The sequence below is a fragment of the Streptomyces sp. NPDC026092 genome, from assembly GCF_040638605.1.
Taxonomy (GTDB): domain Bacteria; phylum Actinomycetota; class Actinomycetes; order Streptomycetales; family Streptomycetaceae; genus Streptomyces.
Window position 1 is genome coordinate 169702 of sequence record NZ_JBEZYN010000011.1, and the last position, 56434, is coordinate 226135.

At 71.3% G+C, this 56434-nt stretch carries 53 protein-coding genes, 2 tRNA genes and 1 riboswitch (2 of these 56 running past the window's edge); of the genes, 34 read left to right on the forward strand and 21 right to left on the reverse strand.

Annotation, left to right across the window (positions count from 1 at the left end; translation table 11 throughout):
- The 3 genes in view from AB0F56_RS19995 to nudC are tightly spaced (at most 35 nt apart) and all read left to right on the forward strand, a layout consistent with a single transcriptional unit that may run on beyond the window.
- On the forward strand, window positions 1-2710 hold the 3' portion of the coding sequence (locus tag AB0F56_RS19995; protein ID WP_362011270.1) for an ATP-dependent DNA helicase. Its footprint begins 746 nt before the window's first position; only the last 2710 of its 3456 coding nucleotides appear in the window; its start codon lies off the left edge, out of view; it ends in the stop codon at window positions 2708-2710.
- A gap of 10 nt (window positions 2711-2720) precedes the next feature.
- Entirely contained in the window at window positions 2721-4157 is a 1437-nt protein-coding gene (locus AB0F56_RS20000; RefSeq protein WP_362011272.1) for a dipeptidase, read from the forward strand.
- Between the two features lie 35 nt (window positions 4158-4192).
- Complete coding sequence (gene nudC, locus AB0F56_RS20005; RefSeq protein ID WP_362011275.1) at window positions 4193-5140, forward strand: NAD(+) diphosphatase; 948 nt, start codon at window positions 4193-4195, stop codon at window positions 5138-5140.
- An 89-nt stretch (window positions 5141-5229) separates the two neighbouring features.
- Here nudC and AB0F56_RS20010 read toward each other — a convergent pair whose 3' ends face one another.
- Entirely contained in the window at window positions 5230-5472 is a 243-nt protein-coding gene (locus AB0F56_RS20010) for a mycoredoxin (protein ID WP_149547526.1), read from the reverse strand.
- A gap of 146 nt (window positions 5473-5618) precedes the next feature.
- Here AB0F56_RS20010 and AB0F56_RS20015 point away from each other — a divergent pair, with 146 nt between their 5' ends.
- The 5 genes from AB0F56_RS20015 to AB0F56_RS20035 all read left to right on the forward strand — a co-directional run bounded on the left by AB0F56_RS20015 (window position 5619) and on the right by AB0F56_RS20035 (window position 9494).
- The gene (locus AB0F56_RS20015) at window positions 5619-7814 is read left to right on the forward strand and encodes an ATP-dependent DNA helicase UvrD2 (RefSeq protein WP_362011278.1); all 2196 of its coding nucleotides are present in this window, start codon (window positions 5619-5621) and stop codon (window positions 7812-7814) included.
- A gap of 171 nt (window positions 7815-7985) precedes the next feature.
- Window positions 7986-8360 (forward strand): hypothetical protein, encoded by a 375-nt coding sequence (locus AB0F56_RS20020; RefSeq protein WP_362011281.1) that lies wholly within the window; start codon window positions 7986-7988, stop codon window positions 8358-8360.
- Window positions 8361-8529: 169 nt separating this feature from the next.
- Window positions 8530-8898 carry a WhiB family transcriptional regulator gene (locus AB0F56_RS20025; protein WP_260228985.1) on the forward strand — a complete coding sequence of 123 codons (369 nt, stop codon included), beginning with the start codon at window positions 8530-8532 and terminating at the stop codon, window positions 8896-8898.
- Window positions 8895-9218, forward strand: a complete 324-nt coding sequence (locus AB0F56_RS20030) for a hypothetical protein (protein ID WP_362011284.1) — start codon at window positions 8895-8897, stop codon at window positions 9216-9218. Before AB0F56_RS20025 ends, AB0F56_RS20030 begins: the two co-directional genes overlap by 4 nt.
- A gap of 93 nt (window positions 9219-9311) precedes the next feature.
- Window positions 9312-9494, forward strand: coding sequence for a hypothetical protein (locus tag AB0F56_RS20035; RefSeq protein ID WP_362011286.1), 183 nt, complete (start codon window positions 9312-9314; stop codon window positions 9492-9494).
- A gap of 16 nt (window positions 9495-9510) precedes the next feature.
- Here the strand turns inward: AB0F56_RS20035 and AB0F56_RS20040 are convergent, their stop codons facing one another.
- Both AB0F56_RS20040 and AB0F56_RS20045 read right to left on the reverse strand, forming a co-directional pair.
- Complete coding sequence (locus AB0F56_RS20040; RefSeq protein WP_362011287.1) at window positions 9511-10905, reverse strand: AarF/ABC1/UbiB kinase family protein; 1395 nt, start codon at window positions 10903-10905, stop codon at window positions 9511-9513.
- A gap of 41 nt (window positions 10906-10946) precedes the next feature.
- A complete protein-coding gene (locus AB0F56_RS20045) occupies window positions 10947-12170 on the reverse strand; it encodes a TOMM precursor leader peptide-binding protein (RefSeq protein WP_362011289.1) in 1224 nt (407 codons plus the stop codon).
- A gap of 192 nt (window positions 12171-12362) precedes the next feature.
- Here AB0F56_RS20045 and AB0F56_RS20050 point away from each other — a divergent pair, with 192 nt between their 5' ends.
- The 4 genes from AB0F56_RS20050 (at window position 12363) to AB0F56_RS20065 (ending at window position 16142) form a co-directional block, all read left to right on the forward strand.
- Window positions 12363-12938 carry a M48 family metallopeptidase gene (locus AB0F56_RS20050; RefSeq protein ID WP_362011292.1) on the forward strand — a complete coding sequence of 192 codons (576 nt, stop codon included), beginning with the start codon at window positions 12363-12365 and terminating at the stop codon, window positions 12936-12938.
- Between the two features lie 115 nt (window positions 12939-13053).
- Complete coding sequence (locus AB0F56_RS20055; protein WP_362011295.1) at window positions 13054-14673, forward strand: TerD family protein; 1620 nt, start codon at window positions 13054-13056, stop codon at window positions 14671-14673.
- 13 nt (window positions 14674-14686) lie between these two features.
- On the forward strand, window positions 14687-15367 hold the full coding sequence (locus AB0F56_RS20060; protein WP_362011298.1) for an AIM24 family protein: 681 nt from the start codon (window positions 14687-14689) through the stop codon (window positions 15365-15367).
- A gap of 19 nt (window positions 15368-15386) precedes the next feature.
- The gene (locus tag AB0F56_RS20065) at window positions 15387-16142 is read left to right on the forward strand and encodes an AIM24 family protein (RefSeq protein WP_362011299.1); all 756 of its coding nucleotides are present in this window, start codon (window positions 15387-15389) and stop codon (window positions 16140-16142) included.
- A gap of 76 nt (window positions 16143-16218) precedes the next feature.
- Here the strand turns inward: AB0F56_RS20065 and AB0F56_RS20070 are convergent, their stop codons facing one another.
- Window positions 16219-16740, reverse strand: a complete 522-nt coding sequence (locus AB0F56_RS20070; protein WP_362011302.1) for an NUDIX hydrolase — start codon at window positions 16738-16740, stop codon at window positions 16219-16221.
- Window positions 16737-18179, reverse strand: a complete 1443-nt coding sequence (locus AB0F56_RS20075; RefSeq protein ID WP_362011305.1) for a zinc-dependent metalloprotease — start codon at window positions 18177-18179, stop codon at window positions 16737-16739. The genes AB0F56_RS20070 and AB0F56_RS20075 overlap by 4 nt, the downstream gene beginning before the upstream one ends.
- A 210-nt stretch (window positions 18180-18389) precedes the next feature.
- Between AB0F56_RS20075 and AB0F56_RS20080 the strand changes: the two genes are divergently transcribed.
- From AB0F56_RS20080 to AB0F56_RS20095, 4 genes are all read left to right on the forward strand, one after another.
- On the forward strand, window positions 18390-19499 hold the full coding sequence (locus AB0F56_RS20080; protein WP_362011308.1) for an SDR family oxidoreductase: 1110 nt from the start codon (window positions 18390-18392) through the stop codon (window positions 19497-19499).
- A 149-nt stretch (window positions 19500-19648) separates the two neighbouring features.
- Window positions 19649-20110, forward strand: a complete 462-nt coding sequence (locus AB0F56_RS20085) for a molybdenum cofactor biosynthesis protein MoaE (protein ID WP_362011311.1) — start codon at window positions 19649-19651, stop codon at window positions 20108-20110.
- 70 nt (window positions 20111-20180) lie between these two features.
- A complete protein-coding gene (locus AB0F56_RS20090) occupies window positions 20181-20531 on the forward strand; it encodes a hypothetical protein (protein WP_362011483.1) in 351 nt (116 codons plus the stop codon).
- Between the two features lie 74 nt (window positions 20532-20605).
- Window positions 20606-21694 (forward strand): PDZ domain-containing protein, encoded by a 1089-nt coding sequence (locus AB0F56_RS20095; protein WP_362011314.1) that lies wholly within the window; start codon window positions 20606-20608, stop codon window positions 21692-21694.
- 77 nt (window positions 21695-21771) lie between these two features.
- On the opposite strand, the gene AB0F56_RS20100 is transcribed toward AB0F56_RS20095, so the two are convergent.
- Window positions 21772-22326 (reverse strand): PPA1309 family protein, encoded by a 555-nt coding sequence (locus AB0F56_RS20100; protein ID WP_362011317.1) that lies wholly within the window; start codon window positions 22324-22326, stop codon window positions 21772-21774.
- A gap of 134 nt (window positions 22327-22460) precedes the next feature.
- On the opposite strand from AB0F56_RS20100, the gene AB0F56_RS20105 reads away from it, so the two are divergent.
- The 4 genes from AB0F56_RS20105 (at window position 22461) to AB0F56_RS20120 (ending at window position 27846) form a co-directional block, all read left to right on the forward strand.
- On the forward strand, window positions 22461-25445 hold the full coding sequence (locus AB0F56_RS20105) for a UPF0182 family protein (RefSeq protein WP_362011319.1): 2985 nt from the start codon (window positions 22461-22463) through the stop codon (window positions 25443-25445).
- A 51-nt stretch (window positions 25446-25496) separates the two neighbouring features.
- Window positions 25497-25570, forward strand: a tRNA-Met gene (locus AB0F56_RS20110).
- A gap of 206 nt (window positions 25571-25776) precedes the next feature.
- A complete protein-coding gene (locus tag AB0F56_RS20115; protein WP_362011321.1) occupies window positions 25777-27726 on the forward strand; it encodes a tetratricopeptide repeat protein in 1950 nt (649 codons plus the stop codon).
- 46 nt (window positions 27727-27772) lie between these two features.
- Window positions 27773-27846, forward strand: a tRNA-Met gene (locus AB0F56_RS20120).
- 126 nt (window positions 27847-27972) lie between these two features.
- On the opposite strand, the gene AB0F56_RS20125 is transcribed toward AB0F56_RS20120, so the two are convergent.
- Complete coding sequence (locus AB0F56_RS20125; protein WP_362011323.1) at window positions 27973-28392, reverse strand: Fur family transcriptional regulator; 420 nt, start codon at window positions 28390-28392, stop codon at window positions 27973-27975.
- A 148-nt stretch (window positions 28393-28540) separates the two neighbouring features.
- Between AB0F56_RS20125 and AB0F56_RS20130 the strand changes: the two genes are divergently transcribed.
- Entirely contained in the window at window positions 28541-29995 is a 1455-nt protein-coding gene (locus tag AB0F56_RS20130) for a catalase (protein WP_362011326.1), read from the forward strand.
- A 74-nt stretch (window positions 29996-30069) separates the two neighbouring features.
- Here AB0F56_RS20130 and AB0F56_RS20135 read toward each other — a convergent pair whose 3' ends face one another.
- Window positions 30070-30471, reverse strand: coding sequence for a CBS domain-containing protein (locus tag AB0F56_RS20135; protein WP_362011329.1), 402 nt, complete (start codon window positions 30469-30471; stop codon window positions 30070-30072).
- Between the two features lie 171 nt (window positions 30472-30642).
- On the reverse strand, window positions 30643-31443 hold the full coding sequence (hisN, locus tag AB0F56_RS20140) for a histidinol-phosphatase (RefSeq protein WP_362011332.1): 801 nt from the start codon (window positions 31441-31443) through the stop codon (window positions 30643-30645).
- 106 nt (window positions 31444-31549) lie between these two features.
- Between hisN and AB0F56_RS20145 the strand changes: the two genes are divergently transcribed.
- Window positions 31550-32218, forward strand: coding sequence for a TetR/AcrR family transcriptional regulator (locus AB0F56_RS20145; RefSeq protein ID WP_362011334.1), 669 nt, complete (start codon window positions 31550-31552; stop codon window positions 32216-32218).
- On the opposite strand, the gene AB0F56_RS20150 is transcribed toward AB0F56_RS20145, so the two are convergent.
- From AB0F56_RS20150 to AB0F56_RS20165, 4 genes are all read right to left on the reverse strand, one after another.
- Window positions 32110-32433 (reverse strand): multidrug efflux SMR transporter, encoded by a 324-nt coding sequence (locus AB0F56_RS20150; RefSeq protein ID WP_362011337.1) that lies wholly within the window; start codon window positions 32431-32433, stop codon window positions 32110-32112. The two genes, AB0F56_RS20145 and AB0F56_RS20150, sit on opposite strands and share 109 nt — an antisense overlap.
- A 92-nt stretch (window positions 32434-32525) precedes the next feature.
- Entirely contained in the window at window positions 32526-33539 is a 1014-nt protein-coding gene (gene rsgA / locus AB0F56_RS20155; protein ID WP_362011340.1) for a ribosome small subunit-dependent GTPase A, read from the reverse strand.
- A 3-nt stretch (window positions 33540-33542) separates the two neighbouring features.
- Window positions 33543-34871 carry a 3-phosphoshikimate 1-carboxyvinyltransferase gene (aroA, locus tag AB0F56_RS20160; RefSeq protein ID WP_362011343.1) on the reverse strand — a complete coding sequence of 443 codons (1329 nt, stop codon included), beginning with the start codon at window positions 34869-34871 and terminating at the stop codon, window positions 33543-33545.
- 28 nt (window positions 34872-34899) lie between these two features.
- Window positions 34900-35586 carry a M50 family metallopeptidase gene (locus tag AB0F56_RS20165; protein ID WP_362011346.1) on the reverse strand — a complete coding sequence of 229 codons (687 nt, stop codon included), beginning with the start codon at window positions 35584-35586 and terminating at the stop codon, window positions 34900-34902.
- A gap of 51 nt (window positions 35587-35637) precedes the next feature.
- Here AB0F56_RS20165 and AB0F56_RS20170 point away from each other — a divergent pair, with 51 nt between their 5' ends.
- The 8 genes from AB0F56_RS20170 to def all read left to right on the forward strand — a co-directional run bounded on the left by AB0F56_RS20170 (window position 35638) and on the right by def (window position 42963).
- A complete protein-coding gene (locus AB0F56_RS20170; RefSeq protein WP_362011349.1) occupies window positions 35638-36453 on the forward strand; it encodes an SOS response-associated peptidase in 816 nt (271 codons plus the stop codon).
- A gap of 69 nt (window positions 36454-36522) precedes the next feature.
- A complete protein-coding gene (locus tag AB0F56_RS20175; protein ID WP_362011351.1) occupies window positions 36523-37158 on the forward strand; it encodes an alpha/beta family hydrolase in 636 nt (211 codons plus the stop codon).
- A 240-nt stretch (window positions 37159-37398) separates the two neighbouring features.
- Window positions 37399-38055 carry a sigma-70 family RNA polymerase sigma factor gene (locus AB0F56_RS20180; RefSeq protein ID WP_362011464.1) on the forward strand — a complete coding sequence of 219 codons (657 nt, stop codon included), beginning with the start codon at window positions 37399-37401 and terminating at the stop codon, window positions 38053-38055.
- Window positions 38052-38351: a mycothiol system anti-sigma-R factor gene (gene rsrA, locus AB0F56_RS20185; protein ID WP_362011354.1), complete on the forward strand. Its 300-nt coding sequence runs from the start codon at window positions 38052-38054 to the stop codon at window positions 38349-38351. Before AB0F56_RS20180 ends, rsrA begins: the two co-directional genes overlap by 4 nt.
- A 144-nt stretch (window positions 38352-38495) precedes the next feature.
- Window positions 38496-39923 (forward strand): HD-GYP domain-containing protein, encoded by a 1428-nt coding sequence (locus tag AB0F56_RS20190; RefSeq protein ID WP_362011467.1) that lies wholly within the window; start codon window positions 38496-38498, stop codon window positions 39921-39923.
- 23 nt (window positions 39924-39946) lie between these two features.
- Window positions 39947-41191: an HD domain-containing protein gene (locus AB0F56_RS20195; protein WP_362011470.1), complete on the forward strand. Its 1245-nt coding sequence runs from the start codon at window positions 39947-39949 to the stop codon at window positions 41189-41191.
- A 79-nt stretch (window positions 41192-41270) separates the two neighbouring features.
- Window positions 41271-42251, forward strand: coding sequence for a hypothetical protein (locus AB0F56_RS20200; protein ID WP_260228954.1), 981 nt, complete (start codon window positions 41271-41273; stop codon window positions 42249-42251).
- Between the two features lie 82 nt (window positions 42252-42333).
- Window positions 42334-42963 carry a peptide deformylase gene (gene def / locus AB0F56_RS20205; protein WP_362011357.1) on the forward strand — a complete coding sequence of 210 codons (630 nt, stop codon included), beginning with the start codon at window positions 42334-42336 and terminating at the stop codon, window positions 42961-42963.
- A gap of 91 nt (window positions 42964-43054) precedes the next feature.
- On the opposite strand, the gene AB0F56_RS20210 is transcribed toward def, so the two are convergent.
- From AB0F56_RS20210 to AB0F56_RS20235, 6 genes are all read right to left on the reverse strand, one after another.
- Entirely contained in the window at window positions 43055-44065 is a 1011-nt protein-coding gene (locus AB0F56_RS20210) for a ribonucleotide-diphosphate reductase subunit beta (RefSeq protein WP_362011360.1), read from the reverse strand.
- Entirely contained in the window at window positions 44065-46443 is a 2379-nt protein-coding gene (locus AB0F56_RS20215) for a ribonucleoside-diphosphate reductase subunit alpha (protein ID WP_362011362.1), read from the reverse strand. The genes AB0F56_RS20210 and AB0F56_RS20215 overlap by 1 nt, the downstream gene beginning before the upstream one ends.
- Window positions 46444-46590: 147 nt before the next feature.
- Window positions 46591-46669, reverse strand: a riboswitch (cobalamin riboswitch).
- A gap of 77 nt (window positions 46670-46746) precedes the next feature.
- On the reverse strand, window positions 46747-47250 hold the full coding sequence (locus AB0F56_RS20220) for a GNAT family N-acetyltransferase (RefSeq protein ID WP_362011364.1): 504 nt from the start codon (window positions 47248-47250) through the stop codon (window positions 46747-46749).
- Between the two features lie 90 nt (window positions 47251-47340).
- Entirely contained in the window at window positions 47341-48966 is a 1626-nt protein-coding gene (mctP, locus tag AB0F56_RS20225; protein ID WP_362011366.1) for a monocarboxylate uptake permease MctP, read from the reverse strand.
- Complete coding sequence (locus tag AB0F56_RS20230) at window positions 48963-49229, reverse strand: DUF3311 domain-containing protein (RefSeq protein ID WP_362011368.1); 267 nt, start codon at window positions 49227-49229, stop codon at window positions 48963-48965. The genes mctP and AB0F56_RS20230 overlap by 4 nt, the downstream gene beginning before the upstream one ends.
- 114 nt (window positions 49230-49343) lie before the next feature.
- Window positions 49344-50108, reverse strand: a complete 765-nt coding sequence (locus AB0F56_RS20235) for a GntR family transcriptional regulator (protein WP_362011472.1) — start codon at window positions 50106-50108, stop codon at window positions 49344-49346.
- A gap of 283 nt (window positions 50109-50391) precedes the next feature.
- Here AB0F56_RS20235 and AB0F56_RS20240 point away from each other — a divergent pair, with 283 nt between their 5' ends.
- The 4 genes from AB0F56_RS20240 (at window position 50392) to AB0F56_RS20255 (ending at window position 55136) form a co-directional block, all read left to right on the forward strand.
- Window positions 50392-51672 (forward strand): extracellular solute-binding protein, encoded by a 1281-nt coding sequence (locus AB0F56_RS20240; protein ID WP_362011370.1) that lies wholly within the window; start codon window positions 50392-50394, stop codon window positions 51670-51672.
- 78 nt (window positions 51673-51750) lie between these two features.
- A complete protein-coding gene (locus tag AB0F56_RS20245; RefSeq protein ID WP_362011373.1) occupies window positions 51751-52743 on the forward strand; it encodes a sugar ABC transporter permease in 993 nt (330 codons plus the stop codon).
- The gene (locus AB0F56_RS20250) at window positions 52740-53597 is read left to right on the forward strand and encodes a carbohydrate ABC transporter permease (RefSeq protein ID WP_362011376.1); all 858 of its coding nucleotides are present in this window, start codon (window positions 52740-52742) and stop codon (window positions 53595-53597) included. The genes AB0F56_RS20245 and AB0F56_RS20250 overlap by 4 nt, the downstream gene beginning before the upstream one ends.
- 9 nt (window positions 53598-53606) lie before the next feature.
- Window positions 53607-55136 (forward strand): glycoside hydrolase family 3 N-terminal domain-containing protein, encoded by a 1530-nt coding sequence (locus AB0F56_RS20255; protein ID WP_362011379.1) that lies wholly within the window; start codon window positions 53607-53609, stop codon window positions 55134-55136.
- Between the two features lie 79 nt (window positions 55137-55215).
- Here AB0F56_RS20255 and nagB read toward each other — a convergent pair whose 3' ends face one another.
- On the reverse strand, window positions 55216-56001 hold the full coding sequence (gene nagB / locus AB0F56_RS20260; RefSeq protein WP_362011382.1) for a glucosamine-6-phosphate deaminase: 786 nt from the start codon (window positions 55999-56001) through the stop codon (window positions 55216-55218).
- A 171-nt stretch (window positions 56002-56172) separates the two neighbouring features.
- On the reverse strand, window positions 56173-56434 hold the 3' portion of the coding sequence (locus AB0F56_RS20265; protein WP_362011385.1) for an SDR family oxidoreductase. 497 nt of this gene lie beyond the right edge of the window; only the last 262 of its 759 coding nucleotides appear in the window; its start codon lies off the right edge, out of view — the gene reads right to left on this strand; its stop codon occupies window positions 56173-56175.

The following is a 56434-nucleotide window of genomic DNA, read 5'->3' on the forward strand; positions in this document are numbered from 1 at the left end:
CAAGCGCTCCCGCGACCTGCTCGACTTCGGCGACCAGATCGCCCTCTCCGCCGAACTCGCCACCACGCGCGCGGAGGTCGGCGCGATCCTGCGCGACGAGTTCCGGGTGGTGCTCCTGGACGAGTACCAGGACACGTCCGTCGCCCAGCGGCTCCTGCTCTCCGGCCTCTTCGGCGGGGGTACGGGACACGCCGTCACCGCCGTCGGCGACCCCTGCCAGGCGATCTACGGCTGGCGCGGCGCCTCCGTCGCCAACCTGGACGACTTCCCCGCCCACTTCCCGTACAAGGACGGCACCCCCGCCACCCGCCACGCGCTCTCCGAGAACCGGCGCAGCGGCGGCCGCCTCCTCGACCTCGCCAACGGGCTCGCCACGCCCCTGCGCGCCATGCACGCGGGCGTGGAGGCGCTGCGCCCGGCCCCGGGCGCCGAACGCGACGGCTCGGTACGGATCGCCCTCCTGCCCACCCACGCCGAGGAGATCGACTGGCTCGCCGACTCCCTCGCCCACCTGGTCCGCACGGGCAAGGAGCCCGGCGAGATCGCGGTCCTGTGCCGGACGGCGACCGACTTCCCGGCCATCCAGGCCGCGCTCGTCGCCCGTGACGTGCCCGTCGAGGTCGTCGGACTCTCCGGGCTGCTCCACCTCCCCGAGATCGCCGACCTCGTCGCCGTCTGCGAGGTCCTCCAGGACCCCGGCGCCAACGCCTCCCTGGTCCGCCTCCTGACCGGCCCCCGCTGGCGCATCGGCCCCCGCGACCTCGCCCTCCTGGGCCGCCGCGCCCGTCTCCTCGTCCACCGCGAGCGTGCCGGGGACGCCGGCGCCGACGAGCGGCTCGCGGCGGCGGTCGAGGGCGTCGACCCGGCCGAGGTCGTCTCGCTCGCCGACGCGCTCGACACCTTCCTGGACTCCGGCGGGGAGGACGACGGCCTGCCGTTCTCCGGCGAGGCCCGGGTCCGCTTCGCCCGCCTCGCCGCCGAGCTGCGCTCCCTGCGTTCCTCGCTCGCCGACCCCCTCATGGACGTCCTGCACCGGGTCCTCGCCACCACGGGCCTGGAAGTCGAACTCTCCGCCTCCCCGCACGCGCTCGCCGCCCGGCGCCGCGAGACCCTGTCGAACTTCCTCGACATAGCCGCCGGTTTCGCCTCCCTCGACGGCGAGGCGACCCTGCTGGCCTTCCTCGGCTTCCTGCGCACGGCCGCGCAGTACGAGAAGGGCCTCGACAACGCGCTCCCGGGCGGCGAGAACACGGTCAAGGTCCTCACCGCGCACAAGTCCAAGGGCCTGGAGTGGGACGTCGTGGCGGTGCCAGGCCTGGTCACCTCCCAGTTCCCGAGCACCAGGTCCCGCGAGTCGTGGACCTCGCAGCCGCAGGTCCTCCCGCACGCCCTGCGCGGCGACGCGGAGACGCTGCCGGCGATCACGACCTGGGACGCGGCGTCGCTGAAGAGCTTCAAGGAGGCGATGCGGGACCACCAGCACACCGAGGAGCTCCGCCTCGGCTACGTGACCTTCACCCGCCCCCGCTCCCTCCTCCTCGCCTCCGCCCACTGGTGGGGCCCGTCCCAGAAGAAGCCCCGCGGCCCCTCGGACTTCCTCCACGCCCTGTACGACCACTGCGCGGCGGGCTTCGGCGAGATCGAGGCCTGGGGGGACGAACCGGAGAAGGAAGCAGAGAACCCCACCCTCCAGGAACACACGAAGGACGAGGCCTGGCCGCTCCCGCTGGACCCCACGAGCTTGGAGCGCCGCCGCAAGGCAGCGGAGCGGGTACGTGACCTGTTGTGGGCAATCGTTCCGCAGGGCGGTGGGGGTACCCCCGGACGAAGTCCGGGGGAGGGTGGGCACAGCGCCACGAACGCGCTGCCCGCGCCAGGGCCCGCCCCCCAGGACCCCGAGGACCTGTGGCCCGACGAGGAGCCTCTCTGGGAGGACGAGCCTCCCTGGGACGACGAGCACGACGTGATCCCGGCCCCGCGGGCCCCGGAGCAGGTCGTCTCCCTGGAGGACCAGAAAGCGATCGCCTCCTGGGATCGCGACCTCACCTCCCTCACCACAGAACTCCGCCGCACCCGCGCCACCACCCGAGACGTCCTCCTGCCCGCCTACCTCTCCGCCTCCCAGGTCCTCCGCCTCGCCGAGGACCCCGACGGCTTCGCCCAGGAGCTGGCCCGGCCCATGCCCAAGCCCCCGCAGCCCGCCGCACGGCGCGGGACGCGGTTCCACGCGTGGGTGGAGTCCCGGTTCGAGGAGCTGCCGCTCCCCATGCTCGGTCCGGACGAGCTCCCCGGCGGCGAGGAGTTCGCCGGCGAACCGGAGATCGTGGACGAGCGTGACCTGGACGCGCTCAAGGAGGCCTTCGCCCTCACCGCGTACGCCCAGCGCACTCCGTACCGCGTCGAGGTCCCCGTGCACCTCTCGCTCGCGGGCCGGGTCGTCCGGGGCCGGATCGACGCCGTCTACCGCGACCCGGACACCGGCGCGTACGAGATCGTCGACTGGAAGACCAGCCACCTGCGCACCGCCGACCCGCTCCAGCTGGCGATCTACCGGCTCGGCTGGGCCGAGCAGCACGGCCTCGACCCCGACGAGGTCACCGCCGCCTTCGTGTACGTCCGTACGGGTGAGGTCGTACGCCCCAGGTCGCTCCCAGGCCGCACGGAGCTGGAGGGGATCCTGCTGGGTCGGCGCACTCCCGACGCCGGATAGGCTCAGGAGCATGAGCGAGACCCCGGACAGCGTCGTCCAGACCGTCGGTACCCAGGCGGTGCGCGCGTACATCGAGCAGCACCGCGCCGCCTTCCTCGACGACCTCGTCGCCTGGTTGCGCATCCCCTCCGTGTCGGCGCAGCCCGCCCACGCCGAGGACGTACGGCGCAGCGCGGGGTGGCTCGCGGAGAAGCTGACGGACACGGGGTTCACGACGGTCGAGGTCTGGGAGACGGCCGGCGCGCCCGCCGTCTTCGCCGAGTGGCTCTCCGACGACCCGGACGCCCCGACCGTGCTCGTCTACGGGCACCACGACGTCCAGCCCGCCGCCCGGGAGGACGGCTGGCACACCGACCCGTTCGAGCCGCACGTCACCGAGGGCCGGATGTACGCGCGCGGTGCCGCCGACGACAAGGGGCAGGTCTTCTTCCACACCCTCGGCGTCCGCGCCCACCTCGCCGCGACCGGGCGCACCGCGCCCGCCGTCAACCTGAAGCTGATCGTGGAGGGTGAGGAGGAGTCTGGTTCGCCGCACTTCCGCGCCCTCGTCGAGGCCCACGCGGACCGGCTCGCGGCCGACGCGGTGATCGTCTCCGACACCGGCATGTGGTCCGAGTCGACCCCGACGGTCTGCACCGGCATGCGCGGCGTCGCGGACTGCGAGATCGAGCTGTACGGCCCCGACCAGGACATCCACTCCGGTTCCTTCGGTGGCGCCGTGCCCAACCCGGCCACCGTCGCGGGCCGCCTGGTCGCCGCCTTGCACGACGAGCACGAGCGGGTCGCCATCCCCGGCTTCTACGAGGGCGTCACCGAGCTCTCCGAGGCCGAGCGGGCTCTCGTCGCCGAGCTGCCCTTCGACGAGGCGGCCTGGCTGGACACCGCCAAGTCCCACGGCACCCTCGGCGAGGCCGGGTTCTCCACCCTGGAGCGTGTCTGGGCCCGCCCGACCGCCGAGGTCAACGGCATCGGCGGCGGCTACCAGGGCCCCGGCGGCAAGACGATCGTCCCCGCCTCCGCCCAGCTGAAGCTCTCCTTCCGGCTGGTCGCGGGCCAGGACCCGGAGAAGATCGAACTGGCGGTCCGCGACTGGCTCGCCGCCCGTGTCCCCGCCGGCATCCGGTACGAGATCGTCTTCGGCGCCCCGACCCGGCCCTGCCTCACCCCGCTCGACCACCCGGCCCTCAAGGCGGTCGCGGGCGCGATGAGCCGGGCCTTCGACGGTGCCAAGGTCCGCTACACCCGCGAGGGCGGCTCGGGCCCCGCCGCCGACCTCCAGGACGTCCTGGGCGCACCGGTGCTGTTCCTCGGTATCTCGGTGCCGTCCGACGGCTGGCACGCCCCCAACGAGAAGATCGAGCTCGATCTCCTCCTCAAGGGCGTCGAGACCGCCGCCCATCTGTGGGGCGACCTGCCCGCCGCCCTGCGCAGCTCAGCCGCGCGATGAACCCACACAACGATCCGGGGGAGTTGGAAGTACCTGTGTCCACCTTGAACAGCCAGTTCGCGGACCGGCCGATCTCGCTCACCGCCCCGAGCGGCATCGACCGCGCCGCCCACCACCGCCTCGACGAGGCCTGGCTCGCGGCCGCCTGGAGCCACCCCACGACCCGGGTCTTCGTGGTGTCGGGCGGTCAGGTGCTGATCGACGACACCCCCGACGGGCGGACCGAACTCGTCATGACCCCGGCCTTCGAGGCCCCGGTCACCGAGACGCACCGCTACTTCCTGGGCACGGACGACGACGGCGTCTCGTACTTCGCCCTCCAGAAGGACTCCCTGCCCGGCCGCATGGACCAGTCCGCCCGCCCCGCTGGGCTGCGCGAGGCCGGCCTGCTGCTCTCGCCGCGCGACGCGGGCCTCATGGTGCACGCCGTCGCCCTGGAGAACTGGCAGCGCCTGCACCGCTTCTGCTCCCGCTGCGGCGAGCGCACGGTCATCGCGGCCGCCGGGCACATCCGCCGCTGCCAGGCCTGCGGCGCCGAGCACTACCCGCGGACCGACCCCGCCGTGATCATGCTGGTCACCGACGACCAGGACCGCGCCCTCCTGGGCCGCCAGGTGCACTGGCCGGAGGGACGGTTCTCGACCCTCGCGGGCTTCGTCGAGCCGGGCGAGTCGATCGAGCAGTCGGTGGCGCGCGAGGTCTTCGAGGAGGCCGGGGTCACCATCGGCGAGGTCGAGTACATCGCCAGCCAGCCCTGGCCGTTCCCGTCCAGCCTGATGCTGGGCTTCTTCGCGCACGCCACCTCCTCGGAGATAGACGTGGACGGCGAGGAGATCCACGAGGCCCGCTGGTTCTCCCGCGAGGACCTCGCCGCCGCCTTCGAGTCGGGCGAGGTGCTCCCCCCGTACGGCATCTCGATCGCCTCCCGGCTGATCGAGCTCTGGTACGGCAAGCCGCTCCCGAAGCCGGGCGACGTCGTCTGACGCCCCTCCCCACGAAACAGCCCCCGTCCGGGACTCCGGACGGGGGCTGTTTTCAGCCAGGCGGGCGAGGAGCCCAGAGGCTCAGGCGATCAGACGCCGACCTTCTGCTTGACCTGCGCGAGCGACGGGTTCGTCAGCGTCGAGCCGTCGGCGAAGAGGACGGTCGGAACGGTCTGGTTGCCCCCGTTGGCCTTCTCCACGAACGCGGCCGACTCGGGGTCCTGCTCGATGTTGATCTCGGTGTACGCGATGCCCTCGCGGTCCATCTGGCTCTTCAGCCGACGGCAGTAGCCGCACCACGTCGTGCTGTACATCGTCACAGTGCCCTGCATGGTCTGGCGCTCCTCTGTTCGCGGGGTGGGTGCCGAGGAAAAGAACGTACGTGCTCCGGCCCGCATTCCCGAATTCGTACGACCGGCGCCCCGGGCCTGTGGACAACCCGCCGCATCCACCCCTGGCGACCTGGCAGCATGGCGGAGTGACAGCAGCAACGCACTCCACTCTCTTCCCGCAGGTCCCCGAGTCGGCCGACGCGGTGCTCGACGGGCTCGACCCGGAGCAGCGCGAGGTCGCCCTCGCCCTGCACGGTCCGGTGTGCGTGCTGGCGGGAGCCGGCACGGGCAAGACCCGGGCGATCACGCACCGCATCGCCTACGGGGTGCGGGCGGGGATACTCCAGCCCAGCAGTGTGCTGGCCGTCACGTTCACCAACCGGGCCGCCGGAGAGATGCGCGGGCGGCTGAGGCAGCTCGGCGCGGGCGGCGTCCAGGCCCGTACGTTCCACTCCGCGGCCCTCCGCCAGCTCCAGTACTTCTGGCCGAAAGCCGTCGGTGGCGATCTTCCGCGGCTCCTGGAGCGCAAGGTCCAGCTCGTCGCCGAGGCCGCCGCGCGCTGCCGCGTCCGGCTCGACCGGAACGAGCTGCGGGACGTGACCAGCGAGATCGAGTGGGCCAAGGTCACCCAGACCGTCCCCGCCGACTATCCGGCCGTCGTCGCCAAGTCCGTCCGCGAGGCGCCGCGCGACCCGGCCGAGATCGGCCAGATCTACGGGATGTACGAGCAGCTCAAGCGTGACCGCTCGGTGATCGACTTCGAGGACGTGCTGCTGCTCACGGTCGCCATCCTCCAGGACCGGCACGACATCGCCGACCAGATCCGCCGCCAGTACCACCACTTCGTCGTCGACGAGTACCAGGACGTCTCCCCGCTCCAGCAGCGCCTGCTCGACCTGTGGCTCGGCGACCGCGACACCCTGTGCGTCGTCGGCGACGCCAGCCAGACGATCTACTCCTTCACCGGCGCCACCCCCGACCACCTGCTGAACTTCCGCACCCGCCACCCCGAGGCCACGGTGGTCAAGCTGGTCCGGGACTACCGCTCCACGCCCCAGGTCGTGCACCTCGCCAACGGGCTCCTGAGCCAGGCCCGCGGCCGGGCCGCCGAGCACCGCCTGGAGCTGATCTCCCAGCGCGACCCCGGACCCGAGCCCGCCTACAGCGAGTACGCCGACGAGCCCGCCGAGGCCGAGGGCACCGCCCGCCGCATCCGCGACCTGATCGCGGCCGGTGTCCCGGCCGGCGAGATCGCCGTGCTCTACCGGATCAACGCCCAGTCCGAGGTCTACGAACAGGCCCTCGCCGACGCGGGCGTGCCGTACCAGCTGCGGGGCGCCGAGCGCTTCTTCGAGCGCCAGGAGGTACGGGAGGCCGGCATCGCCCTGCGGGGCGCCGCCCGCGCCGGGGGGAACGACTCCCTGCTCGACGACGCCGAGGACCTGCCCGCCCAGGTCCGCGCGGTGCTCTCCACCAAGGGGTGGACCAGCGAGCCGCCCGCCGGCTCCGGTGCCGTCCGCGACCGCTGGGAGTCCCTGGCCGCCCTGGTCCGGCTCGCCGAGGACTTCGCCCGCGCCAAGTCCGGCGCCACCCTCTCCGACCTGGTCGCCGAGCTGGACGAGCGGGCCGCCGCCCAGCACGCCCCGACCGTCCAGGGCGTCACCCTCGCCTCCCTGCACGCGGCGAAGGGCCTGGAGTGGGACGCCGTCTTCCTGGTCGGCCTCACCGAGGGCATGATGCCGATCACGTACGCCAAGACCGACGAGCAGGTCGAGGAGGAGCGCCGGCTGCTGTACGTCGGCGTCACCCGCGCCCGGCTCCACCTCTCGCTCTCCTGGGCGCTCTCCCGCTCCCCGGGCGGCCGGGCCTCCCGGCGCCCCACGCGCTTCCTCCAGGGCCTGCGGCCCGGCTCCGGCGGCCTCGGCGCGAGCGGCGGCCCCGCGGGCCGTGGCGGCTCCGTCGAGCGCGGCGCGGGCCCCGTCCGGCGCAAGCAGCGGGGCCCGGTGCGCTGCCGCGTCTGTGGCGCGACGCTCACCGAAGCCGGTGAGATGAAGCTGCTGCGCTGCGAGGACTGCCCCTCCGACATGGACGAGGGGCTCTACGAGCGGCTCCGCGACTGGCGCGCCGAGCAGGCCAGGGAGCTCGGCCAGCCGGCGTACTGCGTCTTCACCGACAAGACCTTGATGGCGATCGCCGAGCGGGTGCCCACCACCGACGGCGAACTCGTCGGAATCTCCGGAGTCGGCGCGCGCAAGCTGGGCCGGTACGGAGCCGACGTTCTCGCGCTCTGCGCGGGTGAAGTGCCAGGTGGGACGGGTGGAGGAGTCGACGAGGAGAGCTGAGGAAAACTCGTCGGAAAAATAGTTTGCGCCTGCCCCGGCAAGCCCCATAGGTTCTTAACCACGGAAACAGCGGCTTCTTCGAAGCCCTGTCTTCGTGCTGTACTTGTCCAAGTAAACATGAGGGTCCGGCTCACCCCGAGCCCTCCGAGACGCCGAGAGGAGGCGATTCCAGTGATCAGCAACATCAACAGCACCACCGTCAGCTTCGTCAGCACCGACAAAATGACCGATCGCTCGGTCGTCTCCGCCTGCTCGCTCGGCTTCTCCGGCTCGGCGTTCCTTGGCAACGCTCTCCGTGGCACCGGTCTGTCCGGCGCCATTTCGGCCCCCGCCGCTTCCCTGCGGCCGGCCGCCGATCTGGCGGGTCTTCCCGTCATGGAGCGCAGCGAGCGACCGACCGAGGCACTGGAAGCAGGAGTAGCGGCAGGCAAGGCCAAGGCCTATGCCTTCGCGGCGACCGGTGCCGGACACCAGACGAAGCAGACGCAGCAGCACCACACGATGTGGGCCTTCCGTGGGCTCGAACCCTGGAGTGATCCAGCCTGACCTGATCAGGCCGGCGCCTTCAGGGCCGCGGAACCCCACCCGGGATCCGCGGCCCTTCTGTTTGTCCCCAAACGGGGACGACGGAGCGAAGGGGCCTCGGAACCAGCACCACCGGTACCAGCCGAAACCCCGGCCAACAGCCGGAACGACCAGACGAGGAATGAACCCCGTGCAACTCGAAGCGCACGCCCCGTCCGTACCGCCTTCCGAAACGATCCCCCCGCCCGGCCTCACGGAGGACTCCACCTTGACCCCCCTCACCGCGCTCACCGCGCTCGACGACGCCATCGAGAACCTCGGCGTACCCGTCCCCTGCCGCTCGTACGACCCGGAGGTCTTCTTCGCCGAGTCCCCGGCGGACGTCGAGTACGCCAAGTCCCTCTGCCGTACCTGCCCGCTGATGGAGGCCTGCCTCGCCGGTGCGCAGGAGCGGCGTGAGCCGTGGGGCGTCTGGGGCGGCGAGCTGTTCGTCCAGGGCGTGGTCGTCGCCCGCAAGCGGCCGCGTGGTCGCCCGCGCAAGAACCCGGTCGCGGCATGAACGTCACCGGCACCATCGACCGACCCCTCACGCACGATCCCCAGAAGCAGGCCCCGATGACCTCTTCCACCAGCGAGCCCTCCGGCTCCGCGACCCCAGACGTCACCATCACCGGCGCGAACGCCTCGCGTCAGAACAGGACCCGCGAAATGCAACTCATCCCAGAAGCCTTGGCTCGTGCGCATATGCACGACCGCCGGCGGGAAGCCGATGCGGAACGCCAGGCCGTGCGCCTGGTCGCCGCTCGGCGCATGCAGCGACGCGCCGAGCGCGTGTCCCTGCGCGCCCGCCGTGCGCTCGCCATGGCCGTCATGCACTGATCAGAGAGAACCCCGCGGGGGCCGGTCCGAACGGACCGGCCCCCGCGGTGCGTTGCGGCGCACTGTAGTCCCGGTCGGACTATCGTCGGAGAGATGAACGACGCCCGGCATCACGAGGAGCCCATCGTCTGCGCCCGCTGCGGCACGACCGCGGAGACGCTCCCGGTGACCTGGACCTGCTCGGTGGAGAACGGCAGCCGCCAGTACATCTGTGACCGGTGCGCCCGGGAGAACATCCGCTCCATCGAGGGCCGGCTCGACTCCACCTGGTGGTGACGGGCCGGCCCGTCCCTCACTCCGCTTCGACCGCGGCTTCGACCGCGGCCTCGGCCTCCGCTTCGAGCTCCGCCTCGACGAAGCCCGGCAGCCACTCCTCCAGTTCGTCCCGCAGCCGCACCGTCGCGTTCAGCTGACAGAGCACCCCGATCGTGCTCAGCGTCACGCGGTGTATCAGCAGATACGAGGGCGGCAGGTTCAACTGCCTGCCCAGCTGGTGCGCGGGGGAGCGCGGGTCGGCGATCCGGGCCGCCTGCGTCCGCATCCAGCCCCGGGTGAACCCGAACGCCGCGACCTCGGCCGGCTCGATGATCGGCAGCAGGTACTCCAGGACCGCGTCCGGGTCGAGGTCGATCGACTCCTTGACGAAGCCCTCCTCCCGCAGCAGCTCGTACACCGCCTCGGCGTCGCCCTCCAGGGTCAGCCGCAGACACGTGCCGATCGTCTCCGGCAGCCCGCCCGGCAGCCGGTCCACCGTGCCGAAGTCCAGGACCCCGAGCCGCCAGCTCTCCGGGCCGTTCTCCTCGTCACCGCCGACCGGCAGCAGCCGGAAGTTGCCCGGGTGCGGATCGGCGTGCAGGAGCCCGGTGCGGGCCGGGCCGGAGAAGAGGAAGCGGGCCAGGAGCTGGCCGGCCCGGTCGCGCTGCTCCTCCGTACCGTCCGCGATCACCTCCGAGAGCGGGATCCCGTCGATCCACTCCGTCACGAGGACCTGCTCGCTCTGGTGCACCACGCACGGCACCACCACATCGGGATCGTCCGCGAACACCTCCGCGTGGCTCTGCTGGGCGTGCGCCTCCAGGGCGTAGTCCAGCTCCTCGGAGACCCGGTCGCGCATCTCCGTGATCAGGGGCTTGATGTCCATGCCGGGGATCAACGGGCCGAGCAGCCGGGCGAACCGGCTGAGCTGCGTCAGGTCCGAGAGCAGCGCCTCGCCCGCGCCCGGGTACTGCACCTTGACCGCGACCTCGCGGCCGTCGTGCCACACCGCCCGGTGCACCTGGCCGATGGAGGCGGCCGCCGCCGGCTTGTCCTCGAACTCCAGGAACAGCTCGCGCCACTCCTCGCCGAGCCGCTCCTCGAGCACGGCGTGGACCGTGCGCGTCGGCATCGGGGGAGCCGCGTCCTGAAGCTTCGTCAGCGCCGCCCGATAGGGCCCGGCGACCTCCTCGGGGAGGGCCGACTCGAAGACGGACAGCGCCTGCCCGAACTTCATCGCCCCGCCCTTGAGCTCCCCGAGCACCTTGAACAGCTGCTCGGCCGTGCGCTGTTGCAGCTCGCGGGCGACCAGCTCGGCGGACTTGCCGCCGATCCGCTTGCCCAGGCCCCAGGTGGCGCGTCCGGCGAAGCCGAGGGGCAACGCGGCCAACCTGGCGGTCCGGGTGACCGCCTTCCGGGGAAGATCAGACATACGCCCCTCCAAATCCCAGACTGCCGGGCCACACAGGACCGTTACCCCGCCATTGTGTCCTGCGGCATTTCGGCCCCCGAGGCATGCTCCCCCTCTCCGCGGCGTCCGGCGCCGCACGGACACGCCGGGTGCGGTCTCATCCGCTCCACGCGCCACTCCAGCAGCGGTAGCGACACCTCCCAGCGGGCCCCTGTGCTCGACGGCAGCTCCCCGTCCAGGAAGGCCAGCGCATGCGCCGCGGCCAGGCCGGCGACCGTCGCCGCGAGACCCAGATCACAGGCCGGGACCTGAGCGGGCGGGCCCGAGCGCCACTGCGCCAGCATGCGGGGCCAGGCGGGCTCGCGGTCCGTCCGCTCCTCCTGGGCGCACCGCGCGCACGCCGTCCCGCCGGGCAGCACCAGCGGCCCGACCACCCCGGTGGCCTCCACCACCCCCGCGTACAGATGCGGGGTGCCCGTGGCGATCCAGCCCTCGGCGGGGACCGGGTCGGGGAGATAGGCGGCGAGGCCGTCCCGAGGAGTCACCACGACGAGTGAGAGCCCCGGCTCCCGGCCGAGCTCACCCGTCACCCGCCGGGGTGCCCGGGGCGGTCGGCCGCCGGGCGCCGACCGCGCCACCAGCCGATGCGCCGCCGCGGCCCGCCGTTCCCCCACCGCCTCGGCCGGCAGCCCGCCCGGCGCCACCTCCCAGGGCCGCACCGAGCCGGAGTCCAGGACGTCCACCCGGCCCACGCCCGAGGCCGAGAGCAGCGCGGCGACCGCGGCGCCGACCCGCCCCGCGCCCCGGACCTGCACCCGCGCCGCCCGCCGCGCGGCCACCCGCCGCAGCGCCCCGTCGGGCTCGGGGTGGGCCACGGAGAGCGAGGCGAGGTCGGCGCGGAGCGGATCGAGTGCGTCGTCCCGGGAGGCCACGGCGCCCGCACCGCCTGGTCCGCCCGACCCGCTCGTCCTACCCGCACCGCCTGGTCCGCCCGTCCTACCCGCCCCGCCTGCCTTGCCCGGGCGGCCCGCCGAGGCGTCCGCGATGAGCCCCGCCCTCGCGAGCCGGCCGAGCAGCTCCTCGAGGACGCCGTCCCGCAGCCCGAGGGCCCTGGCCTCGGCCCGCAGCAGCTCGACGCCCCGGGTGCCGTCGAGCAGCCCGAGCAGACTGCCCGTGGTCGTGTCGATCGGCCCCACCACGACCGCGTGCGCGGACGTGGCCCCGAACTGCACGCTCCGCAGATCGCGCCAGGCCCTGCGCAGTGCGGGTTTCAGCATCGGATGCATTTCCGCCCCCGTGATCTTGATCGTCGACTCATTCGCTCGATCGACAGATTGCCCGGGTGTCGAAGCGGGCGCGGAAAGTTGTCCACAGGGGCGGGGAATTAATCATTCAAATGGTGCACGGTGTGACCGGATCCCCGCCGAACCGTCCCGGAGGCAGGACTTCCCCCGCTGACAGCGGGTAACGTCGGGGCCGTGCCCGGCGACCCACAGCGCAGCGTGACCAGCAAGCCGCCCCGCGGTTCGGGGACGAGTGCGGTCGAGGTCCGCAGAAGCTCCCGGCGGAGCAGAACCGTCTCCGCCTACCGCGAGGGCGACCGGACCATCGTGCTGATCCCGGCCCGGATGTCCGAGGCGGAGGAGCAACGCTGGGTGACGGTCATGCTGGACAAACTCGCCGCCCAGGAGAGCAAGCGGGTCCTCGGCGACAGCGAGCTCACCGAGCGCGCGGAGCGCCTGTCGGACCAGTATTTCGGCGGCCGGGCACGGCCGACGTCCGTGCGCTGGGTGACCAACCAGAACACCCGCTGGGGCTCCTGCACACCCTCCGAGGGCAGCATCCGGCTCTCGCACCGGCTCCAGGGCATGCCCGAGTACGTCGTCGACTACGTCCTCGTCCACGAGCTGGCCCATCTCCTGGTCCCCGGCCACGGCCCCCGGTTCTGGCGGCTCCTGGAGGCGTACCCGCGGACCGAGCGCGCCCGCGGCTATCTCGAGGGAGTCGTCGCGGCGGAGCGCCTGCCCCACCTCCCGGCCGCGCGCGGAGAGTAGCGGGCGGACGGCTCCGGTCCTGTACCGAATTCGTACCGGCTTGGCTCAATGTCGTCGACAGCCGATAGCCTGACGCGACGCAGACACATTTCGGGATGGGGGACGGTCGTTACGCATGGCCAGGGAATTCCAACGCGGCCACAAGGCCAAGATCAGTGACCTGACACCGGGTACGGACCTGTACGTGGGCGTGCAGATCAACGCACCCGGACTGACCTTCGACATCAGCTGTTTCGGTCTCGACGCGAACGAGCAGCTCTCCGACGACCGGTACTTCATCTTCTTCAACCAGCCGAAGTCGCCGGAGGAGTCCATCCAGCTGCTCGGCGCGCAGTCCGGCGACACCGAGTCCTTCCGGGTCACGCTCGACCGCATCCCGGCGAACATCCACAAGCTGTCGTTCACCGCGACCATCGACGGCGCCGGCCAGATGTCCCAGATCGGGCCCGGCTACATCCGGATCGTGGCCGGCGGCGAAGAGGTCGTCCGCTACCCGTTCACGGGCACGGAGTTCTCCACCGAGCGCGCCGTCATGCTCGGCGACTTCTACCTCAAGGACGTCTGGCGGTTCGCGGCCATCGGCCAGGGCTTCGACGGCGGCCTGGACGCGCTCCTGAAGAACTTCGGCGGCGAGGTCGCCGAGGAGCAGCCCGCCGCGCAGGCGCCGCAGGCCGCCCCCGGGTTCGCCCCGCCGCCGCAGGCCGCCGCGCCGCCCGCGTTCGGCGCGCCCGCCGCACCCCAGGTGCCGCAGCCCGCCCCGCAGTTCGGCGCCCCGCCGGCCGCCCCGGCTCCCGCCCCGCACGCCCCGGTGCAGCCGATCCACGCGGCGCCCACCATGGCCGCCCCGATGGCCCCGCCCGCCCCGGCGCCGGCGCCGTACGGCCAGCAGCCCCAGGCCCCGCAGTTCGGGCAGGTCCCGGGCCAGGTTCCCGGCCAGGCCCCGTACGGCCAGCCGCCGCAGCCCCCGTTCGGGCAGGCCCCGGGGCAGGCACCGGGGCAGTTCCCCGGGCAGGCCCCGGGCCAGGCACCGTACGGTCAGCCGGCCGGCGTCCCCCAGGGCGTCCCCGCCACCGGTGCCGGGCTCGCCGCCGCGCTCCAGCCGTACAAGGAGACGCCGACCGGCTCCCGTTGGACCCCGCAGAACCAGCAGCTCATGCGGGTCGACCTGCAGATGGGCGGCAACCCCGTCCTCGCCCGCCAGGGCAGCATGGTCATGTACCAGGGCAAGGTCGACTTCAGCCACAAGGGCGCCGGGTTCACCGGCCGCATCGTCGGCAACGCCACCGGCCAGGAGATGCAGCTGATGCGCTGCTCCGGCCGCGGCCAGGTCTTCCTCGCCGAGGAAGGCGCCCACCTGCATCCGATCGAGCTCCAGGGCGACGGCATCTGCGTCTCCGCCGAGAACGTGCTCGCCTTCGACGAGTCCCTCCAGTACGAAGTACGGAGGATCGAGGGCCACGGCATCCCCGGCGGCGCCCTGTTCACGATGCAGTTCCAGGGCACCGGCACCGTCGTCGTCAAGACGCACGGCGTCCCGGTCGTGCTGCCCGTCACGCCGACCACCTTCGCCGACTGCAACGCGGTCGTCGCCTGGTCGTCCGCGTCCCAGGTGATCCTCTCCAGCCAGGTCCGGCTCCGCCGCAACGCGTACCCGGGACACAGCGGAGAGACCGTCAACCTCCAGTTCCGGGGCGCTCCCGGCAACTTCATCGTCGTCCAGCCGTACGAGGTCTGAGGGAGCCCGAAGAATGAACCAGCAACTCGCGGGCTTCGCCCCGACCCCGATGGCGGCCCGGATGGAGAACCACGGCCGCGCGATGCTCAAGGTCGCCATGGCCTCCGGCCAGGACCTGTACGCACGTACCGGCTCGATGGTCTCCTACGAGGGCTTCGTCACCTACGAGCCCAACCCGCCCGCCGCCCGCCAGGTCGCCCAGCAGTGGATCACCGGCGAGGGCGCGCCCATCATGAAGTGCTCCGGCGACGGACTGCTCTACCTCGCCGACTACGGCGCGGACGTCGTCGTGATCAACCTCCAGAACGACTCGATCTCGGTCAACGGCACCAACCTGCTCGCCTTCGACGCCCACCTCCAGTGGGGCGTCGAGAAGGTCAAGGGGCTCGCCAAGTTCGCCGGCCAGGGCCTGTTCAACGTCGAGATCGCCGGCACCGGCTGGGTCGCCCTGACCTCGCGCGGCACGCCGATCGTCGTCGACTGCGGCCGCGGCGAGGACGAGACGTACGTCGACCCCGACGCGCTCGTCGCCTGGTCGCCGGCGCTCAAGGTCAAGGGCAAGCGCAGCTTCAAGGCCTCGTCCCTGATCGGGCGGGGCAGCGGCGAGGCGTTCCAGATGGCCTTCTCCGGCCAGGGCATCGTCGTCGTACAGCCGAGCGAGGACAGCACCGACCGCCTGCGGGTCCGGGGCTGAGGGGGAGCGAGAACACACCATGCAGAGCCCGCTTTTCAACTACGCCGAGCAGCAGAGCCAGGAACGGTACGTCATCCAGAACCCGCAGTTGCTGCGGGTCGCCCTCACGGGCTCGGACGACGTCCTCGCCCGCAAGGGCGCCATGGTCGCCTACCAGGGCCTCCTCGACTTCGACGGCGAGTACAAGACGCCCAGCCAGCGCCGCGCCCAGGCCCGCACCGGTGAGGGCCTCGACCTCATGCGCTGCTCCGGCCAGGGCACGGTCTACCTCGCCAACCTCGCCCAGTACGTCCACGTCGTGGAGGTCGAGCAGGAGGGCCTGACCGTCGACAGCGCCTACGTCCTGGCGCTCGACTCGACCCTGCACACCGAGGTCATCGCCGTGGACAGCCAGTACGGCGTCTCCGGCACCGGCAAGTACCAGCTCAACATCTCCGGCCGCGGCAAGGTCGCCCTGATGACCTCCGGTCAGCCGCTGATGATGCACGTCACGCCGGACAAGTACGTCAACGTCGACGCGGACGCGATCGTCGCCTGGTCCACCGGGCTGCGGGTGCAGATGCAGTCGCAGACGACGAACTCCAGCGTCCGCCGCCGGCGCGGCAACACCGGCGAGGGCTGGGAGCTCAACTTCCTCGGGCAGGGCTTCGCCCTGGTCCAGCCCAGCGAGGTCATGCCGCCGCAGAACGCCGCCATCGGACAGGGCCTCGCCGCCCAGTTCGGCGCCGGGCAGCACGGCTCGCACGCCCAGAACCAGAACAACGCCTGGAACTGAGCGGACGCCAGACGGCATACGTAAGGGGCGGTCGCCCAGGCGACCGCCCCTTACCGCTGTCCTCGCGCGCGCCGGTCTACAGCCGCGCGCGCGTGGCCTCCATCAGCCGCACCACCGAGGTGTCGGCCACCGCCGCCACCTCGTCGTACCTGTACCAGCGCAGGTCGAGCGACTCGTCGCTGATCGCCTCCACCGCGCCGGCCGGCGCGAGCGCCGCGTACTGCACGTCCAGGTGCCAGTGGCACGGCGCGGGAATCGGATGCCGGTCGAGCCGCACCGGGCCGCCCGGAAGCAGCGTCAGACCGGGGATCCCGGACTCCTCCGTCGCCTCCCGCAGCGCCGCATCCGCGAGCGTGGCGTCCCCCGGCTCGCAGTGCCCGCCCATCTGCAGCCACTTGCCGAGCTTCTTGTGCAGCGTCAGGAGCACCCGCCCGCGCTCAGGGTCCACCACCAGCGCGCTGGCCGTCAGATGCCCGGCCTCGCACGCCTTCCACATGCCGTCCGCGTGCGCCGCCAGGTGGTCCAGATAGAGCCCGCGCAGCTCGTCCTGGTCCTCGTACTCCTTCAGTACGAGGACCGCGTCGTCGTGCAGGCTCACTTCTCGCCGTCGCCCTCGTCGTCGCTGTCCGGCTTCGTGCCACCGGCCGCCTCGCCCAGCATCTTGTCGAGCTCCGAGAAGTCCAGCTGCTCGCGGTGGACGAAGCCGTCCGGGTCGTCCAGGTCGGACGCCGTCGGCAGCATGTCCGGGTGCTCCCACAGGTGGTCGCGGCCGTCGACACCGCGCGCGTCCGTGAGCGAGGCCCACAGCCGCGAGGCGTCGCGCAGCCGGCGCGGACGCAGTTCGAGCCCGATCAGCGTGGCGAAGGTCTGCTCGGCGGGACCGCCGCTCGCGCGGCGTCGGCGCAGCGTCTCACGCAGCGCGTCCGCCGAGGTCAGCCGGGACTTCGCGGCCTCGTGGACCACCGCGTCCACCCAGCCCTCGACCAGCGCGAGCGCCGTCTCCAGACGGGCGAGCGCGGCCTTCTGCTCGGGGGTGTCCTCGGGCTGGAACATGCCCTGCTGGAGCGCCTCCTGCAGCTGCTCCGGGTGCGTCGGGTCGAGCTGACCGACGGCCTCCTCCAGCTTCGAGGTGTCGACCTTGATCCCGCGCGCGTACCCCTCGACCGCGCCGAACAGGTGCGAGCGCAGCCACGGGACGTGGGCGAAGAGCCGCTGGTGGGCGGCCTCCCGCAGGGCCAGGTAGAGCCGCACCTCGTCCTTGGGGACGCCGAGGTCCTTGCCGAAGGTCTCGATGTTCAGCGGCAGCAGCGCCGCCTTGCCGGCCGGGCCGAGCGGCAGACCGACGTCCGTCGAGCCGACGACCTCGCCCGCGAGCGCGCCGACGGCCTGGCCGATCTGCTGGCCGAACATGGCGCCGCCCATGGACCGCATCATGCCGATCAGCGGGCCCGCCATGGCCTGCATCTCCTCGGGCAGCACATCGCCCATGGCCGTGCCGACCCGCTCGGCGACCGGGTCCACCAGCTGCTGCCAGGCCGGCAGCGTCGCCTCGACCCACTCCGCGCGGCTCCACGCCACGGCCGTGCTCGCGCCCGACGGCAGCGAGGTCACGCCGTCCAGCCACAGGTCGGCCAGCCGCACGGCCTCCTCGACCGCGGACTTCTCGGCCGGACCCACGCTGGCGTCCTTGACGCCGTCGGAGGTGCCCTGCGCGACGACCTGGCGGGCGATCTGCTTGGCCATGTCCCAGTTCACCGGACCGCCCTCGTACGAGAGCATCTGGCCGAGCTGCTGGAAGGCGGCGCCCAGGTCGTTGGGGTTCAGCGAGCCGAACATCGCGGCGAAGGGATTGTCCGCGCCGCCGGGACCGCCCATGCCCGGCAGTCCGCCGAAGCCGAACGGATTGGCACCGAACGGGTTGCCGCCGCCCTGGTCACCGGACCCCTGGCCACCTCCGGCGGGGTCCTTCTTCTTGCCCTCGTCGCCGTTCTCCGGCTCCTCCGGCGGAAGGCCGAATCCGAATGGGGTGTCACTCACAGGTTTCCTCGGCTCGTAGGGCCGCCGGCTTCCTGCCGACGGCGGCTTTCCTGGCGCGGCTCGATGCCCGACTCCACACCACCAGCGTAGACATCCGGGCCGGATATGGGCTCGGTGCTCCGCCGGGCCGTGGCCTGCGGCAGGATGGACGCCACCTGGTACGTACGCGTCATTCGGGTACGTACTGAAGACAACCGCTGGAGACGCCCGGTGAGTTCCCCAGATCCTCAGGTTCGCGCAGCGCGAAACCCATCGACCCGGTCCGCCGGGCGCGGCCCCGTGGTCGCGGTCACCGGTGCCGCCTCCGGGGTCGGTGACCTGCTGACCAGGCGCCTCGCCGCGTCCGAGGAGATCAAGCAGGTCATCGCCATCGACGAGCGCCGAGGCGAGGTCTCCGAGGCGCAGTGGCACATCCTCGACGTCCGCGACCCGGCCATCGCCGAGAAGCTGCGCGGCGCCGACGTGGTCGTGCACCTCGCCGTCGACCTCGACCTGGAGTCGGACGCCGCCGCCCGAACGGCCTACAACGTGCGCGGCGCGCAGACCGTCCTGACGGCTGCCGCGGCCGCGGGCGTGCACCGGGTGGTGCTCTGCACCTCCGCGATGGTCTACGGCGCGCTGCCCGACAACGACATCCCGCTCTCCGAGGACGCCGAGCTGCGGGCGACCGCCGAGGCCACCGGGGTCGGCGACATGCTGGAGATCGAGCGGCTCGGCCGCCGCGCGCCGCGCGCCCACCCCGGCCTCCAGGTCACCGTCGTCCGGCCGGCCGTCCTGGTGGGCGGTACGGACACGGCCCTGACCCGCTACTTCGAGTCGCCCCGGCTGCTCGTCGTGGCCGGGTCCCGCCCCACCTGGCAGTTCTGCCACGTCGAGGACCTGGTCAGCGCCCTTGAGTACGCGGCCCTGGAGAAGGTCGACGGGGAGCTCGCGGTCGGCTGCGAGGGCTGGCTGGAGCAGGAAGAGGTCGAGGAGCTGTCGGGGATCCGGCGCATGGAGCTGCCCTCGGCCGTCGCCCTCGGCGCCGCGGCCCGGCTCCACCGGATCGGGCTCACGCCCTCCCCGGCCGGGGACCTCGCGTACACGATGCACCCCTGGGTGGTCAGCGTCGGACGGCTGCACGACGCGGGCTGGCGGCCGAAGTGGACGAACGAGGAGGTGCTCGCCGCGCTCCTGGAGGAGGTCGAGGGCCGGCACACCGTCGCGGGCCGCAGGCTCGGCCGCAAGGACGCGACGGCGGCGGGAGCGGCCGGTGCGACGGTGGCGCTGCTCGGCACGGCGGCCCTGGTCCGCCAGATGCGGAAGCGGCGCGGCATGTAGCGGCACGGAGCCCCGCGCGCTCGCGCCACGGAGCGCGCGAGTTCGCGGCACGGACCCCCGGCGAGCTGTAGGACCCTCCTACGGAGGGTCGGGACCACCGGTCGAAACCGCTATTCCACGATGTCAGTCCGGTACGGCACCATGGGCGTATGGCACGCACCCATGACCACCCCGGCGAGCAGACGGCGGCCGACCCCATCAAGCTGCTGGCGATCCGTGACACCCCGCTCTCGCTCGACGAGGTCTTCCAGGCCGTCGGCGACGAGGCGGCAGGCGGCACGACGCTCTTCGTGGGCACGGTGCGCAACCACGACGGCGGCGCGGACGTCGACGAGCTGGGGTACTCCGCCCACCCCTCGGCCCTGGACGAGCTGCGCAAGGTCGCCGAGAAGGTCGTCGCCGACTACCCGGTCCGCGCCCTGGCCGCCGTCCACCGCGTGGGCGACCTCCAGGTCGGCGACATCGCGGTCGTCGTCGCGGTCTCCTGCCCCCACCGGGGCGAGGCCTTCGAGGCCAGCCGCAAGCTCATCGACGACCTCAAGCACCAGGTTCCGATCTGGAAGCACCAGCGGTTCTCCGACGGCACCGAGGAGTGGGTCGGCGCCTGCTAGCAAGGCGCCGCGCCGACGTGGTGTAGTCGAACGCCCGATTTGCGTAACCGACCCCCTGGCAGCAGCGTTGATGCTGCAGATCGTTAGTCTGCTGATCGGCCGGTTCCGGTCGGTTGCGGTCGCTCATTGGGGATGGGAGGTCGGGATGGCAGCGCTCGCTTGGTTGCTGATTCCGCTTTTCGCAGTCGTCGGCGCGGCGATATGGGGAAGCTGGGCCCAGAGGAACAAGACCACCGGAGACGTGGCCGAGCTCGCCGGCTACGCACGGTTCAGGGACGCCATGGAGCGCTCCCACGCCGGCATCGACGGTGCCGCCCGCGAGCTGGCTCCGCAGTTGACGCAGATGACGCCGGTGACGCCGGAAATGGCTCCGGCGGCCGCACCCTCGTCCGCCGTACGCAGTAGCCACGTCTCCGGCTGAGTCCCGCTCGCCGGCCGCCTCGTACGGACCCGCCCCACGGGTGCACTCACAGACCGGTCCCGTACTGTCGTTCCATGCCACGCCGCACCGCGACGATGCTCGCCTCCACCCTGGTCCTGATCACCCTGCTCTGTGTGGGCGTCCTGGTCCCGGTCCCGTACGCGGAGATGAGCCCCGGTCCGACGGTCAACACCCTCGGTGAGGCGCGCGGTGAGCCCGTGCTCCAGATCTCCGGTCGCAAGACGTACCCCACCGACGGGCACCTCAACATGACGACCGTCCGCGTCACCAGCGCGGACTACCGGATGAACGCGGTCGAGGCGGTCTTCGGCTGGCTCGCCCACGACAACGTGGTCGTCCCCAAGGAGACCCTCTACCCGGACGGCAAGACGGAGGAGGAGTCGAGCCAGGAGAACGCCGAGGAGTTCAGCCAGTCCCAGGAGAGCGCCAAGGTCGCCGCCCTCGGTGAGCTGGGCATCCCGGTGACCACCCGGGTCGTCGTCGCCTCCGTCGTCAAGGACAGCCCCGCCCAGGGCGCGCTGCACGCCGGGGACGTCATCAAGGCCGTGGACGGCGTGCCGGTCAAGGAGCCGGGCGACGTCGCCAAGCAGGTCACCACGCACAAGCCGGGCGAGAAGGTTGAGTTCACGATCGTCCCGACCAAGGAGGCTACCGCCGCCGAGAAGGCCGGCAAGGAGCCCACCGCCACCCAGAAGGTCACCGTCACGACCGTGAAGTCCCCGGAGGGCGACCGGGCGATCGTCGGCATCCAGGCCGGTACCGACCACGTCTTCCCGTTCACGATCGACATCAAGCTCGCCGACGTCGGCGGCCCCAGCGCCGGACTGATGTTCGCGCTCGGCATCGTCGACAAGCTGACGCCGGAGAGCCTCACCGACGGCAAGTTCATCGCCGGCACCGGAACGATCGACGAGAAGGGCAAGGTCGGCCCGATCGGCGGTATCGAGATGAAGCTCGTCGGCGCCCGCAAGGCCGGCGCCGAGTACTTCCTCACCCCGGCCGAGAACTGCGAGACCGCCGCCTCCGACATCCCCGACGGCCTCACCCTGATCAAGGTGGACACCATCGACGACGCGACGAAGTCGCTGGAGAAGCTCCGCAAGGGCGACACGAAGAACCTGCCCAGCTGCTCGAAGAGCTAGAGCCAGAGCCCTGCGTACGAGGGGGCGCCCCGGTCACCGGACCGGGGCGCCCCCTCTCGCGTGCGTACGGACGCGGCTCAGGACTCGAAGGTCGCCGCCAGGGCCTCGGCGAGGCCCGGGACCAGGTCCGCCCCCGTGAGGACCTCGTTCGGCGAGTCCTTCTCGCGGAGCCGGATCGCCGCCTCCCGCGCCCCGTTACGGAGCACGGCCACGGTCATCCGGACCTCCTGCCGGTCGGGGTGCCTGGCCACCCACTTCGCCAGAGCGGCCTCGCTCAGGCCCTCCGGCACGGAGGCCTCGGCCGACGGCGGGAGCATCAGCCGCTCCACGGTCAGCGCGCAGCCGGCCACCGCGTCGGGCCAGGCGATGGTGCCGAGGAACTCGTCGAGGGGCTTCCCCTTCGGAAGTTCGTCCTGCTCGATGGGGGTGTAGGCGGCCGCCTCGTCGCCTTCGAGGCCGAGCTGGGAGGCGAGCCCCGGCTCCTGGGCACGCAGGCGGGCGGTGTCGACCAGGGCGAAGAGCCGGGCCGGCCGGTCCCAGCCGAGACCGGAGGCGTACTCGTCGATCTCGAGCACCGCGCGGGTGAGGGGGCTCGCGGCCATGGGGGTGCCGGAGGGGGAAACGTTGGACATGGACAACATCCTGCCTCCTCCGCCCCCGAAGACGGGAACTAGGTAAAGCCTCAGTAAGTTGCATCAGTGGGCTCTACGATCGCGGGGCCTGCTTATCGACGCATCAACCCGAGGGGCGCACGTTGGCTTTCCAGATGCCGGACCGCGGAGGCGGCGGAGGTCCGTCCGGGCCAAGGATCAGAGTCGGCCGGCCGTCCCGGCGCGCCCGCACCCTGCTCATGACCCTGGGCGTGCTCGCCGTCCTGGCCATGGTCTTCGTCATGTTCGCCGGGTTCTGGACCGACTGGCTCTGGTACCGCTCGGTGCAGTACTCGTCGGTGTTCACCACCACCCTGTGGACCAAGATCGGCCTCTTCGCCGTCTTCGGTCTGCTGATGGCGCTCGCCGTCGGGCTGAACATCTGGCTCGCGCACCGGCTCCGGCCGCCGCTGAGCGCGATGTCGCTCGAGCAGCAGAGCCTCGACCGGTACCGGATGGGTCTCGCGCCGTACAAGAAGTGGGTGCTCCTCGCGATCACCGCCCTCGTGGGCCTCATCGCGGGCGCCTCGGCCTCCGGTCAGTGGCGGACCTGGCTCATGTGGGTCAACGGCGTGTCGTTCGGCCAGGAGGACCCCCAGTTCCAGCTGGACGTGTCCTTCTACGCCTTCGACCTGCCCTGGTACCGCTTCCTGCTCGCCTTCGGCTTCGCCGCCACGATCCTGTCGCTGATCGCCGCCGCCCTCACGCACTACCTGTACGGCGGACTGCGCGTCACCAGCCCCGGCGCCCGCGCCACCGCCGCCGCGACGGGACACCTCTCGGTGCTCCTCGGCGTCTTCGTCTCCCTGAAGGCCGTGGCGTACTGGCTCGACCGGTACGGCCTCGCCGTGAAGTCCAGCGACTTCAAGGCGGCCGGGAACTGGACGGGTCTGCGGTACGTCGACGCCAACGCCTATCTGCCGGCGAAGACGATCCTGTTCTGCATCGCCGTCATCTGCGCCGTGCTCTTCTTCGCGACGCTCTGGCGCCGCACCTGGCAGCTGCCGGTGATCGGCTTCGGCCTCATGGTCCTGTCGGCGATCCTGATCGGCGGCCTGTACCCGGCCATCGTGCAGAAGTTCCAGGTCCAGCCGAACGAGCAGGCCAAGGAAGCGCCCTACATCCAGAAGAACATCGACGCGACCCGCAAGGCGTACGCCATCGACTCGACCAAGCCGGAGAACTACTCCGGAAAGTCGACGACGAAGAACAAGGACACGCTGCGCACCGACGCGGACACGGCGGCCAAGTACCGGCTGCTCGACCCGAACATCGTGTCGCCGACGTTCCAGCAGCTGGAGCAGAAGCGGAAGTACTACCAGTTCCCGACCACCCTCGATGTCGACCGCTACAAGGGCCAGGACACCGTCGTCGGCCTGCGTGAGCTCAACATCAAGGGCATCCCGAAGCGGAACTGGATCAACGACCACTTCACGTACACCCACGGCTATGGCGCGATCATGGCCACGGGCACGCAGACGGACGCCAACGGCTCGCCGATCTTCACCGAGGCCGGACTGCCGACCACGGGCCAGCTCGGCCCGTACCAGCAGCGGATCTACTACGGCGAGAAGACCGACCAGTACTCGATCGTCGGCGGTCCGCAGAAGGAACTCGACTACGAGGACAACGGCGAGAAGACCACCAGCTACCAGGGCAAGAGCGGGGTCAACCTCTCCAACACCTTCAACCGCGCCGCCTACGCGGTGGCGTTCAGCGAGCCGCAGATCCTCTACTCGGGAGCCATCGGCGAGGGCTCGCGGATCCTCTACAACCGCACGCCCAAGGAGCGCGTCGAGGCGGTCGCACCCTGGCTGACCATCGACGGCGACGCCTACCCGGCGGTCGTCGACGGCAAGATCCAGTGGATCGTCGACGCGTACACGACCACCAACGGGTACCCGTACGCCTCGCGTACGACGCTCGGTGAGACCACGGCCGACGCGCTGACGGTCGGCAACCAGCAGCGCACGGTGGTCGCCCAGCAGAACCAGGTCAACTACATCCGCAACTCGGTGAAGGCCACCGTCGACGCCTACGACGGCACGGTGAAGCTCTACGAGTGGGACACCGAGGACCCGGTCCTCAAGACCTGGATGAAGGCGTTCCCGGACACCGTGGAGCCGCGCGAGGCGATCAAGGACAGCCTCATGCAGCACCTGCGGTACCCGCAGGACATGTTCAAGGTCCAGCGCGAGCTGCTCACCCGGTACCACGTCACCAACCCGGCGCAGTTCTACAGCGGTTCGGACGCCTGGCAGGTGCCGGACGACCCGACCAACAAGGACGGCAACGCGGTTCCGCCGTACTACCTGAGCCTGAAGATGCCCGGGGACGACCAGCAGCGGTTCTCGCTGACGACGACGTTCACCCCGAACGGGCGGCCCAACCTGGGCGGCTTCATGGCGGTCGACGCCGACGCCAAGAGCAAGGACTACGGGCGGATAGAGCTGCTGCGCGTGACCTCCGACGTCCCCGGTCCCGCGCAGGTGCAGAGCAAGCTCAACGGCCTCCCGGACGTGGCCCAGTTCGTCCGGGACATGAAGGGCGCGGACTCCGACATCCAGTACGGAAACCTGCTCACGGTCCCGCTCGACGGCGGCTTCCTCTACGTCGAGCCGGTCTACGCCCAGGGTCGCAACGCGCTCTACCCGCTGCTGAAGAAGGTCGCCGTGTCGTACGTCGACGCGGACCAGCCGGCAGGTGACACGACCAAGGACACCACCGTGTTCAAGGACAACCTCACCGACGCGCTGAACGCCGTCTTCGGCGTGGAGGGCACCACACCGCCGCAGCCGGAGCAGCCGGGCACCAAGCCGCCGACGACGCCGACGACACCGGCGACGAACGACGCCGCGCTGAAGCAGGCCATCGCGGACGCCCAGAAGGCGATGGACGACGGTGAGGCGGCGCTGCAAAAGGGCGACTGGACCGCCTACGGCAAGGCCCAGGAGGACCTGCAGGACGCCCTCCAGCGGGCGGCGGACGCCGGCGCGAAGCTGACGCCGACGCCCGCGCAGGGCGCGAAGCCGTCGCCCTCCGCGACGCCGTCCCCGAGCGGGACGCCGTCGGCACCGCCGACGAGCCCACCGAGCGGCTGACCGCACTGGTCGGAGCCCACCCCGCGCCGTGATACCTTTACGGAACAACGACGCGGGGTGGAGCAGCTCGGTAGCTCGCTGGGCTCATAACCCAGAGGTCGCAGGTTCAAATCCTGTCCCCGCTACTGCAGACAAGGGCCCGGATCCTTCAGGATCCGGGCCCTTGTCGTTGTTCCGCGCGGCCGCGCGACGCCCCGAAGACCGGTAGGGAGGGGGCGAGTTGGGGTGAGACGTGTTTGACTTATCTCTCTGTGGGCATGTCGACAAAACGCTGAAGTGACCTCACTGGCTGCGGTATACCAGGTGTACGCGCGTTGCGGGTGGTGCGACGATGGTTTTTATGGGGGACAGGGCAACTCTGTTGGAGACAGGGCGGTTTGTGCAGCGGCACGCCCGACGTGCCGCGGACGACATCATCGAGGCCGCCGAGGCCGTCGATGTGGCAGTCGACACCACCACCGCCGAGAGCGAGACGGAGACCGAGACCGAGGCACGTCACCGGCGCGCCGCCGAGAACGGCGACGCCGCGTCCATGAGCGTGCTCGGCGCGCTGCTGCTGCGCCGGGGCGACCTCGACGGCGCCGAGCCGTACCTGCGCGGCGCCACCGCCGAGGGCGACCGCGCCGCCGCCAACAACCTGGGCGTCCTGCTGCACCAGCGGGGGTACGCGGACGAGGCCGCCGGCTGGTGGCGGGTGGCCGCCGTCGCGGGCTCCGCGCCCGCCGCCCACGCCCTCGGCCGCCACCACCGCGAGCGCGGCGACGAGCCCGCCGCCGAGTACTGGCTGCGCCAGTCCGCCGAGCAGGGCCACGCCCTGGGCGCGTACGCCCTCGCCGACCTCCTGGAGCACCGCAGCGACGTCGGCGCGGAGCGCTGGCTGCGCGCCGCCGCCGAGCAGGGGCACCGTGAGGCCGCGTACCGCCTCGCCCTGGCCCTGGAGCGGCGCGCGACCGAGACGACCCGCGCCCCGGGCCGTGACGGCGCCCTGGGCGCGAGCACGGGCACCGGCGCGGGCGTGAGCGCGGGTGCGGGCATCAGCGTGGGCTCCGGGCCCTCCGCTCCGCCCGACGGCGAGCTCACCGAGGCCGAGCAGTGGTTCCGGCAGGCCGCCGCGCGCGGTCACCGGCGGGCCGCGCTGCACCTCGGCGCGATCCTGGAGAAGCGCGGCGAGCTCAAGGAGGCCGGCCGCTGGTACCTGAGCTCGGCCAAGGAGGGTGAGGCCAAGGCCGCCTGCGCGCTCGGCTTCCTGCTGCGCGACGCCGGGGACGAGGAGAGCGCCGCCGTGTGGTGGCTGCGGGCCGCCCAGGACGGCGACGGCAACGCCGCCAACGCGCTCGGCGCCCTGCACGCCGCCCGCGGCGAGCAGCAGACCGCCGAGCGCTGGTACCGCGCCGCCATGGACGCGGGCGACGTCAACGGTGCCTACAACCTCGGGCTGCTCTGCGCCGCCCAGAACCGCAACCAGCAGGCCGAGCAGTGGTACCGCCGCGCCGCCTACGCCGGGCACCGCGAGGCCGCCAACGCGCTCGCCGTCCTGCTGCTCCAGGCCGGCGACGCGAACGGCGCCGAGCCCTGGTTCTCCAAGGCCGCCGAGGCCGGCAGCGTCGACGCCGCCTTCAACCTCGGCATCCTCTACGCGGGTCGCGACGACGACCGCTCCGCCCTGACCTGGTACGAGCGCGCGGCGGCGGCCGGGCACACCGAGGCCGCCCTCCAGGTCGGCATCGCCAGCCTCCGCGACGGCGACGAGCAGGCCGCCGAGCGCCACCTGCGGTGCGCGGCGGGCGGCGGCAGCGCCGAGGCCGCGTTCCGGCTCGCGAGCGTCCTCGACGCGCGCCGCCCCGAGCCCGGTCCGCCGGCGCTCGGCGCCTCGCGCGAGGAGAAGACCGAGTGCGAGGAGTGGTACGAGCGCGCCGCCCAGCAGGGCCACCGGCGCGCCCAGGTGCGGGTCGGCATGCTGGCCGCCGCGCGCGGCGACCTGGCGGAGGCGGCCCACTGGTACCGCGAGGCCGCCGAGGCCGGCAGCCGTAACGGCGCGTTCAACCTCGGCCTGCTCCTGGCCCGCGAGGGCAGCGAGCGCGAGGCCGCCCTCTGGTGGACCCGTGCCGCCCGCGCCGGACACGGCCGCGCCGCGCTGCGGCTCGCGCTGCTCGCGGCCCGCCGAGGCGAGCTGACCGAGGGGCGGCGCTGGTGCGCGCGGGCCGTGGAGCTGGGCCCGGCGGAGGTGGCCGAGCGCGCGGCCCGACTGAGCGAGGCGCTGCACCAGGAGCTCACCGCTTAAGGGATTTGCGCTGGTGGAGGGGGTCCCGTAAGGTTGGGTTCACCGACGCGGGGTGGAGCAGCTCGGTAGCTCGCTGGGCTCATAACCCAGAGGTCGCAGGTTCAAATCCTGTCCCCGCTACTCAGTAGCAACGAAGGCCCGGATCCAGTCACTGGATCCGGGCCTTCGTCGTTCGCGCGGCGCGACACAGCGAAAAAGCCCCCACCGCAGTGGGGGCCTTCCGGGCTTCCGTCGTACGTCGCCGGGTCAGGCGGTGGCCGCGCAGTTCGGGCAGATGCCCCGGTACGTGACCTCGACACCCGAGATCGAGAAGCCGAAGCGCTCCGAGTCCGGGAGGTCCGACAGCGGGTTTCCGGCCGGGTGCACGTCACGGATCGCGCCGCAGCGGGCGCAGACCAGGTGCTGGTGCGGGCGGTGCGCGTTCGGGTCGTACCGCTTGGCGCGGCCGTCCGTCGCGACCTCCATCACCTCACCGAGCGTGACCATCTCGCCCAGCGTGTTGTACACCGTCGCCCGGGAGATCTCCGGCAGTCGCTCCACCGCGCGGGCGTGGACCTCGTCCGCGGTCAGGTGGACATGGTCTCCGTCGAGCACCTCGGCCACGACGCGCCGCTGCGCGGTCATTCGCCAGCCGCGGCCGCGCAGTCGTTCCAAAAGGTCACTCATAAGGACCAGATTAACAGCGACGGGACCAAGGTCCCGAATGGGTGTGACTTTGGATCAGGCCTTGACTTAGACATTGTCTATTGTAGGGTCGGGAGCGCAGGACAGGCCATGGACAGGGCTTACGGCACAAGCAACGCAGGAGGCGCACGTGACGACGCAGGGACCGCTCACCACGGAGGCCGGCGCGCCGGTCGCCGACAACCAGAACAGCGAGACGGCCGGCGTCGGCGGACCGGTGCTCGTCCAGGACCAGCTGCTTCTGGAGAAGCTCGCCCACTTCAACCGCGAGCGCATCCCGGAGCGCGTGGTCCACGCGCGCGGTGCCGGTGCCTACGGCACCTTCACGGTGACCGCGGACGTCACGAAGTACACCCGCGCGAACTTCCTCTCCGAGGTCGGCAAGGAGACCGAGACGTTCCTGCGCTTCTCCACCGTCGCGGGCAACCTCGGCGCGGCCGACGCGGTGCGCGACCCCCGCGGCTGGGCGCTGAAGTTCTACACCGAGGAGGGCAACTACGACCTCGTCGGCAACAACACCCCGGTGTTCTTCATCAAGGACGCCATCAAGTTCCCGGACTTCATCCACACCCAGAAGCGCGACCCGTACACCGGCTCCCAGGAGCCCGACAACGTGTGGGACTTCTGGGGGCTCAGCCCCGAGTCGACGCACCAGGTGACCTGGCTCTTCGGCGACCGCGGCATCCCCGCCTCGTACCGCCACATGAACGGCTACGGCTCGCACACGTTCCAGTGGAACAACGAGGCCGGCGAGGTCTTCTGGGTGAAGTACCACTTCAAGACCGACCAGGGGATCAAGAACCTCACCCAGGCCGAGGCCAACAAGCTCGCCGGTGAGGACCCGGACAGCCACCAGCGCGATCTGCGCGAGTCCATCGAGCGCGGCGACTTCCCGACCTGGACCGTGCAGGTCCAGATCATGCCGGCGGCCGACGCGGCGACCTACCGCTTCAACCCGTTCGACCTCACCAAGGTGTGGCCGCACGAGGACTACCCGCCGATCGAGATCGGGAAGCTGGAGCTCAACCGCAACCCGGAGAACGTCTTCGCCGAGGTCGAGCAGTCGATCTTCAGCCCGGCGCACTTCGTGCCCGGCATCGGCCCGTCCCCGGACAAGATGCTCCAGGGCCGCCTCTTCGCGTACGGCGACGCCCACCGCTACCGCGTCGGCATCAACGCCGACCACCTGCCGGTGAACCGCCCGCACGCCACCGAGGCGCGGACGAACTCCCGTGACGGCTTCCTCTACGACGGCCGCCACAAGGGCGCGAAGAACTACGAGCCGAACAGCTTCGGCGGCCCGTTCCAGGCCGACCGCCCGCTCTGGCAGCCGAGCGCCGTCACCGGCGGTACGGGCAACCACGCGGCGCCCTCGCACGCCGAGGACGACGACTTCGTGCAGGCGGGCAACCTCTACCGGCTGATGGCGGAGGACGAGAAGGGCCGTCTGGTGGAGAACCTGGCGGGCTTCATCGCCAAGGTGTCGCGCGACGACATCGCCGAGCGGGCGATCGACAACTTCCGCAAGGCGGACGGCGACTTCGGCAAGCGGCTCGATGCCGCGGTCCAGGCCCTGCGCGGCTGAGGGCGCTTGCCGTAGAGAAGGAGCGGGCCGGACTCTCCGTACATCCGTACGGAGGGCCGGCCCGCTCCGGTGTATCAGCTCGCCATGGTGGTCGCGTGGCGGTGCGCGGGGGTCCAGCAGCGGATGATGTCCCGTACGGAGACGATCCCGACGGGGCCGTGGGCGTCGAGCACGACGAGATGGCGGAAGCCGCCGTGCGTCATGGCCGCGGCCGCCTCCTCCAGGGTCCAGGTGGGGGCGGCGAAGACGACGTCGGTGGTGGTGTGCGAACTCGCGGTCTCGTGGTCGGGGTTCTGGTCGGCGCCGATCGAGTTGAGGATGTCGCGCTCGGTGAGGATGCCGAACCCGCCGGCGTCGGTGTCGTGGACGACGGCCGCGCCGACGCGGCGCGCCGACATCAGCCGGGCGGCCTGGCGGAGGGTGTGGGCGGGACCGATGGTGAGGACCACCGTGCTCATGGCGTCACGGACGAGCATGAAAGGAGCCACCTCCTTCGTGAACCGTTCACGCCTTCAACGAGAACGGTTTCACAAGTTCACAAGTGGGGGGACTCTCAGAGTGACATCGGGGGGTGGGGCCGACAAGGGGGCGCGCGAGGCGCACCTGACAAGGGTGCGCCGCGTCAGGCACCGTCCGCTCGGTGCGGCTCAGCTCTCCTGGTTCAGGTAGCTCAGGAGTTCGCCGTGGAGCAGGCCGTTCGAGGCCGCCGCGTTGCCGCTGTGCGGGCCGTGCCGGCCGTCGAGGCCGGTGAAGGTGCCGCCCGCCTCCTGGACCACGATCGCCGTCGCCGCCATGTCCCAGAGCGACAGCTCCGGCTCGGCGCAGAAGTCCACCGAGCCCTCGGCGACCATCATGTACGGCCAGAAGTCGCCGTACGCCCGCGTCCGCCAGCACGCGCGCGTGAGGTCGAGGAAGCCGTCGAGGCGGCCCCGCTCCTCCCAGCCGCTCAGCGAGGAGTACGCGAACGAGGCGTCGGCGAGCTCCGAGACCTTCGAGACCTGGATCCGCGTCGCCGACGTCAGGCTGCGGCCCGTGAACGCGCCGGCCCCCTTCGCCGCCCACCAGCGGCGGCCGAGCGCGGGCGCCGAGACCACGCCCACCACCGGCTGGAAACCGGTGTCGCCGGCCTCCATCAGCGCGATCAGCGTCGCCCAGACGGGTACGCCCCGCACGTAGTTCTTGGTGCCGTCGATCGGGTCGATCACCCAGCGGCGCGGGCCCGTGCCCTCCACGCCGTACTCCTCACCGAGGATCGCGTCGCGCGGCCGCGCCCGCTGCAGCTGGGCCCGGATCAGCTCCTCGGCGGCCTTGTCCGCCTCGCTCACCGGCGTCATGTCCGGCTTGGTCTCGACCTTCAGGTCGAGCGCCTTGAACCGGTCCATCGTGGCCGCGTCGGCGGCATCCGCGAGGACATGGGCGAGACGCAGATCATCGTGGTAATCGGCCATGGTCGAAACTCTATCCCTCGAAGGTGCGTGGCCCTACGGGAGGCCTTGACAGTGCGTGGCCACCCGTCAACTCTGAGCGCAGAACCGTTCTGGCGTGGAGGCGACGATGCCGACTGCCCGTGAGGCCCTGTTGAACGCCGCCCACGCGGCACTCACGGGGCTGCCCTGGTCCGCGGTCCGGATGGTGGACGTCGCCTCCGCCGCCGGCGTCTCCCGGCAGACCCTGTACAACGAGTTCGGCTCCAAGGAGGGCATGGCCAGGGCGCTCGTACGGCGCGAGGCCGACGCGTACCTCCAGGGCGTCGAGCGGGTCGTCGCCGCGCCGGCCCCGCCCCGGCGGAACCTGGCCGCCGTCGCCGAGTGGACCGTCTCCGAGGCCTTCACGCGCCCCGTCCTGCGGGCCCTGCTCACCGGCTGCTGGGGCGAGCGGCTCCCCGTGCCCCGCCCCGCGAGAGCCGGAGCCCGCGCCTCCGCCGTCCCCGCCCAGCGCCGCGCCGACGCGGGCGTGCCGTCCCCCGCCGACCTGCTCGGGCTCGCCCGCGACCGGGCGGTGACGGCGCTGCGCGGCGACCAGGGGGAGGACGTACGGCGGTCCTGCGAGGTCGTCCTGCGGCTCGCCCTCTCGTACGTCGTCGCCCCCGCCCCCATCGTGGGGCCGCAGGACGGTCAGTGGGCGGAGCCGGAGAGCTGGAGCCCGACGACCCCGACGATGACCAGCGTGATCGACACGATCTTCAGCGTGGACACCACGTCGCCGAGGAAGATCATTCCGTAGATCGCCGTCCCGGCCGCGCCGATGCCGGTCCACACCGCGTACGCGGGGCCCACGTCCAGCTTGCGCAGGGCGAGCGTCAGGAGTCCGAAGCTGCCGAGGGCGAAACAGGCGAAGGCGACGGTGGGCCACAGGCGGGTGAATCCGTGCGAGAGCTTGAGGCAGACCGCGAACCCCGTCTCCAGGATTCCCGCGACCACCACCAGCAGCCACGCCATCGTCAGTGCCTCCCACGCCGTCGGTGACTGCTTCGTCGCACTTGGTGCGATTATGCACTTACCAACTCCTGCGAGCCGCAAACGTGCGCGACTCAGTCGCCTTCGCGTCGCTCCCGCGTGGCGAGCAGCCGCCGCAGCGAATACAGCCGGGCCGGATCGGCGTGCCCCTCGGCCACCCACGTGTCCAGCGCGCAGTCCGGCTCGTCGTGGCTGCAGGCCCGCGGACAGTTCTCCGTACCGGGGACCAGATCGGGGAAGGCGAGGATCACCCGGGACGGGTCGACGTGGTGGAGGCCGAAGGAGCGCACGCCGGGAGTGTCGATCACCCAGCCGCCCTCCTTGTCGTTGAGCGGGAGCGCGAGCGCCGATGTGGTGGTGTGCCGGCCGCGCCCGGTGACCGCGTTGACATGGCCCGTGGTCCGCCGCCTGTCCTCCGGGACCAGCGCGTTGACCAGCGTCGTCTTGCCGACTCCGGAGTGCCCGACGAACGCGGTCGTACGCCCCTTGAGGTGCTCGTGGACCCGCTCGGCGGCGACCCCGTCCACGAACTCGTCGCGCGTGGTCACCACGTACGGGACACCGAGCGCGCCGTACATCTCCAGGAGCTCGTCGGGCTTGGCCAGGTCCGACTTGGTCAGGACGAGGAGCGGGGTGAGCCCGCCGTCGTACGCGGCGACCAGACAGCGGTCGATGAGCCGGGGGCGGGGCTCGGGGTCGGCGAGCGCGGTGACGATCGCGAGCTGGTCGGCGTTGGCGACCACCACCCGCTCGTACGGGTCGTCGTCGTCGGCCGTACGGCGGAGCACGGAGGTGCGGTCACCGATCCGTACGATCCGGGCCAGCGTGTCCTTCTCGCCGGAGAGATCGCCCACGAGGGAGACCCGGTCGCCGACGACGGCGGCCTTGCGTCCCAGCTCGCGCGCCTTCATCGCCAGGACCGCGCGGTCGTCGACGAGGACGGTGAGCCGGCCCCGGTCCACGGTGAGGACCATGCCCTCGACCGCGTCCTCGTGCTTGGGACGGATGCTGGTACGGGGACGGTTGCCCTTGCGGTTGGGCCGCTGGCGGATGTCGTCCTCGTCGGTGCGCTTCCCGTAGTGCCGCATGGCTCAGGCTCCGAGCATTTCGGTCCACATCCTGGGGAAGTCGGGCAAGGTCTTGGCCGTCGTCGCCACGTTCTCGATCTCCACTCCCTCGACCGCGAGGCCGATGATCGCGCCCGCCGTCGCCATCCGGTGGTCGTGGTACGTGTGGAAGACGCCGCCGTGCAGCGGGCGCGGGCGGATGACGAGCCCGTCCTCGGTCTCGGTGACGTCGCCGCCGAGCTCGTTGATCTCCTTGGTCAGGGCGGCGAGGCGGTCCGTCTCGTGCAGGCGCAGATGGGCGACTCCGCGGAGCGTGGACGGGGAGTCGGCGAGCGCCGCGACCGCCGCGATGCCGGGGGTCAGCTCGCCGACCTCGCTCAGGTCCACGTCGATGCCGTGGATCCGGCCGGTGCCGGTGAAGGTGAGACCGGCCTCGGTCAGCTCGCAGGAGCCACCCATCTCGGTGAAGATCTCCCGCAGCGCGTCACCGGGCTGGGTGGTCCTGGCCGGCCAGTCGGGGACGGTCACCCGGCCGCCGGTGACCAGGGCCGCGGCCAGGAACGGCTGGGCGTTCGAGAGGTCGGGCTCGACGGTCAGGTCGCGGCCGAGCAGCGCGGACGGGGAGACCCGCCAGACGTTCGGCTCGCCGCCGGTCTCCGGCTCGTCGACCTGGGCGCCGACGCCGCGGAGCATGTCGACGGTCATCCGGATGTGCGGCATGGAGGGGAGCTTCGCGCCCACGTGACGTACCTCCACCCCCTGGTTGAAGCGGGGCGCGGAGAGCAGCAGCGCGCTGACGAACTGGGAGGACGAGGAGGCGTCGATCTCCACCGGGCCGCCGTCGAGCGCCCCGCCGCCGTGCACGGTCATCGGCAGCGCGCCGCGGCCGTCGTCGTCGATCCGGGCGCCGAGCGCGCGCAGGGCGTCGATCACACCGTGCAGCGGGCGCTCGTGGGAGCGGGCGTCGCCGTCGAAGCGGACCGGGCCGTCGGCGAGGGCCGCGACCGGGGGCAGGAAGCGCATGACCGTACCGGCGTTGCCGACGTCCACGGTCGCCGGGCCGCGCAGCCCGGCCGGGATGATCCGCCAGGCCTCGCCCGTACCGTCCGGGCCGACGCCCTCCTCGATCTTGACGCCCAGCGTGCGCAGGGCCTCCGCCATCAGGAGCGTGTCGCGGGAGCGCAGCGGGCGGCGCAGCCAGCCGGGCTCGGCGGCGAGCGCGGCGAGGACCAGACCGCGGTTGGTGACCGACTTCGATCCGGGCACGGTGACGGTCGCGTCGACGGCACCGCTGGCATGGGGCGCGGGCCAGGGGTCGGTGTGCAGGTCGGCGTGCGAGGAGGTTTCGGTCATGCCCTCACTTTAGTGGGGCACGCGGCGGCTACAGCCCGAGCAGCCAGCGGCCTCCGCCGATCAGGGAGCAGATCGACACCGCGTGGAAGAAGAAGAGCCAGAGCGCCGGGGGGACATGGGTGAGCCGGGCGAGCTGGTCGGCGTCCGAGTCCGGCGCACCGCCGTGCCGCCGCTTGCTCTGCAGCTCGAAGACCGGGCGCACCCCGCCGACGAGCAGGAACCAGACGACGGCGTACGCGAACGCCGACTGCACGTCAGGGCCGGTGAGCCAGGAGACGAGGAGGAAGGCGGCGCCCGTGAGGAGAACGGTGAAGATCCCGTACAGGTTCCGGACCATCAGCAGCATGGCGAGGAGGAGCGCGGTCGCGAGCCAGAGCAGGAGCGTGGTCCGGTGGTCGGCGAGCAGCCAGGCGCCGCCGAGGCCGAGCAGCGGGGCGGCGGTGTAGCCGGCGGCGGCGGTGAGGATCATGCCGAGGCCGGTGGGGCGACCGCGCGAGACGGTGAGACCGCTGGTGTCCGAGTGGAGCCGGATGGACTGCAGGCGGCGCCCGGTGACGAGGGCGATGAGGCCGTGGCCACCTTCGTGGGCGATGGTGATGGCGTTGCGGGAGAGCCGCCATATCGCGCGGGGCACGGTGACGATGAGGGCGGCTATCGCGGTGGCGATGACCAGCCATTCCTCAGGGGCGGGCTGGGTGCCGAGGACTTCGTTCATTTTTCGGACTGGCTCCTCGGCGTCGTCGGGGATCGTGGCAGTGTGGCACGTATGTGCGGACGGTATGCAGCGAGTCGGGCGCCTCAGGACTTGGTGGGCGTCTTCGGAGTCGAGAAGTGGGAGCCCGAGGAGACCCTCGCTCCGGACTGGAACGTGGCTCCGACGAAGGAGGTCTACGCGGTTCTGGAGCGTCCTCTGAAAGACGCGGAATCGCGGCGGCCGGTTCGCCAGATGCGGGCACTGAAGTGGGGGCTCGTGCCGTCCTGGTCGAAGTCGCCGGAGGGGGCGGCCCGGATGATCAACGCGCGGGCGGAGACGCTGGCGGAGAAGCCGTCCTTCAAGAAGGCCTTCGCGGCGCGGCGGTGCATCCTGCCGGCGGACGGCTACTACGAGTGGGTCACCGGGTCGGGGGAGCGGGACCTGGAGGTCGAGGGGAAGAAGAAGCGGCCTCGGAAGCAGCCGTACTTCGTGACGCCGGCGGACGGGTCGGTCTTCGCCATGGCGGGTCTTTACGAGTTCTGGCGGGACCGGACCGTGGCGGACGGGGATCCGCTGGCGTGGTGGGTGACGTGCTCGGTCATCACGACGGAGGCGGAGGCGGGCCCGCTGGGCGTGGCGCCCGCGGAGGGCCCCGGCTCGCTCGCGGAGATCCACCCGCGCATGCCGCTGATGCTGACCCCGGACCGCTGGGACGCGTGGCTCGACCCGCACCGCACGGACCTGGACGAACTCCAGGACCTCCTCGCGGCACCCCCGGAGGGCCTGATGCGGGCGTACCCGGTCGCGACGGCGGTCAGCAACGTCCGCAACAACGGCCCGGACCTCCTGACGGAACTGGAGGGCCCGGAGGTGGGCACGCTGTTCTGACGGTGCGGCTTCGCCCCGAGCCGAGCGCGGCAGGCACGCGCTGTCGGCGAGGAGCGGCACCATGGGCCTATGAGTCGTAGCGAGATGGTGGGGACCGAGGTCGGGGACGCGCGGGTCACCTGGTTCGTCGGGGAGAAGGCCTGGGTCGTGCTCGCGCTATCCCATGGGGCCGGGGGTGGGATCGAGGCTCGGGATCTTCAGGCGATCGCCGCGGAGCTGCCCGCCCAAGGGGTGACCGTCGCGCTGGTCGAGCAGCCTTGGCGGGTGGCCGGGAAGAAGGTGGCGCCTGCGCCCAAGACGCTTGATGTGGGGTGGCGGGGGGTTTGGCCCGCCCTTGTCGCGCCCGGGCTGCCCGTGATCGCCGGGGGGCGGTCCGCCGGGGCTCGGGTTGCTTGTCGGACCGGGAAGGAGCTGGGTGCCCTCGCCGTGCTCGCGTTGAGTTTTCCGCTGCATCCGCCCGGCAAGCCCGAGAAGTCCCGGGCCGACGAACTCCTCGGGACCGGGCTGCCCACCCTCGTCGTCCAGGGCGGCAACGACTCCTTCGGGAAGCCCGAGGAGTTCCCCGAAGGGGCGTATCGGATGGTTGACGTGCCCTATGGGGATCACGGCTTCGCCGTTGCCAAGCGTGCGCCCGTCACGCCCGACGAGACCCTTGATCGGATCGTGCGGGGTGTCGGCTCGTGGGTCTCGTCGATTCGGGGGTGAGCCCGGGAATGCCCGGCACGTGCCCACGGTTGTGACCCATGTCGGTGTGAGAGCAAGGAAGAGGGAGTCCGTCGCATGGGTTCGACCATCTGCCCCGAGCGCGCGCAGGCCGCTGACCTCGACTGGACGGTCCTGCCCGCTCCCAAGACCGCCCCTATTCGGGCGGCGGGCGGAGCGGTTCCTCGTCTATCCTCCGAAACGAGCGGGTCCGCCTTCGGATTCGCCGCAGCGCTGGAGGAGGTGGGTCCGGTCACTGGGACCGACACAGGGACCGACGACGGCCCGGAGGAGACGACCGCGGAGCGCAACGCGCGCTTCGAGCGGGACGCCCTCGGCTACCTCGACCAGATGTACTCCGCCGCCCTGCGCATGACGCGCAACCCCGCAGACGCCGAGGACCTGGTCCAGGAGACGTACGCCAAGGCGTACGGATCGTTCCACCAGTTCCGCGAGGGTACGAACCTGAAGGCCTGGCTGTACCGCATCCTGACCAACACCTTCATCAACTCGTACCGCAAGAAGCAGCGTGAGCCCCAGCGCAGCGCCGCCGAGGAGATCGAGGACTGGCAGCTCGCCCGCGCCGAGTCGCACATGTCGACCGGACTGCGGTCCGCCGAGTCGCAGGCGCTCGACCACCTGCCGGACTCGGACGTCAAGGAAGCGCTGCAGGCGATCCCCGAGGAATTCCGCATCGCCGTCTATCTCGCCGATGTAGAGGGCTTTGCGTACAAGGAGATCGCGGACATCATGGGGACACCCATCGGTACCGTCATGTCCCGACTGCACCGGGGACGCCGCCAGTTGCGCGGCATGCTCGAGGACTACGCCCGCGACCGCGGGCTCGTGCCCGCGGGCGCCGGAGAGTCGTCGAACGATCGGAAAGGCTCGGGCTCATGAGCTGCGGAGAGCCGCATGAGACGGACTGCTCGGAGGTCCTGGACCACCTCTACGAGTTTCTCGACAGAGAGATGCCCGACAGTGACTGCACCAAGTTCGAGGTCCACTTCGAGGAGTGCTCCCCGTGCCTGGAGAAGTACGGCCTGGAACAGGCGGTGAAGAAGCTCGTCAAGCGCTGCTGCGGCAGTGACGACGTGCCCACCGACCTGCGGGCCAAGGTGATGGGCCGGATCGACCTGATCCGCTCCGGCGAGCTGGTGCCCGAGAAGGACATCACGGCCACCGCCCAGGAGTAGATCCCCTTCGTGTGACGAGGGCCGCCGCGAACGCATCGCGGCGGCCCTCACGCATACATCAGCTTGTATCACCCGATGGTGCGAATCGGCCGGGGGCCGCCCGCGCACCGCCCCCAACTCGCTAGCGTGACTGGCGTGATGGGCGTGAAGGCGATTCCGCGAGCGGCACGTGTGTACATCGGCGTGGCCCTTCTCGCCGCCGCCGCGTGCGCGCTCCCGGCGCTGCGCCCCGGCGCGCACACCGCGTGGGGCGCCGTCGCGCTGCTCGCCGCCCTGTACGCGCTCTGCGAGCTCCCCGCGCGCTGCCGGCTCCTCGGCCGGGTGCTCGGCGGCTCGGTGCCCATGGGCGCCGGCTCCTTCTTCCCGGTCCTGCTCGCCTCGGCCCTCCTCCTGCCGCCCTCCGCCGCCGCGCTCACCGCGCTGCCCGGCGCCCTGCTCGCCCGGGTGGAGCAGCGGCCCGCCGGGGTGCGCCGGGCCTGGCGGACGGCCCAGCTCCTGATCTCCGTCTCGGCCGCCGCGTACGTCGCCGGGGCCCTGGGCAGCCGCGAGGCGCTCGGCAGGGGGCCGGACGCCCCCGACTTCCCGTACGCCCTGCTCCCGGCGGCCGCCTCCGCGCTCACCTTCTGCCTGGTCCTGACCGCCCTCGACGGCGGGGTCAGGATCGCCGCCGACCGGATCCCGCCCCGCACCGCCTGGCAGGGGCTCCTCGGCCGGACGCTCGCCCCGCACGCCGTGCACGGCCTCGCCGGGCTGATGATGGCGGTGCTCTGGCGGAGCACGTACGGGCCGGTCGCCGCGCTCTTCGTCCTGCTGCCCATGTACATCTCCTGCTGGGTCTTCGCCCAGTACCACCGCGAGCGCGCCGCCCACCAGGCGACGATCCGCGCGCTCGTGCAGGCCGTCGACATCAAGGACCGGTACACCCGCGGGCACAGCGAACGGGTGGGGCAGGCCTCCGCGCTGATCGCCCAGGAGCTGGGCCTGGCCGACGAGCGTCTGGAGATCCTCCGCTTCGCGGGGATCCTGCACGACGTGGGCAAGCTCGGCGTACCGACCAGGATCCTGCGGAAGGACGGGCCGCTGACGCCCGGGGAGCGCAGGGTCATCGAGCTGCACCCGGAGTACGGCCACGAGATGGTCCGGGGCATCGGCTTCCTCGGGGAGGCCCGGGCGGCGATCCTGCACCACCACGAGAAGATGGACGGCAGCGGATACCCGTACGGGCTCAGCGGGGAGCAGATCCCCGAGTTCGCCCGGGTGGTCGCGGTCGCCGACGCCTTCGACGCGATGACCTCGACCCGCTCCTACAGCAGGGGCCGGCCCGTCGAGGCGGCCGTGGCGGAGCTGGAGCGGTGCGCGGGCTCGCACTTCGACCCCCGGATGGTCGCCGCGCTCGTCCAGGCCCTCGACCGGCACGGCTGGCAGACCGCCGTCACGGCGGACGAGCCCTGCACACCGGCCGCCACACCCGCCACACCGCCGGTCCCGCAGACACGTGTCCCCGCGCCCGCACCCGTACCGCCCGCCTCCGCGCCCCCCGCCCCCGCCGCGCCCCCCGGTGGCCGCCCGTGAAGGCCGGGGCGCCGATCGTCGGGATCGTCCGCGGCGCCGCCCTCGCGCTCACCGTCGCCGGGTTCGGGGCCACGCTCTGGAGCGGGGTCAGCGAGCCCGGCAACGCGCTCGCGTTCGGCGTGCTCATCGCGGTCGGCGAGCTGGCCCGCTGGGGCGCCCTGCCCGGGGACCGGGAGCCCGCGCCGCTCGCGACCGCCGGAGCCCTCGCGTACGCCCTGCTCGGCGAGCAGGCGGGGACGGCGACCACCCACGGCGTCCTCCAGATCGTCGCCGTCGTCGTCGCCGGCGGGCTCGTCGGGATCGTCCCGCACATCGCCCGCGGCGTCGGCCCCGACCTCGACCACCAGGCCCGCCGCATCCTCACCGTCGGCTTCGCCGCCCTCTGCTTCCAGCCGCTCTACAACTCCGGCGAGGTGAGCGAGCGCCTCGGCCGCGGCCCCGCCTACGCCCTCTTCCTCGTGCTCCTCCTCGTCCTCACCGCCCTGTGCGACGCCGTCCTCGCCGCCCTGATGCTCCGCGCCCGCAAGGGGTACCCCTACGGCCCGCTCCTCCGCGACGAGCTGCGGGCCCTGATCGGCATCGGCTCCGCCGTCTGCGCCACCGGCACCGTCATGGCCCTCGGCGTGGCCGCCGCCGGGCTCTGGGCCCTGCCCGTCTTCTGCGTGCCGCTGCTGCTCACCCAGGTCTCCTTCCGGCGGTACGCGGCGGTGCGCACCACCAACCGGCAGACCATCGCCTCGCTCGCCCGCGCCACCGAGATCGCCGGCTGTACCCCACCGGGGCACGCCCGCCGTGTCGCCGCGCTCAGCGCCGCCGTCGGCCGTGAGCTGGGTCTCTCCGGGGCCGATCTGACCGTCCTGGAGTACGCGGCCCTCATGCACGACATCGGGCAGCTCTCCCTCGTCGACCCGGTCCCCGAAGGCGCCACCGCCCTCCTCCCGGCCGAGGAACAGCGCCGGATCGCCATCCTCGGCGGGGCCGTCGTCCGGCAGACCGGTGTCCCCGCCGCCGTGGCCGTCGTCGTGGAGCGGCAGGCCGACCCGTACCGCGACCAACCGGTGCCCGCCCGGATCGTCCGTACCGTCAACGCCTACGACGATCTGGCCGGAACCGGCACGGGCGCGGGGGCCGGCGGGTCGCTCGCAGCCCTCGAACAGCTCCGCCTCGCCACCGCCCGCGACCACCACCCGGACGTGGTGGAATCCCTTGCGAGAGTCCTCGCGAGAGGCGGTGTGACCGGGGGCGTCACCCCTGCTCCTCCTGGGTAACCCATGGGTAATGAGCGCGCGTCCAACCGGGCATGGTTGGATGCGAACAAGAGGGTGAAGCGACCGGCAGGCGGGAATCGTGAGGATCTTCGGGAAGGTACGGCATCGGCCCTCCGCCTCGTGGCGGCAGGCCACCGACCGCGCGTTCACGCTGATCGGTGACGGCCGGTACGAGGACGCGGGCGCGCTGCTCACGCGCGCGGCGGATCTGGAGCCCTGGCTCTCGGAGTCCTGGTTCAACCTGGCGCTGCTGCACAAGTTCCGGCACGACTGGGAGCAGGCCCGGGCCGCCGGGCTGCGCGCTGTCGCCCTGCTCGACAAGGAGACCGGCGCTCCCGACTGGTGGAACGTCGGCATCGCCGCCACCGCGCTCCAGGACTGGCCGCTGGCCCGCCGCGCCTGGCAGGCGTACGGACTGAAGGTGCCCGGCGCCTCCGCCGGGACCGGTGAGCCCGCCGGGATGGAGCTGGGCAGCGCCGCCGTCCGGCTGTCGCCCGAGGGCGAGGCCGAGGTCGTGTGGGGCCGCAGGCTGGACCCCGCGCGGATCGAGGTCCTCTCGATCCCGCTGCCGTCCTCCGGCCGCCGCTGGGGCGAGGTCGTCCTGCACGACGGCGTGCCCAACGGCGAGCGCACGACGAGCGCGGGCCCGTCCTACCCCGTCTTCGACGAGATCGAGCTCTGGGCCCCCTCGCCCGTCCCCACCTGGGTGGTCCTCCTGGAGGCCGCCACCGAGGCCGACCGGGACGCCCTGGAGCAGCTCGCCGCCGACGCCGGGTTCGCCGCCGAGGACTGGTCCTCGTCGGTCCGGCTGCTCTGCCGCGCCTGCTCGGAGTCGACCATGCCCAGCGCCGAGGGCGAGGGCGAGCACCTGGACCCGCACGACCACAGCGAGCCGGGCCACCCCGGGCCGCTCGGCCACCGCTCGCCCGGCGAGCTCTGGGTCCCCGAGCGGGAGTGCGGGATCGCCGCACCCGTCGGCCTGGTCCGCGGGCTGCTCGACGGCTGGGTGGCGGACAGCCCGGACAGCCGTGAGTGGCGTGATCTCGAAGAGGTCTGCTGATCCTTCTGCTGATTCCGCCCAGATCCTGCCCTTAGGCTGTACGGGACCATTGACTGGGGTTCTGAGGAAGGCGTGCGGCGGAATGGCGCAGCAGGAGACTGACGAGCAGATCAACGACGGTTTCGTCGTGGACACGGAGGACTGCGAGGCGCGTGAGCTCGCGTACCGCGAGCGGGGTACGGCGCGTCCGATCACCGTCGTCGGCAACCCGGTGCTGCACCGGGAGTGCAAGGACGTCACCGAGTTCGACGACAAGCTCGCCGCGCTGATCGACGACATGTTCGCCAGCCAGAAGGCCGCCGAGGGCGTGGGCCTGGCCGCGAACCAGATCGGTGTCGACCTCAAGGTCTTCGTCTACGACTGCCCCGACGACGAGGGCGTCCGGCACACCGGCGTCGTCGTCAACCCGGTGCTCCAGGAGCTGCCGGCCGAGCAGCGCGTCCTGGACGAGTCCAACGAGGGCTGCCTCTCCGTCCCGACCGCGTACGCCGAGCTGGCCCGCCCGGACTTCGCCGAGGTGCACGGCCAGGACGCCCAGGGCAACCCGATCAAGGTCCGGGGCACCGGCTACTTCGCGCGCTGCCTCCAGCACGAGACGGACCACCTGTACGGCTTCCTGTACATCGACAAGCTCTCCAAGCGGGACCGCAAGGACGCCCTGCGCCAGATGGACGAGGGCACCCCGCGCTACGAGACCGTCCCCAACGACTGATCCCGTACGCGTACTTGTCCACGGACACGACGAAGGGCCCCCTCCCCCGGAGCGGGGCCCTTCGCCCGTCTGTGCCTGGAACGCGTGAGGCCTAGAAGTCCTCGTCCAGGTCCACCGAGCCCTCGACCGCCACCTGGTAGGCGGACGGGCGGCGCTCGAAGAAGTTCGTCAGCTCCTGGACGCCCTGGAGCTCCATGAACGCGAACGGGTTCTCGGAGCCGTAGACCGGGGCGAAGCCGAGCCGGACCAGGCGCTGGTCGGCGACGCACTGGAGGTACTCGCGCATCGACTCGGTGTTCATGCCCGGCAGGCCGTCACCGCAGAGGTCGCGGCCGAACTGCAGCTCCGCCTCCACGGCCTCCTTCAGCATGTCGACGACCTGCTGCTGGAGCGCCTCGTCGAAGAGCTCCGGCTCCTCCTTGCGGACGGTGTCCACGACCTCGAAGGCGAAGTTCATGTGCATCGTCTCGTCGCGGAACACCCAGTTGGTGCCGGTCGCGAGACCGTGCAGCAGACCGCGGGACCGGAACCAGTACACGTAGGCGAAGGCACCGTAGAAGAACAGGCCCTCGATGCACGCGGCGAAGCAGATCAGGTTCAGCAGGAAGCGGCGGCGGTCGGCCTGGGTCTCCAGGCGGTCGATCTTCTCGACCGAGTCCATCCACTTGAAGCAGAACTGCGCCTTCTCGCGGATGGAGGGGATGTTCTCCACCGCGTCGAACGCGGCGGCACGGTCCTCCGGGTCGGGGAGGTAGGTGTCGAGCAGCGTCAGATAGAACTGGACGTGCACGGCCTCCTCGAACAGCTGGCGCGAGAGGTAGAGGCGCGCCTCGGGGGAGTTGATGTGCTTGTACAGCGTCAGCACGAGGTTGTTCGCGACGATCGAGTCACCGGTCGCGAAGAACGCGACCAGGCGGCCGATCATGTGCTGCTCGCCCGGCGACAGCTTGGCGAGGTCGGCGACGTCCGAGTGGAGGTCGACCTCCTCCACCGTCCAGGTGTTCTTGATCGCGTCCCGGTAGCGCTCGTAGAAGTCCGGGTAGCGCATCGGACGCAGGGTCAGTTCGAAGCCCGGGTCGAGCAGGTTCTTGTTGTCGGACATCACTGGCAGGCCTCGCAGGACTCGGGGTTCTCAAGGGAGCAGGCGACGGCGTCGGGGTCGGCGACCTGCTGGACGGGGATGGTGGCGGCGGCGGGCGCCGAGGCCTGGGCGGCGCGGGCGATCCGGGTCGCCGGGCGGGAGCGCAGGTAGTACGTCGTCTTCAGGCCCTGCTTCCAGGCGTACGCGTACATCGACGACAGCTTGCCGATCGTCGGCGTCTCCAGGAACAGGTTCAGCGACTGCGACTGGTCCAGGAACGGCGTGCGGGCGGCGGCCATGTCGATCAGACCGCGTTGCGGGATCTCCCACGCCGTCCGGTACAGCTCGCGCACCTCGGCCGGGACCCAGGTGAAGCCGGCCACCGAGCCGTTGGACTCGCGCAGCGCCTCACGGGTCTGCGCGTCCCACACGCCGAGCTCCTTGAGCTCCTGCACCAGGTACGAGTTGACCTGGAGGAACTCGCCCGACAGCGTCTCGCGCTTGAACAGGTTGGAGACCTGCGGCTCGATGCACTCGTACACGCCCGCGATCGAGGCGATCGTCGCCGTCGGCGCGATGGCGAGCAGCAGGCTGTTGCGCATGCCGACGGTCGCGATCCGCTCGCGCAGCGCGGCCCAGCGCTCGGGCCAGTTCAGCTCCACGTCGTAGTGGTCGGGGTGCAGGACACCGCGGGCCGCGCGGGTCTTGTCCCAGGCCGGCACCGGCCCGTTGCGCTCCGCGAGGTCGGCGGACGCCTCGTACGCGGCGAGCATGATCCGCTCCGCGATACGGGTCGACAGCGCACGCGCCTCGGCGGAGTCGAAGGGCAGCTTCAGCTGGAAGAAGACGTCCTGGAGGCCCATCGCGCCCAGGCCCACCGGCCGCCAGCGGGCGTTGGAACGGCCCGCCTGCTCGGTCGGGTAGAAGTTGATGTCGACGACCCGGTCGAGGAAGGTGACGGCCGTACGGACGGTCGCGTCGAGCCGCTCCCAGTCGATGTCCGAACCGACGACGAACGCGCCCAGGTTGACGGAGCCGAGGTTGCACACGGCCGTCTCGCCGTCGTCCGTGACCTCCAGGATCTCCGTGCAGAGGTTGGAGGAGTGGACCGTGTGGCCCGGCTCGGCGGTCTGGTTGGCCGTGCGGTTCGAGGCGTCCTTGAAGGTCATCCAGCCGTTGCCGGTCTGGGCCAGGGTCCGCATCATCCGGCCGTACAGGTCACGGGCCGGCATGGTCTTGCGGGCCAGACCCTTCGCCTCGGCGGCGCGGTACGCGGCGTCGAACTCGTCGCCCCACAGGTCGACCAGCTCGGGCACGTCCGCCGGGGAGAACAGCGACCACTCGGCGTCCGCGTTGACGCGGCGCATGAACTCGTCCGGGATCCAGTGCGCGAGGTTCAGGTTGTGCGTACGCCGGGCGTCCTCACCGGTGTTGTCGCGCAGCTCCAGGAACTCCTCGATGTCCGCGTGCCAGGTCTCCAGGTAGACCGCGGCCGCGCCCTTGCGCCGGCCTCCCTGGTTCACGGCCGCCACGGAGGCGTCCAGGGTCTTCAGGAACGGCACGATGCCGTTGGAGTGCCCGTTGGTGCCGCGGATCAGCGAACCGCGGGCGCGGATGCGGGAGTACGACAGGCCGATGCCGCCCGCGTGCTTCGAGAGCCGCGCGACCTGGTGGTACCGGTCGTAGATGGAGTCCAGCTCGTCCAGCGGGGAGTCGAGGAGGTAGCAGGACGACATCTGCGGGTGGCGGGTGCCGGAGTTGAAGAGCGTGGGGGAGGAGGGCAGGTAGTCGAGCCGGCTCATCAGCCCGTAGAGCGCGGCGACCTCGTCCAGGGCGCGGGCGGAGTCGTCCTCGGCGAGGCCGCAGGCGACGCGCAGCATGAAGTGCTGCGGGGTCTCGATCACCTTGCGGGTGATCGGGTGGCGCAGCAGGTAGCGGGAGTAGAGGGTGCGCAGACCGAAGTAGCCGAAGCGGTCGTCCGCCTTCCCGTCGATGAGCGCGTCGAGCCGTTCGGCGTGCAGCGTGACGAAGTCGGCTGTGCGGTCGGCGATCAGGCCCTCGTGGTGACCGACGGCGACGGAGGCGGAGAAGTTGACCGAGCCCTGGGAGGCCGCCTCGTCCGCGATCGTGATGGTCAGCAGCCGGGCCGCGAGCCGGGAGTAGGCCGGGTCCTCGGCGATGAGACCCGCGGCCGCCTCGGTGGCCAGTTCGCGCAGCTCCGCCTCGTCCGAGCCGGCGTTGCGGCCCCGCAGCGCGGCGGCGGCGACCTTGCCGGGGTCGGTGTCCGTGAGGTCGGCGGTGAGGTCGGTCAGGGTCCGCAGGAGCACGGTCCCGGGTCCGTCGCTCTCGTTGCCGTCGCTCTCGATCGCTGCGGCCGGATCGGCGGGCGCGATGGTCACGTGGGGCTCTCCCTCGCTCGGCTCGGGGCCGGCGGGGGAGGCGGGCGGCGGCTCCCCGAAGGCAGGGGCGAGCCGCGCCACGGCCCACTCCGCGAGGCCCTGACGTCTGTGTCACCCGGAACGGAAGGACCGGGCGTGCTGTCGGCAGGTCTTCGGACTGACCGGACGGACGAAGCCGTCAAAAGCACACCGTTGCGGGACAGTTCCGGATTCGCACCGGATTCCCCTGCGACGACAGCGAGGATGAGCATACATGTGGGGGGCGCCGCTCGTGGCACCCCCCACATGTTGTGTCGCGTCGCGTCACAGCTCCAGGGCGTAGGTGAGCAGCGGGACTATGTCCGGTATCGGCGACCAGTCCCGTTCCGGGGTCCGGACGAATCCCATCCGCTCGTACACCCGGTGTGCGGCGGTCATCGCGGGGTCGGTCGACAGCACGATCCGGGTACATCCGGGCAGCGCCCGGGCGCGCTCCACGCACGTCCGGACGAGTGCCTCGCCGGTGCCCCGGCCGCGCGCGTCGGGGGCGACCACGAGCATCCGGAACTCGGCCTCGCCCGCCTGCGCCACGTCCGCCCAGCGCGTGCCGCCCGGCACGAAGGTGACGCCGCCGACGATCCGGCCCGTGCCGTCGTCGGCGACGAGCACCTCGGCCTCGGCGGCCCGGCCTGCGACGTCCGCGAGGACGGGCAGATAGGGGTCCTCCGCGCCGAAGAACAGCAGACCGTCGCCCAGGTAGGTCCCGGCCGTCAGCTCGCCGAGCGTCTCGTACTCCTCGGGCCGTACCGCCCTGATCGTGATGTCCATGGGCCGCAGTCTGCCCGAGGGGCACGGCGAAGGGCCCGGGGATTTCCGCTCGGAAACCCCGGGCCCTCCGGTCGTGCTGTCGCTACGGCGTCAGTGCGTGCTCGCGCCGACCTTCGGCAGCTCGGTCGAGACGCCCTTGTCGCCCGCGTCCGCCGTGTAGTCCGACGGCGAGGTCTCGTCGATGCCCTCCGGCGCCTTCACGGCCTTCAGGACGAAGGTGAGGACGACGGTGACGATGACGTTGATCACGAAGGCGGTGAGGCCGATGTAGCCGATCTCGCCGATGCCCGGGATCTCGGCGGACGAGCCGCCGAAGTGCTTCTGGGTCGGGCTGGCCACGCCGTACGCCGCCGCCGTGCCGTAGACCATGCCGACGGCCCAGCCGGCGAGCAGCGCCCAGCGGTGGAACCAGCGGGTGAACAGACCGCCGACCAGGGCCGGGAGGGTCTGCAGGATCCAGATGCCGCCGAGCAGCTGGAAGTTGATCGCGACCGTCTTGTCCATGGTGAGGACGAAGGCCAGCGCGCCGACCTTCACGAGCAGCGACACCAGCTTGGACACCTTGGTCTCCTGTTCCGGCGTGGCGTCCGGCTTCAGGAAGTCCTTGTAGATGTTGCGGGTGAAAAGGTTGGCGGCGGCGATCGACATGATCGCGGCCGGCACGAGCGCGCCGATGCCGATGGCGGCGAAGGCCACGCCCGCGAACCAGTCCGGGAACATGTTCTCGAAGAGCTGCGGGATCGCGAGCTGCCCGTTGGAGACCTTGACCCCGGCGGCGATCGCCATGAAGCCGAGCAGCGCGAGCAGGCCCAGCATCAGCGAGTACAGCGGCAGGATCGTGGTGTTGCGGCGGATCACGTCACGGCTGCGCGAGGAGAGCGTCGCCGTGATCGAGTGCGGGTACATGAAGAGCGCGAGCGCCGAGCCGAGCGCGAGCGTCGCGTAGCCCCACTGGCCCATCTCGCCGGGCACGAGTGCGCCGCGCGGCTTGTCGGTCGCCGGGTTGATCGTCGCGTACGCCTCGCCGGCCTTGGCGAAGATCTCGTCGAAGCCGCCCAGCTTGATCGGGATGTAGATGATCGCCACCGCGATGACGATGTAGATCAGGGTGTCCTTGACGAAGGCGATGAGCGCCGGGGCGCGCAGACCCGAGGAGTACGTGTACGCCGCGAGGACACCGAAGGCGATGAGCAGCGGCAGGTCCTTGATGAACCAGTGCGTGTTCTCGCCGCCGCCGACGCCCATCACGTCCAGGACGGCCTGGATGCCGACCAGCTGGAGCGCGATGTACGGCATGGTCGCGAGGATGCCGGTGAGGGCGACCGCGAGGGACAGGCCCTTGGAGCCGAAGCGGCCGCGGACGAAGTCCGAGGTGGTGACGTACCCGTGCTTGTGCGACACCGACCAGAGGCGGGGCAGGAAGGTGAAGATCAGCGGGTAGACCAGGATCGTGTACGGCACGGCGAAGAAGCCGGCCGCGCCCGCCGCGTAGATCGCCGCGGGGACCGCGACGAAGGTGTACGCGGTGTAGAGGTCGCCGCCGAGCAGGAACCAGGTGACCCAGGTGCCGAACGACCGGCCGCCGAGGCCCCATTCGTCGAGGCTGTTCTCGTTGGCGGCTCTGCGCCAGCGCGAGGCCAGGAAGCCCATGACCGTGACGGCCAGGAAGAAGAAGATGAAGACGGCGAGTGCGACGCCGTTCACGCCGTCCTTCATCGCGACGCACCTGCCTTCCGGGCGCGCTGGTCACGCTGCCAGAGCGTGTACGCGACCATCGTCAGCGCGGTCGAGATGACGACCCACGCCATCTGGTACCAGTAGAAGAACGGGATGCCGATGAACGTCGGCTCGACCTTCGCGTACGAACTCACCCAGAGCATCGCCACGAAGGGGGCGAACAGGCAGAGCGCCACGACGACCCTTAGGGGCGTGACGGTTGGTGGTTTCCCCTGTGTCTCTTCCGACGTCTCTTGCGACATACGGCGGACCGTCCCCTCGCTGATCACCTGTTGTAATGCGCAGGAAATCTAGGGGACGGTTTCGCGGTATGGAACCCCTGTCCGGATAGCGGACGGTGGGTGTGCGGCCTTTTGTCAGCCGTTGGGGCGCTTGAGCCTGGCAACGAACTTGTATCGGTCGCCGCGGTACACCGAACGCACCCACTCGACCGGCTCGCCCTGGGCGTCCAGCGAGTGGCGGGACAGCATCAGCATGGGCAGGCCCACGTCCGTACCGAGCAGGCCTGCCTCGCGCGGGGTGGCGAGCGAGGTCTCGATGGTCTCCTCGGCCTCGGCGAGGTGGACGTCGTACACCTCGGCGAGCGCGGTGTAGAGCGAGGTGTACTTCACCAGCGAACGGCGCAGCGCGGGGAAGCGCTTGGCCGAAAGGTGCGTGGTCTCGATCGCCATCGGCTCGCCGCTCGCCAGCCGCAGCCGCTCGATCCGCAGAACGCGCCCGCCGGGGGAGATGTCGAGCAGCCCGGCCAGGGTGTCGTCGGCCGTGACGTACCCGATGTCGAGCAGCTGCGAGGTGGGCTCCAGGCCCTGGGCGCGCATGTCCTCCGTGTAGGAGGTGAGCTGGAGCGCCTGGGAGACCTTGGGCTTGGCGACGAACGTGCCCTTGCCCTGGATGCGTTCGAGCCGACCCTCGACGACCAGTTCCTGGAGGGCCTGGCGCACGGTGGTGCGCGAGGTGTCGAACTCGGCGGCCAGGGTGCGCTCGGGCGGGACCGGGGTGCCGGGGGGCAAGGTTTCGGTCATGTCGAGCAAGTGCCGCTTCAGCCGGTAGTACTTGGGTACGCGCGCGGTGCGGGTGGCGACGCCGCCCTCTTTGTCCGTGCTGCCCGCGTCCGTGGCCATGGCCTGCCTTCCCGACTGCTGTCCTGCTGCCGTCACCGGCTCCTCCGTCTGTCGCGGCTCACATGGTGGCACGGACCGGTCACGGGTCGTCGCCCTCCCTCAGGTGTCGGTCCGATAACGGACGCGACTGCCCTTCTTATACACCCTTGACACCCCTAAAGGTCTAGGCCAAGCTCCGGGTACTGGTCTAAACCATTAAAGACCAGGTCCCAGCCCCACGAGCACTACTCGACGTATGTCTTCGCGCGGTGGGGGGGTTGCAGGCATCCCTGAGGAGGGTGGCGTGAAGCGCAAGCTCATCGCGGCGATCGGCGTCGCGGGCATCATGGTCTCCATCGCGGCGTGCGGTGGCACCGACAAGAGCGGGGACAACGCCGGCGGTGACGCCAAGGAGCTGACCGTCTGGCTGACGGTCGACGCCCAGAACAACTGGCCGGAGCTGGTCAAGGCCGCCGACGACGCGGTGACGAAGAAGCACCCGGGCATCAAGATCAAGCACGAGTACTACGGCTGGCCGGACAAGAACACCAAGCTCGACGCGGTGCTCGCCACGGACAAGGCCCCGGACGTTGTCGAGATGGGCAACTCCGAGATGATCAGCTACATGGCCAAGGGTGCCTTCGCCGAGGTCGACCCGTCGAAGTTCGAGAACTCCGACAAGTGGCTCGACGCCCTCAAGGACTCGGTCACCTACAACGGCAAGACCTACGGCGTCCCCTACTACGCCGGTGGCCGCGTGGGCACCTGGCGCAAGGACATCGCCGCCGAGGCGGGCGTCAAGGCCGCCCCGAAGACCTGGGCCGAGCTGACCACCGCGCTCGACGCCATCCAGAAGAAGAAGGGCGCCAAGTTCAGCGCCTGGTACCAGCCGTCGCCGGACTGGTACGCCGCGATGTCCTTCGTCTTCGACGCGGGCGGCTCCATCGCCAAGCAGGAGGGCGAGACCTGGAAGGCCAGCCTCTCCTCGCCCGAGTCCCTCAAGGGCCTGGGCGAGTACAAGAACATCGTCGACAAGTACATGCACGGCGACAAGACCAAGGACGAGGCCGACCGCCCGGTCGTCTTCGGCCAGGGCAACGCCGCGACGATGTTCGCCGCCGGCTGGGAGGGCGCCACCGCGGCCGCCCCGGAGAGCGACAAGGTCGGCGGGCTGAAGGACAAGCTCGAGAACTTCGTGATGCCCGGCCCGTCCGGCAAGAACCTCCCGGTCTTCCTCGGCGGCTCGGACCTGGCCATCCCGGTCAAGTCCAAGGCGCAGGGCGTCGCGGCCGAGTGGATCGCCGCCTTCACCGGCGCCGAGGGCCAGAAGGGCCTCGTCGCCAAGGGCAACCTGCCCAACAACAAGGCGGACCTCGCCCCGCTGAAGGCCGACCCGGCCACCACCGTCGCGGCCACCGCCGCCGAGTCCAGCTGGTTCGTCCCGACCGCCCCGGGCTGGGGTCAGGTCGAGAAGGCCCAGATCCTCAAGACGATGCTCATCGAGATCGCCAACGGCAAGAAGTCGGTCGACGCCGCCGCGAAGGACGCGGACGCCGCGATCGACAAGGTCATCAACACCAAGTGACCTATGGGCAGGGCCCCGTCACCACGATGACGGGGCCCTGCTTCCCGTACCACGAGAGGGATCGCTGAGGAGCACGGGATGAGTGCCGCAGACACAACCACCGCGAAGGTGCCGCCGGCGCGGCAATCGCCACCATCCGGCTCCGCAGCCGGTACCCCGAAGCCGGGGAGGAAGCTGACCGCGGGCGGGGGTGGGATCCCATGGCTGCTGCTCGCGCCCTGCCTGCTCATCCTGCTCCTGGTGCTCGGCTACCCGCTCGTACGCCTGGTCACCCTCTCCTTCCAGGTCTTCGGACAGCCCCAGCTCTGGGGCTTCCAGGAGGCCGAGTGGGCCGGCGTCGACAACTTCACCAAGATCCTCGGCGACGGCGAGTTCTGGGCCGTCGTCCTGCGCACCGTGATCTTCGCGGGCGGCGCCGTGATCGCCACCATGGTCATCGGCATGCTGATCGCCCTGCTGCTCCAGCGGGTCTCCGGCTGGGTCAAGACGCTCATCAACATCGCGCTCGTGGCGAGCTGGGGCATGCCCATCATCGTCGCCACCGCCATCTTCAAGTGGCTCTTCGACGCCGACTACGGCGTCCTCAACTGGCTGTTCAGCAAGATCCCCGGCGTCGACATGATCGGCCACAACTGGTTCGCCAGCGGCCCGCAAGGCCTCGCCGTCATCATGCTGCTCGTGGTCTGGGGCGCCGTGCCCTTCGTCGTCATCACCCTGAGCGCCGGTCTGACCCAGGTCCCCAAGGAGCTGGAGGAGGCCGCGCGCCTCGACGGCGCCGGAGCCTGGGGCGTCTTCCGCTTCGTGACCCTGCCCATCCTCAAGCCGATCATCGTCATGCTGACGACGCTCTCGGTCATCTGGGACATGGGCGTCTTCCCGCAGGTCTACGTGATGCGCAACGGCCACCCCGAGGCCGAGTTCCAGCTGCTCACCACGTACTCCTTCGACAAGGCCTTCGTCGTCAACGACTACGGCACCGGCTCCGCGATCGCCCTCGTCACCGTCGTCCTGCTGCTCGGCGTGGTTGCCGTGTACATGCGGCAGATGCTCAAGATCGGAGAGGTCGAGTGAGCGCAGCGAACGCAGCAGGCGGCCGCGTGACCCGCCGCCGCAAGTCCAAGCTCGGCTGGAACCTGATCGGGCTCCTGGTCTTCGTCACGGTCGGCTTCCCGGTCTACTGGATGGTCAACACGGCCTTCAAGCCGGCCAAGGACGCCATCGACCCGAACCCGCACTTCTTCCCGTCCGTGTTCACGCTGGACAACTTCACGCGTGCCCTGGACATCGCCGACTTCTGGGGCCCGGTCACCCGCAGCCTCATCGTCTCGTCGGTGGTCGTCGTCATCGGCATCCTCGTCGGCATGCTGGCGGCGCTCGCCATCTCCCGGTTCGCCTTCCGCGGCCGCAAGATCGTCATCGTCGGCATCCTCGCCGTCCAGATGGTCCCGCTCGTCGCGATGATCATTCCGGTCTTCCTGATGCTCAACGACCTGGGCCAGTACGACAAGATCAGCGGCCTGATCATCACCTACCTGACCTTCATCCTGCCCTTCACGGTGTGGACGCTGCGCGGATTCATCGTCAACATCCCGAAGGAGCTGGAGGAGGCGGCCATGGTCGACGGCTGCACCCGCACCGGCGCCTTCATGCGGGTCGTCTTCCCGCTGCTCGCCCCCGGCATGGTCGCCACCTCCGTCTACGGCTTCATCCAGGCGTGGAACGAGTACCTCTACGCGCTGATGCTGATGAGCCAGCAGAACCAGACGGCCACCGTCTGGCTCGGCAACTTCATCACGAAGAACGGCACCGAGTACGCCCCGATGATGGCGGGCTCCACCATGATGGCCGTCCCCATCGTGATCCTCTTCCTCCTTGTCCAGCGCAAGATGGCCGCGGGCCTGACGGCCGGCGCGGTGAAGGGATAACGCCGCCTCATGACCACACTCGTCAGCGCATCGGACACCCTGACCCGTGACGCGCTCACGGTCCTCCAGCCCGGCTTCGTCGGCACGACCGCGCCCGACTGGCTGCTCCGCAGGATCGGTGAGGGCCTCTCCTCCGTCGGCCTGTTCGGCCGGAACATCGCCTCCCCCGAGCAGCTCGCCGCGCTCACCGGCCGGCTGCGGGCCGAGCGGGACGACGTCCTCGTCGCCATCGACGAGGAGGGTGGCGACGTCACCCGCCTGGAGGTCCGGCACGGCTCCTCCTTCCCCGGCAACTACGCCCTCGGCTCGGTCGACGACGTCGACCTCACCCGGTCCGTCGCCGCCGAGCTCGGCCGCCGGCTCGCCGCCTGCGGGGTCGACCTCAACTGGGCGCCGTCGGCGGACGTGAACTCCAACGCCGACAACCCGGTCATCGGCGTCCGCTCCTTCGGCGCGGGCCCCGATCTGGTCGCCCGGCACACCGTGGCGTACGTCGAGGGCCTGCAGGCCGTCGGGGTCGCCGCGTGCACCAAGCACTTCCCCGGACACGGCGACACCAACGTGGACTCGCACCACGCGCTGCCCCGGATCGATGTGGATCTCGCCACACTGCACGCCCGTGAGCTGGTACCTTTCCGCGCTGCCATCGCCGCGGGTACCAAAGCGGTCATGAGCGCGCATATCCTGCTCTCCGCGCTCGACCCCGAGCGGCCGGCGACCCTGAGCCCGCAGATCCTGACCGGTCTGCTCCGTCAGGAGCTGGGCTTCGAGGGGCTGATCGTCACCGATGGCATGGAGATGCAGGCCATCGCGTCGACGTACGGCATCGAGCGTGGATCCGTCCTCGCGATCGCCGCGGGCGCCGACGCCATCTGCGTCGGCGGCGGGCTGGCCGACGAGGACACCGTACTGCGGCTGCGCGACGCGCTGGTCGCAGCGGTACGGACCGGTGAACTGCCCGAGGAGCGGCTGGCCGACGCCGCGGCGCGGGTACGCGCCCTGGCGGCCTGGACCCAGGCGCACCGGGCCAGGGGGGCTGAATCGGGGCCGGGCGCGGCAGTGCAGGAGGGGACCGCGCCCGGCACCGAGATCGGGCTCGTCGCCGCCCGCAGGGCCGTGACGCTCACCCCGGGGGAGCTGCCCTACACACCCGTGACCGACGCTCCGTACGTCGCCGCCTTCACCCCGGTCGCCAACATCGCCGTGGGTGACGAGACGCCCTGGGGTGTCGCGGCCGAGCTGGCGCGGCTGCTTCCGGGCACCGAGACCGGCGCGTTCGACGAGCCGTCGGTGGACGCCGTGCTCGCCGCGGCGAAGGAGCGGCGGATCGTCGCGGTCGTCCGGGACGCCCACCGGCACCCGTGGATGACCGAGGCCCTCGACGCCCTGCTCGCGGCCCGCCCGGACACGGTCGTGGTGGAGATGGGCCTGAACCAGGCCCCGCCTCGCGGCGCCCTGCACATCGCCACGCACGGCGCGGCCCGCGTCTGCGGCCGCGCGGCGGCTGAGGCCATCGCCGGGGTCCGGGACGGGGTCTGAGGGCGAATCTGCGGTCTGTACGTGAGAGGGGCCCGGCACCTGATTCAGGTGCCGGGCCCCTCTGGCGTACGCACAGGTCCTAGATGCCCTGCCAGGTGGGCTTGTTGGCGAAGGTGTGGCGGAAGTAGTCCGCGAGCTTCAGCTTGGACGCGGCGGCCTCGTCCACGACGACCGTGGCGTGCGGGTGCAGCTGGAGAGCGGAGGCCGGCACGATCGCGGCGACCGGGCCCTCGACGGTCTGGGCCACGGCGTCCGCCTTGCCCTCGCCGGTGGCCAGGAGCACCAGGTGCCGGGCCTCCAGGATGGTGCCGATGCCCTGGGTGATGACGTGGTGCGGCACCTGCTCGATGTCGTTGTCGAAGAAGCGCGCGTTGTCGACACGGGTCTGCTCGGTGAGCGTCTTGATCCGCGTCCGGGAGGCGAGCGAGGAGCACGGCTCGTTGAAGCCGATGTGCCCGTCGGTCCCGATGCCGAGGATCTGCAGGTCGACCCCGCCCGCCTCGCGCAGGGCCAGGTCGTAGGCCTCGCAGGCCGCCTGGACGTCCTCGGCCGAGCCGTCGGGGCCCATGAAGGCGTCCGCGGAGAGCCCGAGCGGCTCGACGACCTGGCGCAGGACGGTGGAGCGGTAGGACTCCGGGTGCCCGGTGGGCAGCCCGACGTACTCGTCCAGCTGAGCGATCCGGGCGCGCGAGGCGTCCACGGAACCGGCCTTGACCTGGGCGATCAGGGCCTCGTAGATGGGCAGCGGAGTAGAGCCGGTGGCAACGCCGAGCAGCGCGTCGGGCTTGCGGCGCAGGAGGCCGGCGATGCCGTCCGCGATGAGCTCTCCGCCTGCCGTGGCGTCCGGGACGATGACAACTTCCACGCTGTGCCTGCCGATCTGGTGAGGGGCTGGTGAGGGGCCTGGTGGTATAGACCAATCAAAGCTCAATCTAGCAGAGCGGAGGCCGTCCGCTCAGGCCCTTCCAACCGGCGGACGGTGCCCTCCCCATGGTCGAACGGCACGCCCTCCGCAGCCACCGGAGCCCCACCCCGGTCAGGCGATCGAACCTCCCGTCGCGTCGATCCACTGCCCCGTCACCCAGCGCCCGTCGTGCGAGGCCAGGAAGGCCACCACGTCGGCTATGTCCGCGGGCTCCCCGACCCGCCCGAGCGTCGAGAGGGCCGCCGCGCCCGCCCACGCCTCGTCGTTCCCGCGCAGCCATGTCGCGTTGATGTCCGTGTCCACGATCCCGGGCGCCACCGCGTTGACCGTGATGCCCCGCGCGCCGAACACCTTCGACAGATAGCGCGTGAAG

Bases quoted from the DNA above. Each gene is read 5' to 3' on its own strand.
- AB0F56_RS20090 (WP_362011483.1), top strand. From the start codon at position 20,181: ATGCTGCAGATCGTTAGTCTGCTGATCGGCCGGTTCCGGTCGGTTGCG.
- rsgA (WP_362011340.1), bottom strand. From the start codon at position 33,539: ATGCGGCACTACGGGAAGCGCACCGACGAGGACGACATCCGCCAGCGG.
- AB0F56_RS20135 (WP_362011329.1), bottom strand. From the start codon at position 30,471: ATGCTCGTCCGTGACGCCATGAGCACGGTGGTCCTCACCATCGGTCCC.
- AB0F56_RS20145 (WP_362011334.1), top strand. From the start codon at position 31,550: ATGCCGACTGCCCGTGAGGCCCTGTTGAACGCCGCCCACGCGGCACTC.
- AB0F56_RS20030 (WP_362011284.1), top strand. From the start codon at position 8,895: ATGAACGTCACCGGCACCATCGACCGACCCCTCACGCACGATCCCCAG.
- AB0F56_RS20065 (WP_362011299.1), top strand. From the start codon at position 15,387: ATGCAGAGCCCGCTTTTCAACTACGCCGAGCAGCAGAGCCAGGAACGG.
- rsrA (WP_362011354.1), top strand. From the start codon at position 38,052: ATGAGCTGCGGAGAGCCGCATGAGACGGACTGCTCGGAGGTCCTGGAC.
- AB0F56_RS20170 (WP_362011349.1), top strand. From the start codon at position 35,638: ATGTGCGGACGGTATGCAGCGAGTCGGGCGCCTCAGGACTTGGTGGGC.
- AB0F56_RS20175 (WP_362011351.1), top strand. From the start codon at position 36,523: ATGAGTCGTAGCGAGATGGTGGGGACCGAGGTCGGGGACGCGCGGGTC.
- AB0F56_RS20000 (WP_362011272.1), top strand. From the start codon at position 2,721: ATGAGCGAGACCCCGGACAGCGTCGTCCAGACCGTCGGTACCCAGGCG.
- AB0F56_RS20115 (WP_362011321.1), top strand. From the start codon at position 25,777: ATGGTTTTTATGGGGGACAGGGCAACTCTGTTGGAGACAGGGCGGTTT.
- AB0F56_RS20060 (WP_362011298.1), top strand. From the start codon at position 14,687: ATGAACCAGCAACTCGCGGGCTTCGCCCCGACCCCGATGGCGGCCCGG.
- AB0F56_RS20010 (WP_149547526.1), bottom strand. From the start codon at position 5,472: ATGCAGGGCACTGTGACGATGTACAGCACGACGTGGTGCGGCTACTGC.
- AB0F56_RS20165 (WP_362011346.1), bottom strand. From the start codon at position 35,586: ATGAACGAAGTCCTCGGCACCCAGCCCGCCCCTGAGGAATGGCTGGTC.
- AB0F56_RS20150 (WP_362011337.1), bottom strand. From the start codon at position 32,433: ATGGCGTGGCTGCTGGTGGTGGTCGCGGGAATCCTGGAGACGGGGTTC.
- AB0F56_RS20220 (WP_362011364.1), bottom strand. From the start codon at position 47,250: ATGGACATCACGATCAGGGCGGTACGGCCCGAGGAGTACGAGACGCTC.
- AB0F56_RS20045 (WP_362011289.1), bottom strand. From the start codon at position 12,170: ATGCATCCGATGCTGAAACCCGCACTGCGCAGGGCCTGGCGCGATCTG.
- AB0F56_RS20035 (WP_362011286.1), top strand. From the start codon at position 9,312: ATGAACGACGCCCGGCATCACGAGGAGCCCATCGTCTGCGCCCGCTGC.
- hisN (WP_362011332.1), bottom strand. From the start codon at position 31,443: ATGGCCGATTACCACGATGATCTGCGTCTCGCCCATGTCCTCGCGGAT.
- AB0F56_RS20125 (WP_362011323.1), bottom strand. From the start codon at position 28,392: ATGAGTGACCTTTTGGAACGACTGCGCGGCCGCGGCTGGCGAATGACC.
- AB0F56_RS20085 (WP_362011311.1), top strand. From the start codon at position 19,649: ATGGCACGCACCCATGACCACCCCGGCGAGCAGACGGCGGCCGACCCC.
- AB0F56_RS20100 (WP_362011317.1), bottom strand. From the start codon at position 22,326: ATGTCCAACGTTTCCCCCTCCGGCACCCCCATGGCCGCGAGCCCCCTC.
- AB0F56_RS20235 (WP_362011472.1), bottom strand. From the start codon at position 50,108: ATGGCCACGGACGCGGGCAGCACGGACAAAGAGGGCGGCGTCGCCACC.
- AB0F56_RS20255 (WP_362011379.1), top strand. From the start codon at position 53,607: ATGACCACACTCGTCAGCGCATCGGACACCCTGACCCGTGACGCGCTC.
- AB0F56_RS20210 (WP_362011360.1), bottom strand. From the start codon at position 44,065: ATGTCCGACAACAAGAACCTGCTCGACCCGGGCTTCGAACTGACCCTG.
- AB0F56_RS20055 (WP_362011295.1), top strand. From the start codon at position 13,054: ATGGCCAGGGAATTCCAACGCGGCCACAAGGCCAAGATCAGTGACCTG.
- aroA (WP_362011343.1), bottom strand. From the start codon at position 34,871: ATGACCGAAACCTCCTCGCACGCCGACCTGCACACCGACCCCTGGCCC.
- def (WP_362011357.1), top strand. From the start codon at position 42,334: ATGGCGCAGCAGGAGACTGACGAGCAGATCAACGACGGTTTCGTCGTG.
- AB0F56_RS20105 (WP_362011319.1), top strand. From the start codon at position 22,461: ATGCCGGACCGCGGAGGCGGCGGAGGTCCGTCCGGGCCAAGGATCAGA.
- AB0F56_RS20040 (WP_362011287.1), bottom strand. From the start codon at position 10,905: ATGTCTGATCTTCCCCGGAAGGCGGTCACCCGGACCGCCAGGTTGGCC.
- AB0F56_RS20245 (WP_362011373.1), top strand. From the start codon at position 51,751: ATGAGTGCCGCAGACACAACCACCGCGAAGGTGCCGCCGGCGCGGCAA.
- mctP (WP_362011366.1), bottom strand. From the start codon at position 48,966: ATGAAGGACGGCGTGAACGGCGTCGCACTCGCCGTCTTCATCTTCTTC.
- AB0F56_RS20095 (WP_362011314.1), top strand. From the start codon at position 20,606: ATGCCACGCCGCACCGCGACGATGCTCGCCTCCACCCTGGTCCTGATC.
- AB0F56_RS20230 (WP_362011368.1), bottom strand. From the start codon at position 49,229: ATGTCGCAAGAGACGTCGGAAGAGACACAGGGGAAACCACCAACCGTC.